Below are 50744 nucleotides of genomic sequence, written 5' to 3'. Positions count from 1 at the left end.
CAGGGCGTCGGCGGGCTCGAGACCACGCGCAGCAACCAGCTCGTCGTGACGCCGATGCTGCAGACGACGCGCGACCCGAACATCTTCGCGGTCGGCGATTGCGCCTACCTCGTCGAGCAGGGCTCGGACACGCCGATCCCGCCGCGCGCCCAGGCCGCGCACCAAGAGGCCTCGCACCTCTACAAGCAGATCGTTGCCCGTCTCGACGGCAAGCCGCTGACGCCGTTCAAGTATCGCGACTTCGGCTCGCTCGTGTCGCTTGGCCACTACACGACCGTCGGCAACCTGATGGGCTTCATCCAGGGAAAGAACATGTTCATCGCCGGGCTCTTCGCCCGCGTGATGTACCGCTCGCTCTACAAGATGCACGAGATGGCGGTGAACGGCATGATCAAGACTGGTCTCGACGCGCTGGCGCGGGCGCTCACCCGCCGCGGTACGGCGCGGGTGAAGCTGCACTGAGTCACCGTGTTCGGGTTCGTGGGCGGGGAGAGGGCCTGGCGCGGCTTCGCGACGAGCTTCGTCGCGACTGTCGTCCTGCTCGGCGTCGCGGCGCTAGGATTCGTCGCGTGGCTCGACCCCTATGGGCTGCGCGTCGGACCCGGCCACGCGCCCGGTCCGATCATGGATAAGAGCCAGCGCTTCTTCTATCCACAGATTGTGCGCTCCGGCCTGTACGACGCCGCCGTGTTCGGCACCTCGACTTCGCGGCTGCTCGACCCGCGCGACCTCGACGCGGCCTTCGGAGCTCGCTTCGCCAATCTGGCGATCAACCGTGGGGCGCCGCACGAGGAAGCCGAACTGGCTCGGCTGTTCCTGCGTCACGTGAAGGCGAAGGCGCTGATCTTCGGGCTCGACTCGAACTGGTGCGAGCCCGATGCGGACCAGTACAGGCACGGCATGCCGTTTCCGGCCTGGCTCTACGAGACGGTGTCCTACAAGTCGTATTTCCGGCAGATGAGCTGGCGGACGCTGACGATGGCGCAAGGGGTGATGCTGAACCGCTTCGGTCTCGCAAAGCCGAAGATGGCGGCGAACGGCTTCACCGTGTTCACCCCGCCCGAGCAGAGCTACGACGCGAAGCGGGCGTCTGCCCATATCCACAACGATGACAACCCGCTGGATCATATTATGCCGGCGGGGATCGACATCTCCGACCCGAAGGGGCCGATGCCGGCGCTCGCCTGGCTCGACGAGATGCTCTCTGACGCGCCCCCATCGGCTCTGAAGATCGTCGCCTTCATGCCGGCCCATGTCGCCCTTCAACCCCGGGACGGCACACCCCGCGCCGAGCGCGAGCGCCTGTGCAAGGAGCGGGTCGCGCGTATTGGCGCCAAGCGCGGCGCCATCGTCGTCGATTTCCGCATCCCCTCCCCCGTGACCACGGACGATGCCAATTATTGGGATGCCCTTCACTACCGTCTTCCGGTCGCACACCGGATCGTCGATGCATTGAAGGCAGTCCAAACCGGCAGCGGCGACGATCCAGGGGGCTTCTACAAAGTCCTGACGGCGCGTTAACCGAGTCCCGGCCACGTCTTCGTCGCACTCTCGTCCAGATCGCTTGGTTTACGCCGGGCGCCCGGCCAGACCGGGGTGTTTAAGAGACGTGTTCATGCTGGTCCGTACAACCGTTGCCCTGCTTCTCGGCACGAGCGCTGCGCTCGCTGCGCCCGAGGCCAATCGCGAGGCACTGCGTCAGTACTGCACAGGCGACTATCTGAGCTTCTGCAGCGAGTTCGCCGCCGATACTCCCGAGGTGAAGGCCTGCTTCAAGCAGAACAAGGCCAAGCTCACGCCGAATTGCCGCGCCGCTATCGCCAGCTATACCAAGGCGCAGAAGCGGGGCTGAGCCTCAAGCCGCGCGCGCTGCCTCGGCACGCGCCCATTCCTGCTTGGTCTCGCCGATAAAGTCGGCGAGACGGCCGGCAGCGATGGCCGCGCGCATGTCTGCCATCAGCTCCTGATAATAGGCGAGGTTGTTCCAGGTCAGGAGCATCATCCCCAGGATCTCGTCCGAACGGACGAGGTGGTGGAGATAGGCGCGGCTGTAGTCGCGCGTCGCCGGGCAGGTTGAGGCCTCGTCGAGGGGTGCCGTGTCTTCGGCGTGGCGCGCATTGCGCAGGTTGATCCGGCCGTGCCGCGTATAGGCGAGGCCGTGGCGGCCGGCACGTGTCGGCATCACGCAATCGAACATATCGATACCGCGCGAGACCGACTGCATCAGGTCGTCCGGCGTGCCGACGCCCATCAGGTAGCGCGGCTTGGCCGTCGGCAGATGCGGCTCCACCGTCTCAATCATCGCCAGCATCACGGCTTGTGGCTCGCCTACCGCGAGGCCGCCGATGGCGTAGCCCTTGAGATCGAGATCGGTCAGCGCCCGTGCGCTCTCGACCCGCAGCTCTGGAATATCGCCGCCCTGCACGATGCCGAACATCGCCTTGCCCGGCTGCTCGCCAAAGGCCATGCGGCAGCGCTCGGCCCAGCGCAGGGAGAGCCGCATCGCCTTCTCGATTTCGTCGCGCTCGGCCGGCAGGCGTACGCATTCGTCGAGCTGCATCTGGATGTCGGAACCGAGCAGGCTCTGGATCTCGATAGAGCGCTCCGGGCTCATATGGTGGGCCGTTCCGTCGATATGCGAGCGGAAGGTCACGCCCTGCTCGTCGAGTTTCCGTAGCGCGGACAGCGACATCACCTGGAAGCCGCCGGAATCGGTGAGGATCGGCCCGTCCCAACGCATGAAGCGGTGTAGCCCGCCCAGGTGCGCCATTCGCTCCGCGCCAGGCCGCAGCATCAAGTGATAGGTATTGCCGAGGACGACATCCGCGCCGAGGTCCCGGACCTGCTCCGGATACATCGCCTTGACGGTCGCGGCTGTGCCGACGGGCATGAAGGCCGGTGTCCGGATCGTGCCGCGCGGCATTGTGATCGCGCCGGTGCGCGCGGCGCCATCGGTGGCGTCGACGCGAAAGCTGAAGCTGTCGGTCATCGGGCTTCCGGAAAGAGCAGGCTGGAATCGCCGTACGAGTAAAAGCGGTAGCCGCTTGCAATGGCATGGGCATAGGCCGCGCGCATGGTGTCGAGCCCGCTGAAGGCACTCACCAGCATGAACAACGTCGAGCGCGGCAGGTGGAAGTTCGTCATCAGGGCATCGACCGCGCGGAACCGGTAGCCCGGCGTAATGAAGATGTCCGTTGCGCCCGCGAAGGCGTGCAGCCGGCCGTTCTCGTCCGCCGCGCTTTCGAGGAGGCGCAGGGCCGTGGTGCCGACGGCGACGACGCGGCCGCTCGCCGCACGCGTGCGGTTCAGCGCCTCGGCGGTGTTCGCGCTGAGCGTGCCGATCTCGGCATGCATGCGGTGGTCTGCCGTGTCGTCGGCCTTGACCGGCAGGAAGGTGCCCGCACCGACATGCAGCGTGACCGTGTGGCGGGCGATGCCGGCCGCATCGAGTTTTGCCAGAATCGCTTCCGAAAAGTGCAGGCCGGCCGTAGGGGCAGCGACGGCGCCGGGCTCGCGGGCATAGATCGTCTGGTAGTCGGTGGCATCGCGCGCGTCGGTCGGGCGCTTGCCCGCGATGTAGGGTGGCAGCGGCAGCGCGCCCTGCGCGGCGATGGCGTCATCAAGGGCAGGGCCGGACAGGTCGAAACGCAGAGTGACCTCACCGCCCTCTCCCTTGCTCTCCAGGGTCGCGTCGAGCCGGCCGAGCTCGCAGGTGCTGCTCGCGCCCTCGTCGCTGCCGAAGCTCAGCCTGTCGCCAGGGGCGATGCGCTTGGCTGGGCGGGCGAAGGCGCGCCAGCAATCCGGCGCTTCGCGCATGTGCAGCATCGCCTCGACGCGCTGGCCTGGGGCGCCGGGGCGCCGGCGCACGCCGGTCAGGCGGGCCGGGATTACGCGGGTGTCGTTGAAGACCAGCGCATCGCCCGGCCGAAGCTGGCCGGCAAGATCGCGCACAGCGCGATCGACGAAAGGCTCTCCGGGGCGCACGACGAGCAGCCGCCCGGCATCGCGAGGGCTTGCCGGGCGCAGGGCAATCGACGTCTCCGGCAGGTCGAAATCGAATAGGTCCACGCGCATGCTGCGCCAACTGCACGGATCACCGCGACGAATCAATTCGCGGGTGCGGGATGCTGCATCGCGTGGGGCTTTCGCGTTCAAGAGGCCGTTACCACCGCGGCTGCCCGTTGATCGGGCGGCGGGCGTGGCCGAGGATCACTGTATGACGGACGAAACAGACCCGAAGCGCCTCACCCTCGACGGGCAACTCGTGAAGTATTGGGAGCGGGAGGCCGCTCGCCTCGACGATCTCGCAAGCCGCGCGATGTTCAAATGGGCTGCCCGCGGCTACGCCCGTAAGGCGGCGAGGGCGCGTTCGCTCGCCATGGCAGGACGGGCGCGGGAGGCTGCGAGGGGCCGCAAGCAGGATCCCGATTAGGCCTGATCTGAGATAATACTCTTGAAAGGCTGTGCAGCATTAGGGTGATCAACACGACGCGGCCGCACCACACCTCGCCTGGACGCCTCATAGCCGCGGCTAAAACCTTTGCCGTGGTCTTCCGGCTGGCCGGCGGCTATGGGCGCGGCATCTCCTCCTGACGATTGCGCGAGCGCCCGGTCGCATCATGAACCGCACCGAGAAAGCCGCCCTACTGAGCGCGACCATCGGCATTCTGGTGACGGCGCTAAAATTCGCGGCGTTTTGGCTGACGGGCAGCATCGCGCTCTACTCGGATGCGCTGGAGAGCATCATTAACGTGGTCGCAGCGGTCTGCGCCCTTGTGGCCCTGCGGGTCGCCGCGCAGCCAGCCGACGACAATCATCCCTACGGCCACCATAAGGCCGAGTATTTTTCCGCGGTGATCGAGGGCACGCTGATCATCGTCGCGGCCCTGCTGATCCTGCGCGAGGCCTATCTGGGCATCGTCTCGCCCAAGGCCATCGACGCGCCAGTCATTGGCCTCGCCGTGAACGGGCTCGCCACCGTGATCAACGCGGCCTGGGGCTGGGTGCTCCTGCGCCGTGGCCGCGCCTGGCGCTCGCCTGCGCTCGTCGCCGATGCGCGCCACGTCATCGCCGACGTGGTGACCTCCGGTGGCGTCATCGTTGGCGTAGCGCTGGTGCTGCTCACCGACGTGTTGGTGCTCGATCCCCTAGTGGCCGGACTCGTTGCCCTGCAGATCCTGTGGTCGGGCTGGACGATGATGCGGGACTCGATCAACGGCCTCATGGACCAAGCTGCCTCCCCCGAGATGATCCAGAAGATCCGGGAGCTGATCTCCAGTCACGGCGAGGGCGCCCTAGAGGCGCATGACGTGCGTACTCGCCACGCCGGCAGCGCGACCTTCGTGGATTTCCACTTGGTCGTGCCGGGCGAGATGAGCGTCGCCGACAGCCACGCCATCTGCGACCGGATCGAGAACGGAATCGAAGCTGCCGTCGAGGGGGTCGTCGTCACCATCCATGTCGAGCCGGGAGACATGGCCAAGGCGCGCGGCGTGCCGGTGATCTGATCAGCCCGCGTCCACGGTTGGTCCGAAGATCGGCTCGAAGGTCGCGCGCAGAGCCATGTCGGCTTCCGGCATGGAGATGATCCGCCCGAGATCGGCGAGGCTTGTCACGCCGTGCTGGTGCACCCCGCAGGGCACGATGCCGGAGAAATGTGTGAGGTCGGGCTCAACGTTGAGGCTGATGCCGTGCAGGCTTACCCAGCGGCGCACGCGGATGCCGATCGCCGCGATCTTATCCTCGACTCCCTCCCCCTTCTCGGGGCGTCGCACCCAGACGCCGACGCGGTCCTCGCGGCGCTCCGCCCGGACGTTGAAAGTGTCGAGGGCAGCGATCAGCCAAGCCTCCAGGCTCGCCACGTAGGCGCGCAGGTCCTGCCGGCGGCGGCCGAGGTCGAGCATCACGTAGGCCACGCGCTGGCCAGGTCCATGATAGGTGTACTGCCCTCCCCGCCCTGTCCGGTGGACCGGAAAGCGATCCGGCTGCACCAAGTCGGCCTCCTGCGCGGATGTGCCCGCCGTGTAGAGCGGTGGATGCTCCAGCAGCCAGACGAGCTCCGGTGCCTCACAGCGCGCAATGGCGGCAGCCCGCGACTCCATGGCCTCCACGGCATCGTCGTAGCCGATCAGCTCGTCGCTCACTTGCCATGCGACCGCCGGTGAGCCGGGCACAGCCAGGAACGAGACCGGGCTCACCGACAGGCGAGGTGCCGATTGTGGTGAGGTGATCGGGGCGTCGTTTACCAAGGCTTCACCATAAAGCGCGGAAGGTCGATGACGGCATCGATCGGTGGCGCTTGCAGCGCCGTCAGCCGGGCCGTGGGCTCAAGGATCGTGGCGTGGCCGTTCTCGAAGACCTTAAAGTCGACCTCAAGGTAGTGCTCGGGCGCAGCCACATGCCGCTGCACATGCTGCTGCGCATGGGCCGCGGCGCCGTGATCGAACTCGAATCCACCGAGACCGATATGGTCGAGATTCTTGCGAACGACCACCCGATCGCCCGCGGACAGATCGTGGTCACGGGAAACCGCATCGCCATTGAGGTGACCGAACTGATCCGCAGGCCGGCCGTCATCCGCGAACCGGGCATGACCATCGGTGAGGGCGAGGTGCCGGTTCTCGAACACGCGGAAGCGCTGCTTTGATGGCGTCGGACGCACGAATCCGCAAACCGCGCTTGTGCCCGCTAAATCCATCTGTTATCCGCTCCGCCGCTCACACGGGCTCACCGGCCCCGCTCGCGGCGCTGGCCTCGGGAACATGTGGCGAGCGGCCATGGCGGAATTGGTAGACGCGCTAGCTTGAGGTGCTAGTCCCGCGAGGGGTGGAGGTTCGAGTCCTCTTGGCCGCACCAACCTGACGGTTGGTGCTTTTTCTTGATCGACGCTTCCGACGATCGAGGCGGATTTCCCGGCCTCGGAGGCGAGCGCGTAGCTCAGCTGGTAGAGCAACGGACTTTTAATCTGTAGGTCCTGGGTTCGAGTCCCAGCGCGCTCACCAAATCTTCCAGTAACTACAGCGACTTAGACTTGAACGGCACTGCGGCCAACGCGGCGGTGTGTCCAAGAACTAGTGTGCTGTGTCCAAACCCCCCTTCCGATGGGGCTGTGATCCGGCACCGAACAGGTTCTTTCGGGTCTCTGCCCAGCCTTCTTCGAGCTTGCGCATCGCACTCTTCGCCAGCCGGCGCTTGTTCACGTCGCGGCTGTAGTGCCGCACCATCTGCTCCGACATCTCGACGATCGCCGAGACCTCGGCCTCGGTGCAGCCGGTCTCGAGCAGCATGTTGACGGCGTTCTTGCGCAGGCCGTGGAAAACGAAGCCGTCGTCGCGAAACTGCTCCATTGCCGCAGCCTTGGCGGCCGAGCACTCGACCGGCCGGCCCTTGCTGTCCTTCATCGTCACCTCGCGCTGCCAGGCCGTGCGGTAGCCGCCGAGCGTCCAGGGCTCGCCATCCTCGCGCAGGTGCAGCGCCGCGTGATCGATGTGGGTGCGGGTCAGGATCTCGCGGTACTCGGAATGGATGGGGACGAAGACCTCTGCGCCCGTCTTCCTGGCGATGAGCTCGATCGCGTTGGCGCCCGGCGCCGGCCGGAGCATCGGCAGCACGTCTACCGAACGCTGGCCGGTGTAGAGCGCCGAGAAGACGGGAAGATGCAGCCCCGGGCGCACGTGCTCGAAGAACGTCTCGAACGCGCGCTCCGACCAGGGCTTGTGCGGCTCGACGTCGTGATCGACCTTCTCGGTGATCGCGGCCACATTGCTCGTGCAGAAGCCCCGCGCGGCGCCGAACGAGAGCAGCTTGGACAGCACGGCCCGGAAATACCGTGCACCGGACGGCGTGGACGATCGCAGGTCGATCGCTTGCTGAGCGTCGACCGCCGTGAGCGTCTCGACGGGCTGGCTGCCCCACGCGTCTGCGATCGCCTTGAGGTGCCGGTCGTAGTCGCGCTTCGTCAGGTCGGCGAGCTTCGTGTAGGCCGGATGCGCCTGGTAGACCTCGATCAGCGCGTCGAACGTCTTGCGCGCCTTGCCGTCGTCGGCGCGGTCGCGGATCTCGGCGGCATCGACGGCCGACCAGAACGCGGCGGCCGCTCCCTCTCCGCGCGGTGACGGCAGCGGGTAGGACCGTCCGGAAGGGCTGATCCAGGCCCATGACCAGCCCGCGTCGGTTTGCTCGGCGACCAGGGCCTCGCACTGCTGACACCGACGCCAGAAGGCATCGTCGCGCGGGGAATCGAGCAGCGGCACGACCGGCCAAGCGCGGGGAGTGCCGCGGAACCGCTCGTAGCTGAAATACATGCGCCCGGACGGGTTCGGGCGCCCGCGCACGTGGCGCGGCAGGTCAACCATTCCGGCGCCGCTCCGGGGCCTTCCCCCGCTCAAACGCGTCACGCGCCATCTCCCCGAGCGACTTCGCTGGGGCCGCAGATGACACCGACGACTCAGCCGGCGTCAATTCTGGGAACAAGCTCGGGTGCCGGCGATGCCGCCAACGGTCGACCGCCTCAAGGTCGTAGTTCCCGGTGTCTGGATCGGGCCGAGGGAAGCCGCGCATGAACAGCCGCACCTTGCAGGCCTCGAAGGCGGCGAGGCTGATGTGCAGCCGGCGCGCGACCTTCTCGGCCGGCACGTCGCCAGGCTCGACACGGAATCGGATGTCCGGGGCGGCAGGCACCCGAGTGCTAGGCATTGCCCTGCCCTCTCTTTCTCGCATTGGCCGCCGCGAGCTCCTTCGCCGCGAAAGTGACGTCGCGGTACGCATGGATGTGGGCGAGCGGCGGATAGGTGCCGGCTGGGATCGTCGTAATGCGCCTGCTGAGAAGCTTCAGCGGCTCCTTGGCTTCCGCCAGATCATGCATCAGCGAGACGATCTGGAAGTAGGAATCAGCGTTCATCACGCGGTGGTGGACAGCCGCCGGCGCGCCGTTTTCGTGCCAGAACTCGGCTTGGTGCATCAGCATGCCGATTTCGGCGTCGTAGAAGCGCTGGATCTCGGCGAAGATCATCTTCGCGACCTCGTCCTCCATCCGCTGCCAGATCGCCTTCGCCGACGGGCACAGCATCTCCCACTCGTCGACGGTGCCGCGCGGACCCTGCTTCTCGCCGGCAAACCGGGCTTCGTAGGCCGTGCGGCCGGGTTCCATGCTCACTCGTGCAGCTCCGGGAAGAACTCGCGCAGGAGCTTGTCCGTCTCCGCCTCCGGCAGAAACTCCAGGATCGCGTCCGCCGCTTCCCCCTGTCCCGCATCCAGGAGCCGCCATGCCTGCGCGAGCATCGCCTCCTTCAGCCGGTCCTTCGCGGCGTTCGGAAACGTCATTTCCCAGAGCGTGCGTTGGCGCTCGATGCGCAGTTTTTCCTCGGCGAGCCACCTCCGGTTCGCCTCGAGGTTCTCCTGCTCCCACTGCCGGAGCTGCGCCTTGGTCGGCATGGTGGCGGTCCTCCGGTGTCATGCTGCTGCTCCCATTGCTTCGGTCGGCCGCACGCCGCGCTCGGCCAGCGCTTCAAGGTCCGGGCGCTTCCAGATCGACAGGCTTCGTTCGTAGCCGAGCGTAAGCGGATGCAGCGGGTGGCCATCCTGGGCGGTCCCCAGACACCAGAGCGGGATGCCGTTAGCCTCGGCGATGCCGGCGACCTCCATCCATCGGTTGCGGAGCCAGCGCGGCAGCTTCGCGCACGGCCCCCAAGCGACGATCACCTTCTTGGCCTCGCGCATGATCGCGCGCAGATGGTCGCCACCGTCGACACCTATTGGGTCGGCTGCCGTGCGCAGCGCGCGGATGTCGGTCGCGCGATAGGCGAACAGGTTGCCGACGACGATGTGACCAGCACCTAGCCGCTCGGAGAATCCGATCACCTTGCGGATGGTGTGATCGTTTGCCTCGGCGTCGGCCGTCGACGGGTTCACCATGATCCAGGCGAAGGTCGGACCCGCAAGCAACCCGCCGATGCTACGCTCGAGGCGATAGCGGTATGCGCCGCACGGAGAGATGATCGCACTCACGCTGCGGCTCCTGCGATGTCGAGCGGCTGCCAGCGGATCAGCATGCCGTCGAACTCGTCGATGCCGGGGTGCTCCGCCGCCCAGAAGGCGACGAGTTCATCCCAGCAGCCGAAGCCATCGCGCACGGCGAATGCGTCCAGATCCTCCTGCGATCGGATCCAGCCGTCGTTGCAGAACACCACACCTTGGCGCAGATCCATGCGGATGGGCGTGGCCTCGATGCAGACGGATACGCCGAGCCGCCGGCAGTACTTCGTGCGCATGCCGGTGAAGAGATGCGTCAGCTCGCCGGGCCGAGCATGCCGCTTCCGGTTGGCCCGGATCGTCTGCGCCTTGGTGCCGGCGAGGATCGGCTCGGCGAAGCGCTTCTTAAAGCTGTAAGCCACCATCAGACCCGAGCCTCCGGCATGCCGTTGTGCTCGACGCCGTCTAGGAGGCGGCCGGCGGCCTTCTTGCCGATCCGGATCATCGCGCCTCCGAGGCGGTCATCAGGATCGTAGAAGTACCAGCGGGGTCCGGTCGGACGTCCGTAGACGTCGAACATGCTGTCGGTCGGTGCGCAGTGCTGTGCCGTCGCCAGGCCCTCGTCGAGCCAGTCGCCCCATTGCTTGAAGAAGAAGGGGACGCCGGCAGCGACGCATTGCTCGCGGATGCTGCGCGCCCAGTGCGGGTGCATCGGCCGGGCGTTCGGGCCGCTCTCGCCGCCGACGATGACGAGATGGATGCCAGTGAGGTCGATCTCGCCGAGGTCTTCGAGCAGCGGCTCGATCGACAGGAAGCGGACCGCCGCCGGCACGGCGCGCAGGTGGTCGATATTCGCGAGCCGCTTCCGGTCCTCGACAGTGGCGCCGAGCCAGACGTTACTAGGCAGGCCAGCGTCCCACCTCGGCCAGACCATCTTGGCGATGTTCTGAGGACGCTTGGTCAGCAGCATCCAGTCGAGGCTCGGTGTCGCCTCGATCAACTCGAACAGGTCAGAACGCCAGACCTCCTTCGCCTGGTTGTCGAACACGTCGGCGAGGGAGGCGCAGAACACGCGGTAGCGGATGCCGGCAGCCGCGGCGCTGCGGTTCCACTTCAATGGTTTCCGCCAGTTTTCCTCGGACGTGCGGCGGCGGGAGCCTTCCCAGAGGTGGGGCTGACCCGTGCGCTTCGCCCAATCGGCCGCGTAGCAGTTATCGCAAGCCGGGCTGATGCGCGTGCAGCCGGTCCACGGATTGAAGGTGTGGTGCGCCCACTCGATTTTCGTGTTCTCGGCCATCACGCCGCTTCCTGCAGTGCGGCTGCCGACCGCTTCGAGCCACGCTTCGCCTTCGGCTTCGCGGCGCCCGGGCCTGTGTAGTGGACGGTGCGCAACTCGGTCGGCAGCCAGCCGTGCTTCGTCGCCTCGATCTCAGCGAGCGCAGCGATGTCGCCCTTCTTCGTCGAGGTGCAGGTGTTGCGTCCGTGGATCTCGGTGAGCGCTGCGATCGCGTGCGCCTTCGACGCGCCGGCGAAGTAGGCTACGGCATCAAACTGCTCTCCGACCTGGTGCCGAACCTCGTCCGGATCGATCGCGGCGAACACGGCTGAGACCGAGGCCGCGTCGACGCCTTTCGCGACACTGGACATCGCGCCGAACGCCGTGCTCGAGGCGTCGATCGCCGCGCCGGCGACGGCCGCGAGCAGCTCGAGGCGATCGTCCTGCGGCATGTCCCGTACCGTCTGCAGGACCTCAGGGAACTTGCCGAGCTGCAGTTCGGCCACGCGTTCCTTGAGCGGGCCGGCCGCGCGTCCCGAGTGGCGGACGATGCACGGCGATCCCGAGTGGGTCAGGAACGTGGCCAGCATGACCGACAGCGCGAGATCCGGATCGGTCGCGAGGCTGCCGGCGAGCGCGTCGGACAGCTGGCAGGACAGCGTGTGGGCGAGTGTCTGGCTGAGAGGCTTCGGCCCCTCCTCTACCGCCGGCGCTGGTTCGCCGGCCGACGCCTTGGCGCCTGGCTTGAGGACACCGCGCCTGATGGTGACCTTACCGCCCCAGCCGATGTCGATGATGGCGCCGGCGCGAGCCCGGTCATCGTCGGCGTAGGCGCGGGCCTCCGCCGCCTGCTCGATCTCCCGACACTCGGCAGTGATCCTGAGGCGCTCATCACCGATGCAGCTGCTCTCGCGAAGGCGCGCCTCGTTCTCAGCCAGGTCGGCTTTCTCGCCCTTCGTGAACTGCATCTCGCCGGGCGTGATCTTCGGCCAGAGGTAATGGTCCATGCTGACGTCGTCAGCGAGCGCGACCCAGGACCAGCCTTCGGCCTTCAGCTCATCGACGAGCGATTCCGTCTTCTCTTGGACAAGCCGCGCAATGATCTCGGGGTTGGCGAGATCCTTGCGGTCGCTGAACAGGTCGGTGCGCACCGTGCCGCCGGCGGCCTTGTAGGCATCGAGACCGACGAATTCGACGAGCTTCCCGCTCGCGCTCGCGAAGGTCTTCGAGAACTCCTCCCGGACGCGGTACGGATAGACGCCGCCTTCCTTCCCAAGCCGCCTGAACACCTCGAGCTGGTGCTCGACGTCGCGCGCCAGCGTGAAGGCCTGGGCGGTCTCGGCGTGGATCTTCCCCTTGCGCCAGGCGTCGAGGATCTCAGGAGCGAGGCGACCGAGCGCCAGGCGCTGTTTCACCTCCTTGCGAGGCATGCCGAAACGCGTGGCGATCGCGGCCTCACTGATCGCGTTCTTGCCGGTGCCGAGTCGGGCGAAAACCTCGTATTGGTCGACCGGGTGAAGCGGCAGCCGGTTGAGGTTTTCCGCGAGCGACACCTCAAGCGCCTCGCCGTCGGCGAGATCGCGCGCCACCACATCGATGAGCGGGTTCGGCTCCGGCAGCTTTCCCGCAGCCGCCAGCTTCTGCAGGGCGGCGAGCCGGCGGTTGCCGGCGATCACCGTGAAGCGAAGCTCATCACCCTCGGTGCGACGGACGACGAGCGGCTGGATCAGACCGTGGGCGAGGATGGACGCCGCCAGTTCGTCGATCGCCTCATCCTGACCCATGGTCCTGGCGTTGACGCTCACGCCGGTTTCGCCGTGCCCGAAGTCGAGGAGATCGAGCGGCACCGCCTGGGTCGCGGCAAAGAGATACGAGGCTGGTTGGGGCTTCATGCTGCCGCTCCTTGTTCGGTGAGGGATGACTGGGTCGGTTTGCCCGGACGGTAGGTCTGCGCATGGCGGACGATGTCGGCGTAGGAGGCGCGGTGGAGCGCGTGCCAAAGCTTCCGGCATTGCTCGAGGTCGAGCTGCTCGATCGCCGCGTGCCCGCGCTCGATGCCGAGCAGCGCGGCGGTAAATCCTGTGATCCTGTCATCCGCGAGCGCACTGGCGTTCGGGTTCTGAGCGAGCGCCTCGGCGATGATCCGCGCAATCTGGCGCTCAGCCAGCAACGCACGGGCGGTCCGCGTCTCCTCGCCGGCTGGTGTGCCAATGGGCCGATCCGAGATCGGATCGTGCCGGCACCACGATTCCCTGCAGACTGGACACGACCACACCCGCGCGTCGGCAAGGCTAGGATCGGAGACGACAGCCTCCCAGCCCAGCATCATGGCGGCCTCGGTGCCGCAGTCGGTGCAGAAGGGCGCGGACATCGTCTATGCCGCGGCCGACGATGCGGGACGCCGGGCTTTTCGGGTGTTTCGGACCAGGACGATGGCGAGGCCGCGCCACTTCTGGACCTGGTGCTCGGCGGCTACCAGCGCAGCCTGTCGCTCGGCGGACGCGCCGAGGTTCCGCAGCGTCGTAGCCAGCGCTTCACGGCTGTAGTGACCGGCATGCTTTGCTTCGAACAGCAGCGTTTCGACCGCCTTCAGCGCGGCGGCCGAGATCGGAGCGAGGCCTGCTTCCACGCAGGTCTGAACAACCTCTCGCGCTCCTTTGGCATGCCGGCGACGTACAAGTGCCTTCAGGACCTCTACGGCAGTGGTGTCGCCGACTTGGTACCTCGACGGTTTGCCGCGAAGGATCCGGGCACCGGCGCGCTCGCAGACCTGCTGCAGCGTGAGCGAGTCCTCATCGCCAGCAGCGACCAGACCGAAATGCATCTGCATGCCGGTCATTTGCGTACGATCGCGATTGTGCCGAACGAAGGCATCCGCGCGGTCCTCACGTCGATCGGCGCGGACGATCATCACCGGGATCTCATCGACCTCGGGGTGAGTGGCAGCGGCGATTGCGGTGTGTTGCCCATCGATGACGTGCAGAGTGCCGTCGACCTCGACGACGACGGGTGGCTTGAACGCGCGCCAGGACCACTCCGCAACGATCCTTCGAATGAGACGTCGCGAGTTCTCGGACAGATCGCGCTGATAGACGCCGTCGACGTGTAGCTTGGTAGGATCGACATTCTCGAAGCGCGGCACGGCGTCGGTCTCACCGCCGGGCACCAGGTCGACGACCTGAAGCGGCACGATCCGGCGCGTCCTCGTCTCCGATACGGTCGTGGTTTCGGCCTCTCCGGTCTGCGTGTGAGGCGGCGCTCTGTTGGCGGCGCCGGTCGGCAGACCGAGCTTTCTCAAGTGGAAGAGAACAGTGGTGTGATCGAGACCGAAGAACTCAGCGAGCCACGGCAAGCTTCGATTCGGCCAAGCCTTCCGCACCGCGCCAATGGCAGCCCGCCTCGCATCCACGACAACGGCAACGCGGCTATCGCTGAAGATGTCTCCAGCAGCGACACCGTGCTTCGCAGCGACGTCGTTGACGATCACACGGGGATCGCGCGGTAGGCCGTCCTGAGCAACGTTGCGTGCCGCTCGCTGCCTGACCGCAAGGGCTTCACGCTCGGCGCGCTTTGCCTGTTCGTCCTCGAGGGCCTTTTCTGCCTCTTGCCGCTCCTGTTCCACACGCAGTTTCGTTGCAGCAGCTTGTCGCTCGCGTTCTTTGGCACGCTCCGCCTGGCGCTGGTCGGCCGCCTTCTTCAGCGCGTGCATTTCCTCGATCGTCTTAGGCTCCGAGACGTGGACATTCATGGGCGTACCTCCTCACAGCGGAAGCGGCGGATCGCGCGCGGCAGCGCCGCGAGCGGCATGTCGTCGGCGAGCTCGTCGTCGTCGTTGACGGGCAGCCCGACCGGCGCGGCTTCTCCGGCCTGCTCCTGGCAGCGCGGGTCCGGGCAGTCGTCACAGCCGCAGCCGCCGAACTCGTCGGAGCCGCAGCAAAGGAATCCGCAGGGGCAGCACATCAGGCGCTCGCCTCCATGCGGGCGTCGCGCCGAGCGAGCGTCATGATGCGGCCGAGCACGCTGTTGGGCGGCCGCCCGAGGCGACGGGAAATCTCGGCGGTGGTGAGACCTTCGGCCTCCAGTTCGACGAGCTTGGCATCCTCATCGGCCGTAAAGCGGCGCACTATGTGGTTGCCGCGACGGACGGACCCGGGAACGGTCGGCACTTCTTTCAGCCGCTGAGGGTGCGGCGGTTCGGCGCCGAGGCGGAGGCACTGCCACGACACGGCGGAGATCGAGCATCCAATCGCAGCTGCGATCTGTCCGCACGACTTTCCGGCCTCGCGCATCGTTGCGATACGCTCGCGATCGGCTTCGGTGAGGCGCCAGGGCTTGCTCATCAGGGCCGAGCCTCAGCCTGAATGCCCATGGTGCGCGCGCGATGGTTCGCGACTGCCTCGGCCATGGAGATCTGGCGCGCCTGGGTGGTGGCGGCGCCCTCGTCGAATAGGGCTGCGCTTGCGGAGTCCATCAGCCAGCCCCGGCCCCAGACCGTCTGGATCTCGATGCCGCTTCCTGAGGATTTCAGCTTGTGCCGAAGCTTGCAGATCAGGACGTCGAGGATCTTCTGATCGGGGGCGCCGTCGATCATGCCGTAGAGGGCGATGATCCCGCGCTCCCGGTGCAGCACGTTGGGGCTGGCCGCACGCAGGGCACGCAGGAGATCGAGCGACTGGCCCCGTATGCCCCAGGCCATCGGGATCGGCAGCGAAGGGCGCAGCAGCTCCTGGTACTGGCGCACGGTTTCTCGAAGGGTGTCCCGCTCTACGAGGAGTTCGACGACCTGGTCGCGGGTCAGGTGATGCGCATGCGCGTTCATGTCAGGCTGTCCCTTCTGTTCGGATGGTGCGGAGGTGTTGGCTCTCGGTAGGCTGCTGACCGGCGAGGGCGGCGGCGTATTCGTCGCTAAAGGCCTCGGCCGCCGCGCGCGGCAGGACGACCTTGACGACAAGCTCGCCGAAGTCGTCCGTGACGGCGACGACCACCTTTCCGCAGGTGCAGAGCGGGAAAGGGCATCGGGTGGCAGTGATGGCGGCCATGATCAGGCTGCCTCGCTTTTCAGGCGCGCGATCGCCTCGTCCCCAGGGAAGCCGTCGCTGCCGCTGGTGCGGTGGGCGAGCTCGTCGAGCTCGGTCCCGATCGCGTCGAGCGCCTTGTCATGCTCAGGGCTGAGGTTGTTCCGGAACTGACGCAGCGCGACCGCTCCGGCTGCGGCGGCCTTGCGAGCGTCACGACAGAGGAATTGCCAGCCGCCAGCTGACAGACGCGAGCCTTCGGGTGGCTTGAGCAGATCGGTGGAGCGAGCGGCGGGTGGGGCTGCCTTCGTTGGCGCGGGAGCCTGCCGGCGTGGCTCGGCCGCCGCCGCGGGCTCACCTCGTGCCCACGCGGCCAAAGCACGGCCAGTCTCCTCGCTGAGCTGCCGATCAAGCGGTACCGCCGAGCGGTGCTGCGACTGCAGCTTGATCGGGATCGGCACGCCGGGATTGAGCGGCGTAAGGAGCAGCGACGTCGTCAGCTCGTAGGGGAAGCGCTTCTCCACAATCGGGACCCAGCGCTCTTCGACAGGCAGGTCCTTCGCCGGGATGATGACGGTCTTCTTGTAGGAGCCGCGCCCGTTGGCCTTCTGCTCCTCGACGGTCTCCATGCGCATCTTCTCATCGGCACGCATGCAGATGATCAGATGAGCCCGGCACTGCAGGAGGCGAGCGACGAGGCGCTTGTTGCGCATCTTCGGCTCTTTCCAGGCGCCGATCGACGCCTTGTCGAACTCGACCGCCTCGTCGAACCGCCAGCCATTCTGCTCGGCCTGCAGACGTTTCTTCTCGACCGTGGCGGCAGCGAACTCGTCGTGCATGTCCTGCAGGCCGCCGACCCCGTCCCAGCTGTGGGAGAAGCTGTCGACGATGATCACCTCGAAGCCGGCCTGGTCGGCGGCTGTGATCGCGGCGAGATACGCTTCGGGCTGGAAGGGCGGGTGCAGGTCGCCATGCGCGAAGCCGAAGGTGTTCTCGCCCGGCTGCTCGCCCGGGGCCGGCGCATAGTGCTTGGCGCGGCCGCCCTCGGAGTCGACGACAGCGATCTTGCTGTCGTCGCCACCGGCGAGGCCGCGGCCGATCTTGAAGGCCGAAAGCGTCTTGCCGGAGCCCGACGCCCCAGCGATCCCGATGAGGAGGCCGACGCGATCGCGTACGGCCGGCGCGAAGGTGAAGCTCACGCGGCATCTCCATAGTCGAGGGGGCGCCAGGGGCTGTTGGCGAGGTCGAAATTTGGGACACCGCGCAGCTGCGGATCGAGTTCTTCGCGCTCGGCCCAGCGCTTCGATGCCCATTCCGGGAACTCGGCGCGCACGATGTCGGTCGGGTAGCCCGGCCAGTTCCCGGTCTTCAGACACTGGTTCCAGCGGTGGATCGCAGCCGCGACCTTCCGCGAGCCAATCCCCATGCCGACGTTGTCGACCTCGGCGACCGAAAGGCCGTGCGGGAATTCGTTCTCGACGAAGATCCAGCGAAAGCGGATGCGGCCCTGCAGCTTAGGGAAGAGCAGACCGAGCACGTGAACGTAGAGAGCCGCCTGGATCTCCATATTCATGTTGTCGATGCGGCGGCCGAGCGTCTGCGGGGCGGCCGATTGTTCGCCGGTCTTCACGTCCCAGATGATCGCGTGCGTCGGATAGATCTCGACGCGGTCCATCATGATCCGCAGCCACGCGCCGGATTGGTCCCGGCAGATCGCAACGACCTCCGATTCTGCTGCGGCGAAGGCATCGCAGCCGTCCATGCCGGCGAGGCCGCTCAAGACGCGGTCCGCGAGGGTTTCGGCCTTCTGCGCGTCCGGGCGAAGGATGGGCGAGGCGCCGTCCATGTAGGCGCGGGCACGCTCTGACTTGGCAAAGCCGGTCTTGTAGTCGTCGGCCTCGATGATCACGAGCTGCTCGCCGGCGCCGAGGATGAGCTTGTGCGCCGCCGTGCCGATCTCCTTCGGCCGGGTCGGGTCCCTCTCGTCCGCGTCTTTCGGCTTCGCAATGCGCGGGTGGGCGCACGCGGCGTGCTCCGGGCTCTGCTCGATGATCAGCTTCGCGATCGACGATGACAGAGACGGCTCGGGGCTAGGGTCGGCGTGGTAGACCTTCGCCGGCATCCGGTAGAGGCCTGGGCCCGGCACCAAGCCTTCCGTGTGTTCTGCGATCTGGATCATCGCGATCACTCCGCAGCCTGGGCGACGATGGCGGCGCCGAGGACCTGGCCGTCCTCGATGACGACGGCGGTGGAGCGACCGGACTGGACGCATTCGATCCAGACTTGGCAGTCAGCCTCGACTGCCATCTCCGCGAGGATGCGCATGGCCTCCTCGTCTAGGAGAGAGCCGTCCTGAACGCGGATGACGCGGAGCTTCGGGTTCGCCGCCATGGCGATGGCGACTGACGTCCGGAGTTGCTCGGCCGAAGAGGCCTGATCGAACGGGACGCCGTTCAACAGGATCTCGTCGTCGCCGAAGCTGATCCCGGGCACCGGCAGTTCGGCCCTGGCGATGGCCTCGCGCTTCTCGGTCTCGCGCGCCTCCATAGCCTTGGTCAGCGCGGCCGACTTCTCCTCGAACTCCTTCGCGCGGGCCTCGACGCGCGCCTTCTCCTCGCGCTTGACGACGGCCGCATTCACGGTCTCGGCTTCCGCGATCTGCTGACGCAGTATGGCCGTATCGATCGGCTCCGGGAGCGGCTCGGCCTTCTCGATCTTCTCGCGGATCGGCGCGGCCTCGTCCTTCAGCCCTATGATGTCCTGGTCGAGCCGGTCGGCCTGGGCGCGAAGCTCGGCGGCGCGTGTCTCGGCGATGCGGATGCGCTCTTCGAGCCCACGCAGCTCTCGAGCGGTGTCCTCGCGACGGGCGCGCCGGCGCTCGATATCGGTGTTGTGCTCGCCGGCCCGCTCCATCGCCTCTACGAGGGCGGCGGTGCGCACGCGTTCCTTCGGCGTGTTCGACGGAATCTCGATGGCGGAGGCCTGCGAGCGCAGCGCGCGTGCCGTGCGGTTCACGTCGGTGCGCTTGTCGAAGTCATCCTTGTTCGCCTTCTCGATGGCCGCGAAATCGACGTCGGGCACGAAGCGTTTCAGCGCCTCGAGCTGGTCGTTCGGCTGCATGCGGGTGAAGGCGAGCGGGTCGAAGCTCAGGGAGCCGATCAGGCTGTTGAGCATGTTCTGCGGCGAGGGGAACCGAGCGCCCTCCTCGCTCTCGATGACGACGTTCGTGGTGAAGCCACCGTCCTCGCGAGCTTTGAAGGTGCGCGTCACCTTGATCCCGCCAAGGTCCAGCCGAATGCGGGCCTCGTCCTCGCCTTTCCGGATCGGCTTCGACTGGATGTTCGCGGTACCCGACAGAGCCCACCAAATCGCATCGAGCACGGAACTCTTGCCCTGCCCGTTCCGACCAGTGATCTCGACCAAGTTGCCGTCGGGGCTGATCGAAACCGCCTTCAGACGTTTGATGTTCTCGGCTTCGAGCTGGATGATCTTCATGGGATCACTCCCCTTTCCGGGTGAGACTGAGTTTTTCAGCGAGCGCGCGGCTCTGCGCGGAGACGCTGGCGAAGTGCGGTGGATGGGGCTGGCCGCGAACGTCGCCGACGATGAGCCTCGCGAGTTCGGAGCGAACCGCCTTGAAGTCCTCTGGGGCGCGGGCAAGCCGGATGCGGTGTTCGCGCAGGACGTGGTTCAACACCTCGACCATGCCGGTCTCGGTGGCGATGTTGAGCAAGCCGACCCCGTGCTTGTGGAGCATGTCGGCCGCGGCCTCGGGCGTGACCTGTCCCAGCATGTTGGCGATCGCGCGCTCAGCCGACACGACGCGCCTCCTCCTCGATGTCCTCGGCGGTCGCCTTGTCATTCGCCGGCAGGCGCGCGACGGCGCGACGAAGCTCGTCGTCAAGGACTGGGATCAGGACGAGAGCGAGGGCGATGAAGCCGATGAGCACGATGGCGAAGGCGGCGAGCGGGTTCATGCCGCCCTCCGAAGTTCATGCCCGTCCTGCTCGCGCTGTGCGGGCTCGGCCTCGTCGGCACGATCATTGTCGCGAGCGACGGCGCAGAGCGTGGTGAGCAGCGTCGCGTCTGTCGCGATGACGCTCATCAGCCAGTCCGGCACGTCGGCCTCGACGATGCCCGCGATCTTGGCGCTGACGATCTCGACCGTGTCGGCGCAGCCAGAATTGCCACGGTCGGCCGGGCGGCCGGCCTCGAACGTGTAGAGGAGGATCAGGCGGACCTCGTGCTGGCCGCCATGATCCAGGTCGAAGCCGAGCGTGGTCTTGAAGACGCGGATGCGCATCATGCCACCTCGGCGCTGGTGAGATCGCGGGTGACGGCGGCGCGCTCGCCCTCGCCCGCCGCGAGGCGATGGACGTGGATCTCGGTGGCGCCCGCGCGAACCGAGCGCTCGATCCACTCGGCGACCGAGCATCCGGGGTAGGCGGCCATGGCGACGAGGCGGGCGCGGCCGTCCTCGCTCCGGTGCACCGCGAGCAGCACAGCATCATCGTGCTCGCGTAGGTCCGGGCAGCTGCAGGCGTGGACGCCGACAACGTAGCGGCAGCCCGAACGGCCGCGCCATGCCGAGAGCGCGATCGCCGGTGTGCCAGAGAGCTGGGACGTGATCCGGAGGCGTTCCTCGCGGACAGCGGGTTCGGGACGGCGACCGAGGACGCTGGCCAGGCGGATCTGAGGAGCGGTGGCCATCTATGCGGCCTCCCGCGCTTGCCCTGCCTCGAGGCGGGCAGTGGCATCGGAGAGCCGGGAGCGCAGGCCGCACTCAATCGCGGTCAGGTCGAGCGCCGTATAGTTCCGGTTCGGCTTGTGCAGCTGTGCCTTGCACCGATCGTTGTTGGCGAGGCGGAGCTTGAGCTCGTCAATCTGGAACTCGGGCGTGGCCAGGACGGCGAGCACCTTGTCCAGATCAGTGAATAACGTTGCGAGGCGATCGGCGGAGGCGGCCATGTCACTCGCCTCCGACGTCGAAGGAGACGAGGCAGGCGTTCACGCCGGTGCCGGAGGCCTTGAACGATCCGACGGGCAGGTCTTCGACCGTCGCGTTGTGCTGGTCGAGGAAGGCTCGGAACCCGGCGAACAGGGGCTCCTGCCGAAACCGGATGCTCGCCGACATGATCGCGACGAGGCGGCCGCCGGGCTTCAGGAACTGAACGGCGTGGGTGACGTGCCGGACGTCTTGGCCCCGCGTGAAGGGCGGGTTCATCACGACGCGGTCGTAGCCGTCATCGAAGTCAGGATCGAAGTCGACAGCGAGGAAGTCGCCTTCGAGAACCGAGTTGAAAGCGATCGACGCGAGGAGATGGACGTTCTTCGGGTCGAGCTCGACGCAGTCGACCAAGGCACCGAGCAGGTATGCCGGAGCCGCAAGCGCGCCCCGTCCGGCGCTCGGTTCCAGCACCGACATGCCAGCCTCGATCCGGGCCTCGGAGATGACACGCTCGGCCAGGATCGCGGGCGTGTAGAACTGCTGCAGCTCCTGGCGGATGCTGACGATCTCGCCGGTGAGAATGATCGGCTCGATGGCCTCGGCCGCGTCACCGTCGAACAGGTGAGCCTTGGCCTTGCGGTTCCACTTCCCGCCGGCGGCTTCGAGCACCTTGTTCGTGTCGGTGTAGAGCTTCCGGTCGAGCTGACCGAGATCGGTGAGCGAGAGGGCGTTGCCCTCGCAGGTGGCGCGGTCGAGGACCGCCAGGACGTCCTGAGAGACGCGCACCGCTCAGCCCCGACCGTAGCGGTGGTGGCCGACGCCGATGACGACGGATAGCAGCAGAATCGGCGCAAAGGGCGCCAGGTTGGCAAGGAAGGACATGGCAGGCTCCATCGCTGGCAGGCGATGGGCTATAATCTGCACAACGCAGATTTCAGGTCAACTGCATTTTGCAGATTATTATCGGTGGGCTCGATCCGTTGGCCTTCGGCGCCAAGCCGAATTGTCCACACGCATCCACAGTACGCAGATTTTTGTTCTTGATGTGTTCCCTGTTGCCCGGTGAGCTTGAGGCCTCACGACTCGGAGGCAGTGATGAGCGATCGAAGCGATGTGTACGGGGTTCAGACGTTCTTGAAGGACCGGAAGGGGCATTTGTGCCAGGGCAGCACCTTCGAGTGTCGCGACGCCGACGAGGCGCGCCGAATGGCCGAGCAGCGGGTGCAACGTGGCGCGGTCGTCGGCTCGGCCGCCTTCCTGCGGCGCGACTTCAGCAAGGAGTTCGATGACGGCTCGGAGCCGATCACGCTGGCGACTTATGGGCGGGTGCCGCCTGGGGTCGCGGATGCTCTGCCGTTCTAGAAACTGAGGCGCTCGACCTTACGAACTGGTCGAGCGCTTCCTTTGGGATGGCTTTCTCAGGCGCTCCTCATGCTGGACGCGTCGCTCGATTAGGTGCCACTCATCGGCGGGAATGATGCCGCAGATCCGAGCCGCCCACTCTACTTCGACGTTCCGCATGGTCGCGACCGTGCGATTGATGCTTTCAAGATCGTAGCGCCGATCGGCACTACCCTCGAGCAGCACTTTGAGCTGCCGTCCGTGCTCGACCGTACCGAGTGCGACGCGCTTGCCTATGTAGGACGAGACATCGCGGGTGTGAGACCGGCAGAGGATGACGGTGTCTGGCTCGTAGATCGGCAGCATCGATTCGCCGACGACCTGGTAGGCGATCACCGCATCGGGAAAGCGACCTACGGTCTCGATCTCGTATTCGATCCCCGGTTCGGACTGCCAGCTCGAGGTATCAATTGATCCTCCGGCGCCGATCCTACCGCCGAACGGGACGAGCATCGGCGGCAACGTGCCGTGTTCTCCGAAGACAAGGCTACCAGCGCTGATGTGGAAGAACTTCGCGTAGCGGCGCGCCTCCTCATCGGTGAACCCACGGGATCCGGCTTCGTGTCCCGAGTAGGTCCCATAGGGCACATCCATGGCCTCCGCCGCTGCCTTCGCGGTCGGATAGCGTTTCTCGCGCGCCTCGCGCAGCCGATCGTGCTTGGTCTTTTCGTCGCCCATTCCTGCACTTTGCAGAAAGTTAGTCTGCAAATCTGAGAACGACCCCCTTGCCTTAAAATCTGCGTTGTGCAGATTATGCGCGCTATGGAGACGTTCGCTCAGATCATCGCCGCGATCGGCTATGTGCGCCTGTCGACCCTCACGGGCCGGCCGGTCGGAACCGTCAGCTCGTGGCAGAGCCGGGACGTCCTTCCCCCTGAGTATTGGTCCGTCACCGTGCGGGAGGCTGAAGAGCGAGGGCTCGCTGGCATCACGCATCAGGTGCTCGCTGACATCGCCGCGCGGAATGCCCGTCGGCGGCGTACTTCGGAGGCCGCGTGATGTCGGAACACGCCCTGAAAACCCGCGGCATCGAAGACGAGGACACGGGCACGCTGCTCGTCGCCATCCGCCCGCACGCCGGCTACGCCGACCTGATTGTCCGCAACGGCACTCAGCCGCTCGGGCGCGAGGCGTCGCTCTACTTCCTGAAGCTGTTCGTCGAGGCGCTCCTGCGGGTGTGGCCGGATGCCGGTGACCAGGTCACGGCGACGGTCGAGCGAGCGCGCGTTCACGCTCGGGCTCCCGAGAAGGATGCCGCGTGATGACGGTTTGGATCGCCATCGCGCTGTCTGCACTCGCAATCACGACGGCGGCTGTGTCCATCTGGCTCACCCTTAAAGTCGAGGTCCGCCGCGAGAACGAGCGGTTCGGCGCTGAACTCGAGAAAGCTCAGGGCTATCCAGCCGATTACGATACATCTGCAGTCGAGCTCGATGTCCGGACCCGCGCCGATCGGCTCGACGCAGATTATTCGCTCGCCAATTCGATCCTCCGCAGAGTGGAGGGCTAGACCTTGGGAGCCTGCACGATCGCATCGATCGCAGCATGCGCAGAGCGAAAGAATTCTTTCGCGCCTGCATCGGCGTCGCTGCCGGGACCGGCACCTGACAGTCGAGCATGCGCCAGTTCGAAGATCTTCGTTCGAGCTCCAGGATGGATCTCGTCCAAAACGTCGAGGATTGCTCGCCTGACCATGTCTTCGGCAGTCAGCCGGGCAGGCGATCCTATCGGCGCAAAGTCGTTGTCCATTTCCGGCTCCATGGTGGGTCGCACCGTCCATGGTAGCGGGCCGGGCGGGGCTGTCGAGGAACGAGCTCGACGCCTCGCCCGTGTCTGCACAGGCGCCTTGTTGCTCTCGCTTGCCGGCTGCAACGATCCCGACGGCGCCCGCGATGCACTCGACGGCGCCGGCTACCGCGATATTCAGATCGTCGATCGGCCAAACTGGTTCATCTCGAACTGCGGTGAGAAGGACACCTACGCGACGCACTTCAAGGCGCTCGGTCCGACAGGGGCGACCGTCGACGGCGTCGTGTGCTCGACCGGCGGCTGGAGCAAGGGCTCCACCATCCGGATCACGGGCGTTCATCGTCCTGAGCATTGGCCGACGGCTCCGCAATCAGGGGCTCGGCCATGAAAACCGCCGCCCTCCTCCTTCCACTGGCTCTCGCCGCCTGCTCGACGCGTCGCGTCCCGACCGAGGCCGTGCTGCGTGACCGCGGCATCGTCCGTCCGACCGTGTCGACCGAAATCGGCTGGCTGCTCGGGTACTGCCGATGGACCGAGCCTTACGTCGCTCGCTTCGTCGGGATGTTCGAGGGTCGGCTCGTGACCGGCACGGTCTGCGCCACGGGCGAGAACGCCGAGGACGCACGCCTGGTCGACGTGCATCGGCCCTGGCCGGAGCTCCGGCCATGACCGCGCGCTCATCGTCTTACCCATCGGTCGGAATGAACCGGCCGGTCGCTCGGGTCGTCTGCGAGCCCCCCGCAGAGGTCATTACCGACCGATCCGAGCGTCCCCTTTCGCGCGACATCCGCGCGTCCCTGCTCCAGCCGATGATTGGCGTCGCGGCTGGAGGTCCGCCCCTCTCTGGGGTTTCCTCCCTTGACTTGCCGGCTGCCCTTCCCGGGGCGGCCGGCTCTTTCCGGGATCTCTTTTCGCGCAATCGGCGTGTGCCTGCCAGCTGTTCCGATCGCGTCCTGGTGCCTGCCTTCCCGATCGCCTCGACCGGGGTGTTCTGAGATGAGCAGCGCCTCCTTCACCGCCGCCGGCCTCCTCGACCGATCATCCCCGATGCACACAGCATCGGGGAGTTCGATGAGAAAGAGCGGGCAAATCCGCGGAAAGATCGGTCAGGTCGATGGCCGAACGTTAGCAGAACGCGTGTGCGCCTTCCTGCGGGAACAGCACCCAGTCAAGACGGCGTCCTGCGTCGAGGCCGAGGCCGGCGTGTCGGCCCATACGGTGCGCAAGTGGTTCGACCTGGGCAGCGCGCCGAGCGGACCGGCTTACGACGCTCTCGTGCGCCGCTACGGCGCGCCCTTCCTCTGCAGCGTGCACCCGGAGACCCGCGACGCCTGGTTCGCGCACGTCGCCCGGCTGCAGGAGCAGGAGCAGCTCGAGGCACGGGCACGACAGATCACTCAGCGGCTCACAGACATGCGGGAGGGCCGCCTGTGATCCGCTTCTACGTCGCCAATTTCAGCGGCAAGGCGCTTCGGGGCGTCGCGTACGGCCTGACCTGGATCGGCGGCCTCGCCGTCCCCGTGCTCTTCGCCTCGCGCTGGTGCCTCGACCGCGCCCGCGAGTGGGATCCGCGCCTCTGGCAGCGCGGCGAGCACACCGACCTTCACCCGCCTCCTGGAGCCTGATCATGGGTCTCGACGCCCTCAATCCACTCGCCGCGATCGGCCGTTGGACTGCTCACTATTCGAGCTGTCTGCTGCATGACGCACTCTCCGGTGTCCGCACAGCTTTCCATGGTGTCGAAGGCCGCGTGTTGGATGCCCTGAAGGGCGCCGAGAGCCGCCTCGTCGATGCAGCGGCAGCTCGCGAGGAGCGCATCCTCGGCGAGTTGAATGCTCTGCGTGGAGAACTCAAGGAGCTGCGCGATCGCTTCGGCTTCGTCGGCGATCCGGTCGCGACGGCTCCAGCGCCGGCGTCTGCCAGCGAGCGCCTGGTCCCGCGGACCTCCTCTTCCGGTGACACGCGTCTGCCGCCCGGCCGCAACCACCCGGGCGGGCCGTGATGCCCTTTCCCTTCGGTCCCTTCTTCCCGTGCGGACGCCGTCGCCCGTCCCTGCGGTCCCTCCTCGGCGGCAACATGGAGAAGCTCGTGAGCATCGAACAGTCGGTCGCGCGGATCGAAGCGCAGACGAGCAAGATCGTCGACGTCCTCGTGACGGTTCTGGCGACACAGAAGACGCAGGGCGACGCGCTGAAGGCGATCGGCTCGGGCGGCACCGTCGATGAGGCCACGCTGGACGCGCTCGATGCCTCGATCACCGAGACGGACGCCAGGCTCGCGGCGCTCGCTGGCGATCCCGCGCCTGCCCAACCCGCGGCCTAGCCACCAACGCAAAGCGCCCGGGCTCTGATCAGAGAGCACCGGGCGGCCATGAGTTCTCTTGCGAAAGAACACGCTATGGAAACCACAAGTCGAGATCTATCGCAAGGCGCCACTACTCTCTTCGACCAAGAGAATGCTCATGGTTCAAACACACCGTCGTCAGTACAGAGTGTAGGTTCCGGCAGCGACAGCGCCATCACGTTCGTCGTTCCTGGCGATCCCGTGCCGTTCGCCCGGGCCGGCGCGCGCGGCGCGATGCGCTTCACGCCCAAGCGCCAGCGCGATTTCATGGCGCTGGCGAAGCTCGCCGCCCACCAAGCCATGGGCAACCGCCCTCCCCTGGAGGGCCCAGTTGAGCTCTGCGTCGAGGCCGTGTTCCTCTATCCAAAGGGCTGGTCGACCAAGAAGCGCGCCGCTCACACCTGGAAGCTTTCTCGCCCCGACCTCTCGAACATCGAGAAGCTCGTTGAGGACTCGCTGAACGAGATCGTCTTCCTCGACGACTCGCAGGTCGTTCGCCGCGGGCCCGGCTGCTGCAAGCGGTACGGCGATCGCGCCGAGACGCACATCACCGTTCGCTCGCTCGGAGGGCCGGCCGAGTGACGTGGCCCTTCGGCGCCCTGCGCCCGCTCTCCTACGATCTGATCGTCGCGGACCCACCGTGGAAGTACGAGTCGTACTCGGTCAACGGCGAGAAGAAGGGTGCCGGCGCGCAGTACACTTGCCTGCCGCCCGCCGAGATCGCACGGCAGTTCCCGGTGCACATGCTCGCGGCCGGCAACTGCCTGCTGCTGTGCTTCGGGACCTGGCCGCTGCTCGAGCTGCAGCTCGCCTGCATTCGCACCTGGGGCTTCACGTACAAGTCGCTCATCGTCTGGGATAAGCGGCATCCTAGCGGCAAGCCGGCGATCGGCACGGGCTACCGCGTGCGGGCCATGTGTGAGCCTGTCCTGTTGGCGACCTTCGGCGAGCCGCAGCACAAGGCCTTTCCGGGCCTCTTCCAGGGCGTGCGACGCGAGCATTCGCGCAAGCCCGAGGAGTTCTACGCGCTCGTCGACGATCGTTGCCCACACCTGTTCCGCCGCGCGGATCTGTTCGCGCGCGTCTCCCGACCTGGCTGGGAGGCCTTCGGGAATGAACTGACGAAGTTCGATCCGACCCCGCCCACCCTCATGGCGGCGGGGTAGCGCCGTGTCCTCCGTCTACGACCTTCCCCCTAACGTGCAACGGGTCATCGCCCGATGCCGTGCCGGCCAGACGCTGGTCATGTCGCACGATCGCGGCCGCCGGAAATCCTATGCCCTCGCGCCGTCGGGCCGCGCTGTCGAGACAGCCTCGGCCGAGGCCGCGATCGCGTCCCCGTACATGGTGCCCCGGGCTGATGGTCTGTTCGGCTCCGACACCCCGCAGTCCTGGTCTGCGAGGTAGCGCCGTGGGCCAGCCATCCTCCGACTGGATCGCCTCGCAGCAAGTGGCCGAGCAGGCGCTGATGAACCGCTTCGCCGGTCTCGACGCCGTTCTCGTGCGCGCCGAAGGCTACATGCGCCGCGCGGAATCGGCCGCGGCCGCGCTCGCCGTCATGCCGGCCGGCAACCCGGAGGCGCGCGAGCTCGAGGCGCGCGACCTGCGTCAGCTCATCGAGATCGCGGCTGTCCACCTCGCCAACCTCGACCGCGTCCATCTCCTCGAAGAGCCTCGGCACCGCAGTTCGGGCCCGCAGCGGCGGGGGATCTCGCGATGACGTGGTCTCCGCAACAGGACCAAGCGCTGCAGGCGATCGCGGACTGGCATCAGAATTCCGACGACCAGGTTTTCTACCTGGCCGGATATGCCGGCACCGGTAAGACGACCCTCGCCAAGGAGATCGCCTCGGGCATCAGTGGTACGGTGCTGTTCGCGGCCTTCACCGGCAAAGCAGCCCTCGTCCTGCAGGGCAAGGGCTGCACCGGCGCCCGCACGATCCACTCCCTGATCTACAACTCGTTCGAGGAAGAGATCCTCGACGACAAGACGGGCGAGGTCGTGCGCACCGTCATGAAGTTCGGGCTTAACCCCCTGTCCGAGGTCGACGGCGCCGATCTCGTCGTCATCGACGAGTGTTCGATGGTCGACGAGCGCCTCGGCAAGGACCTGCTCTCGTTCGGCACGCCGCTGCTCGTCCTGGGTGACCCGGCTCAGCTGCCGCCGGTTCGCGGCGCCGGCTTCTTCACCTCGGTCGAGCCCGACTTCATGCTCACCGAGATCCATCGACAGGCCGCAGACAACCCGATCATCCGCATGTCGATGGAAGTCCGGCAGGGACGGCACCTGCAGGTCGGCAGCTACGGTGAAAGTCGCGTCATCACCGGCCGGCCCGGGCAGCGAGCGGTGATGGAGGCCGAGCAGGTCCTGGTCGGCCGCAACGATACGCGGCGCACCTTCAACGCGAAGATGCGTGCCCTGCAGGGCCGCCGGCCCGGCGTGCCGGAGACCGGTGACCGGCTTGTCTGCCTGAAGAACAACAAGGAGCTCGGGCTGCTCAACGGCGGCCTCTGGACGGTCGACAAGCTCGGCGATGCCGACGGTTCGACCTTCAAGATGAGCGTCTCCTCGAACGACGTCCCCGGCCACAAGGCCGATATCCGCGTTCCGGAGGGGTTCTTCTCCGGCCGTGAGGAGGACGTGCCCTACGAGGCGAAGCGGGATCGCGACGAATTCACGTTTGGCTACGCGCTCACCGTCCACAAGGCGCAGGGCTCGCAGTGGAAGGACGTGCTGCTCGTCGACGAGAGCAGCGTGTTCCGCGAGGACCGGGCCCGCCATTTGTACACCGGCCTGACCCGGGCGGCCGAGCGCGTGACGGTGGTGGTGCCATGAGCGCGATCGTCGACACGTTCACGGCGCGGATCGAGCAGGCGCAAGTTGCTGCCGCCCGGCCGGCCAGGATGCCGCGTGTGCGCTCAGCGCGCGCGGACGCCGCGGAGTACTTCCGCGGCTGCGGCCGCCTGCGGCAGGTCGAGCTCGACTGGTTCGCCCAGGGCGGCGTCTCGCCGTTCATGCTGGCGGGCTACGAGGTCGACCCCGCGGCCGAAGGCTGGGCAGTCTACGCCCGGGTCTGGCACGGCGGCCGCGATCCCGCGCGCCTGCCGATCACGCTGGCCTTCGAGGTCCGTCGAGCCCGCGTCGTCTTCGGCGCACGCGGCCGCTTCGACTTCGACGGCGAGCGCCGCGTGGATCCCGACGAGACCGTGCCGGCGCTGATCCTCCCGGCGCTCGCGCCCGACGGCGCCGTCGAGGACCTCGTCGCCTGGCACCCGAAGTCTAGCCGCCTCGCGACCCTGTTCGGCCTCAGCGGTCTCCTGACCGGCTTCCGCCCCCAAGGGTCGGCAGCCCTCCCGGTCCACGCCGATCCCCTGCCCTGGCTCGCCGGCGGCCGCGTCGGGGTCGTCGTCGTCCACGAAACCCTAGCCCGTCCCATTCTGCTGGCTGAGCCGGCCCTGCAGGCGGCCGACGTCGCGCAGGGCGAAGCGCTCGATGCCATGCTGCGCAAGGTGCGTATGCCCAAGATCCTGGTGCCCGAGGCCGCTGCAGCGAGGGCTGCGGCATGACGGCGGCGGTCACCCTCCTCTCCCAGGCCAAGAAGTCGAAGAAGAAGGCGCGCCGACCCGAGGACGTCGACATCGACGCCGGCGGCTACAGCCTCGACCTGATGAACGACGAGTTCGCGTTCCTCCTCGTCGGCTCGAAGGCTGTCGTCATCCGCGAGAAGGCGGACGCGCCCGTCGACCAGCGTATCCGCTTCCTGACGCTCGAGGCCTTCCGGCAGTGGTCGCTGAACCTCTTCACCGAGGCCTGGGACCCCGAGGCCAAGGACGTGAAGAAGATGTCCTGGGCCAAGCGCTGGCTCGGCGATCGCCAGCGCCGGCAGTACGACGGCGTCGAATTCCATCCGGATCGTAACCCCGATCCGAGCCAGGCCGGCGGCACGCCGGGCTACTACAATCTCTGGCGCGGCTGGAGCTGCGTTCCGAAGCGTGGCGGCTCGTACGCCACCTTCCGCGACCACCTGCTGAACAACATCTGCAACGGCAACGAGGAGATCTACCGCTGGGTGTTCGCGTTCTTCGCGCACATCCTGCAGCGGCCGCGCGAGCGCATGGGCGTGTCGATCGTGCTCCGCGGCGGCGAGGGCTCGGGCAAGACGAAGATCGGCGAGGTGATCGGTTCGTTGATCCCGAGCCACTACTTCCTGATCGACTCGCCCCGGTACCTGACCGGCCAGTTCAATGCCCACATGGCGTCCTGCCTCCTCCTGCAGGCCGACGAGGCGGTCTGGGCCGGCGACAAGCACGCCGAGGGCCGTCTGAAGGGCCTGATCAGCGCCGGCGAGCAGATGATCGAGTCGAAGGGCGTCGATCCGATCCGGCTGAAAAACTACGTCCGCGTGCTGATGACCTCGAACGAGGACTTCGTGGTGCCCGTCGGCAAGGACGGCCGGCGATACTGCGTCCTCGACGTCAATCCACGCGTCGCCCAGAACAGCGCCTACTTCGCCGAGCTCGATGCAGAGCTGCGCAACGGCGGCCGCGAGGCCCTGCTCCACGACCTGCTGGCCTTCGACCTTTCGACGGTCGACCTTCGCAAGGTGCCACGCACCGACGCGCTGCTCGAGCAGAAGATCCTCTCGCTCGACGGCGTCGATGGCTGGTGGCTCGACCGGCTGATGTCTGGCTCCCCGACCAGCAAGCTCGATCACTGGCCACATGAGGTTGGCGTCGACGAGATGCGCGACGACTACTTCGCGGCCTCCGAGCGACGAGGCCTCCGACGAAAGAGCGCCGAGACCGTGCTGGGCGCTCGCCTGCGCAAGCTCATCCCTAGGCTAAACCGCGTCCGTCGGTACGAAGACTACGACATGGGTCGACGGCGGGTGTGGTTCTACGCGCTGCCGACGCTCAGCGAGTGCCGTGCGGCTTTCGAGAAGGCCCTCGGCCAAGCCGTGTCGTGGCAGGACGACGAGGACAAACCGGAGCTAAGTGACTGTGATGATTGAAAGTGTCCTACCTGTCCTACCTGCAATCCGAGGTAGGACACTTCTAACCCATTGAAAAATCAGCAGGTGTCCGGCCTGTCCTACCTGTCCTACCTTCTCCCTCGTACGCGCGCATGCGCGTGAGGCAGTTTCTACTTTTTCGTCGTGACTTCTCCAAAAGGTAGGACAGGTAGGACAGGTAGGACACTACCAACAATATCAACGGCTTATCGTGTCCTACCTCTGAAAGTGAGGTGGGACAGGTAGGACAGGGTGGCAAAGCGGGGGGGCGGACGTGGGTCAGTTCAGAAACAGGACGGTGCTGCAGGTGACGAGAATGCGCCGTCCGGGTAGCGGTCAGTCGGATCCGATCACGATGTCGTCGCCCCATTGCACCTTCGTCTCGGTACCAGGCTTGGCATGTCCGGCTGCGGAGGCGACTTCGGTCGCTACGAAGCTGACGGCCACCATGCCAGCCAGCAGCATCAGCGTGACGCCGAGTGCCATCGTCACCTTCGCGGCTTGCGCGCGCATGGCGTGGATGCCGAGGCAGCCGAGGGTGAAGGTTGCAGCTTCGATGATCGAGACTTGATCGGGGGCCAAGGTCGTCCTGCTCACCAGTCGGTTTTCTCTTCGGCGGGGAAATACCCGAACCCGATCAATCCTGTCCCCGCGTATTTGGATGAGCTGCCCTGACGGCGATGAACGCCCAACGACACATCGCCCGGGCTTACCCTCCGCGCTACACGGTTCGCGCCGTCACGGCCTGGGCGATCGCGTTGCTCAACGCCTACAAGCCCGCGCTGCCGGCCTCGCCGATCATGGCGGCCCAGCGCGAGCCCGCGGCGGATGTCGCGTTCCGGAGGTTGCTGCGGGCCTGCGTCACAGACTCCGTTCACCGCCGGCAGCTCGGGGCTTGGTGCACGGCCAAGGCCAACCCGGCCGACCGGGATCTCTCCTTCGCCCAGGCCTGCAAGCGGAACGGCTGGTCGGAGAAGACGGCCGAGCGCAACGTCGATAGGTCGTTGACGGCCTTGGTGCTCGCGCTCAACAACGATGGTGTGGAAGGTGGACGACCAACCCGCTACCCTGGCCAACTATTCAGACCAGGGTAACGACTAGCGAATAACGGCTACTGCTTTCGCGCCGCTGCAGGCGTTGAAATTTTTACGATTTGGTAACTTTCAGACCCAAAGATCAGGGTCAGTCGCCGCGGCGCTTCCCGTCGAGGTGCGTGCCGAGCCTCTTTAGAACCTTGCGAACATGGTCGCGCACGGGATTTGGGGGCTCGGGAACTGCCTCCGTAGGAGGTAATACGTGGCCTTCGCCCGCCTGAAACACGACATACACCCCGCTGGTAGGCGTTAGTTGTAAGTCGTTATTTTCCGCGAAAGCAAGCGGATATTGATTACGTACGCGTCCTGAGTGGGTCGAATTCTTAGCAAACCGCCGAAGAGTTAAGCTTCGCCACTAAATTATTTGGTCGCATAAGGCGCAGCAATTAAATCTGGGAGAACGCTATGGCTGCGCGGTTTCACTTCGACCTAGTACGTGGCGCCGAGACGATTTGTGACGAGGATGGCGTCGAGGTGGGCAGTCTCTCGATCGCAATCGAACAAGCCGAACTCACCATCGAGGAGCTGCGCGATACAGGTGAGCTGGCCGACGGTGAGGGTTGGACGCTCGTCATTCGAGACCAGATAGGAACCGAGCTGCACCGACTGCCAGTCTAGGGCCGCGGGGGGGCACGGGCGACGCGCACTCGGTCGCGCCGAGCGCAGCTGCAGATTTTGCTTGACGGTGACGGCGATAGCCCCGGATCGGCGATTATCGCACTCCGTCCAAAGGCATCAGCCCGTGTCGGTCGTCGGAACGTCCAGCACCACCACCAGCAAGTCTAAGAAGCGCAAGCTCGACATCGAGCAAGCTCTGTCATGGGCATTTCGCGAAGAGCTGCCGAAAGCTCAAGCTGATCGCCGCATCAGCGCGGCCCCGACCATGTCGGTCCATCCGATGTGGCGCGCCGGCGTCTTCGGCGCCCGCATCGACAACTGGAACAACGTAGACCCGGGTTTCCCGGCCGCGATGGGCGAGCCCCATCCGGACGCGGTCCTCATCGGCAATGCCGTGAAGGGCTGCGACGTCGACAAGCTCGACCTGTGGGGCTTCGACGTTCCCTACAAGATCGGCGAGAACTACGACCAGGCCGGCCTGATGGAGAAGGCGCGGCGCGAGACGATCGCGGTAATGACGAATTGCGCGACGTCGCGCACCCGGCCCGACACGAGCGACCAAGTCACCGTCGTCGCGGTCCGCTCGGTGACCGGCCAGATCACGGTCTGGGTCCGTGAGGCGCGTGAGTACGAGGACGCACAGGGCAAGCCGATCATCGTCGAGCACGATCTGCCGACGAAGCCAGTGCGCAAGGGGACCTATCCGACGGGGGCCTTCTGCAAGATCCAGTATGCCCCCAGCGCGGCGACCGTCGCCCTTGATCGCCTACGCTACGCCGGCTGGTGGGCCGGGCTGCAGCAGGTCGCCGAGCACCTCCGGGTCATGGGCCTTTCGTCGATCGAGCTGGAAGGCCTGTCAGCGCCACGGAGCCCCTGGACGGAGGCATACGAGGCCCCGGAGGCGACAGTACCGCCACTGCCGAACCTCGCGCCACGAACCGAGGTCCTGAAGGATCGCCGCGTTGCCGGCCGGCGCCAACGCCCGCGGCGCAACTCCGAGGTCCGACACATCTACCATCGCGGGACGGACGCTCCGGCGGAGACAGCCTGATAAGGCGTCCTTCTTAACCTACCGGGGAGGATCGAGTGTTCTCCCTTGTAGGCTGACAATTGCTCGTTAAGGCTCGTGGCACTTGCAGAATTCGAGTGCCACGAACAATGAATCGATCCGTTCCCGTCTCTGTACAAACTTCCGCAGGCTCAAACGGTGCCTCTGGCATACTCGCGAAGTATAGCGGCGAGCTTTGGCTGATCACTGTAGCCCATGTCGCGGTCACTGAACGACCGATTCACAGCAATTGGACAGAGTGGCCTAAAGATCTAGCGGTGATGACCGACAAGGGAAAAATTTTAATTCCTATGATCCGTGAGACGCCTGAGCCGAAACCAGGGTTCGCTCACGTCAAAGATGAAAGTGGCCACGTCATCGACATTATTGCATTCGCTGTTGATGAGGCAATTCTCGAATACGTTGACGTTGAAGTATTCGAACTGGAGGACTGGCAAGCGGAGGTTGGAGACCGAGTCGCGGTATGCGGCTATCCAACGGCCGTCGATAATTGGCCGGATCCGGAGAAGCAGATCGATGCATCGATCATAGGATATAATCCCGGCGGCGCTATTCACTTCGCGCCGCTTGCATCGCACGGTTTTTCTGGCGGACCGATGATCTCGAAGCATGGCGAGCTTCTAGGAATGGTCGTGGGCTCCAATGGCCACGGAACGGCTCTCATGTCCCAAGCAATACGAATGGTGATTGATAGCGCCCTGTCGAGAAGGAAGCCGCTGCCGAATGGCGCTTGACTGCCAACCTTCGCTTGTGGCATTCCCGACCCTGCGAATTTGTAGACGGCCTCGGCGGACATCCGCCGGGGCCGTTCTCGTTTCCGGCCAGGAGGTCGCCATGTAGCTCCTCAGGCCCTCCCCCTGGTGCGGCGCCTCGCGGGGAAAAAGGCATCTCAGTACCGCTGGTGGCCAGGACGCCCGCAAAACCCGGGGAGCGCCTTTCGCGTTCGGCCCTGCTGTAGCCCCAGCCCGCACCTACCAGAACCTCGACAGCCGTCCGGACGTTAAACCGATGACACGGCTGCGCTTTGTTGCTACCTCGGACCTCACCATGATCCAGCCCGGCGCACACGCGTGAGCGCGCATGCTATCGTGGCCGAGATCCGGTCCGACCTACGGACCTATCGGCGCCAGCGTCGCCATGGCGACCAAGCCGTCGAGCACGAGACCAAAGACACCTTCTGCGCTGACCTGGACCGCAAGCTCGCGAGCTTGATGCGCGCGATCGGCGTGCCGGAGGCCCTCACCTTCGCGCCAGGCAGCCGCTCGATCGGCGGCCGGCGCGTCGTCGTCATCGAGAAGGCCCGACCCGGTCGGCGGGCGGCACCCGATCTGAAGCGCCAGAGCTTCCGATAACCGTCCTTATCGGAAGCAATGTGCTGTGTATGAAAGAGCTATCCGCGGCTGGTCCTTAGATACCTCACAGCGCCCGCGAAGGAATGCACGACCGTGACGTAAATCGACACGGCGTTAAGGCCCCAGGCCAAAGCTGGTAAAAAGTTGTTTGCGTCACGCGCGAACAGCACAAGAGAAAGTATACATACCGTGGATCCGAACAGAACGCCGACCGCATCAAGGTAAAAGAACACGCGAGCGGTGGTCCAGGGCCGTAAGCCGCCAGCAGCAAAAACGCAGCCTGTTGCCCGCAACAATTGGCTTAGCTTGCCAGGGTATTCGGATACATCGGCAGCCCATTCCTGCGCGTACTGTTCTCTGCTGGCACTTGGTGCTCGCCAGACGGCCAGCTTGATCAGCTGAGAGGTCAGTTTAGGAAGCCAAGCTGAAACCTCCTCCCTGAGGAGACCGGTGAAGGTAGCGGCGACTAAGCCGGCAAAAGCCAGCATGATTGCGGTCAGGTATTCCACGCGAGCACTCCTCCGCTCAGAGGCAGTTGGAAGTCGGCCAGTGCCCCGCGGGCGCGCGTCGCCCCGAGCCCCGTCAGCTGATAAAAGCGCCGCTTCGGTCGACCGATCTCACGCGGATCGGCTTGCTCCCATGTTCCGGTGACCCAGCCCGCGCTCTCGAGGCGAGCAAGCAAAGGATACAGGGTTCCAGCGCCGATCTTCGTAGCCTTGGATATCGCCGCTCCAGAATTCTCGTTTGACCGATCGGTCAGCAAGAAGCGTAGGAGTTTGAGGGTCGGTGCCGTCAGGCGCGGTTCTGAATATTCCATGGGTAAATCGCATTCCGATATAGCCCCTATGTGACCCCTATATCGAGTTTGGACTTAGGCGTCTAGAGCTAGGTCGAATGAGCCATCTGCCGGTGCCGGTCGCACCGGCTGAAAACGTGGCTCGCGACCTCGTCGTGCACACGCCTGCCTTCGAGGATGCCCTCGACGCGGCTAAGTCTTTCGCTCGCGCCTCGAAGGCACAGCGCACAGTCCAAGCCTACCGCAGCGCCTTCCGATCTTTCACCACCTGGTGCGAGAGCGTCGCGGAAGCGCACCTGCCGGCGACGCCAGAGACCGTGGCCGCCTATCTCAGCGCGCTGGCCACCAGCGGTCGCAAGGCAGCGACCATCGATTCACACGCGGCTGCGATCGCCTTCGCGCATCGCGCCGCTCGCCACGAGCCGCCGACGAGTAGCGAACTCGTCCGCGCCACGATCCAGGGCATTCGCCGCTCGATCGGCACGAAACCAACCCGTAAGGCGCCGGCGACCGCTGAGGCGCTCAAGAAGATCTTGAAGAAAATCCCCGACACGCTCGTCGGGCAGCGCGATCGCGCGCTCCTGCTGATCGGGTTCGCCGCGGCGCTCCGGCGCTCCGAGCTGGTCGCACTCGCGGTCGCCGACCTTGAGCGCACGCCCGAGGGGATCATCGTCCACATCGGGAAGTCGAAGACCGATCAGGAAGGCGCCGGGCAGAGCGTCCCAATCCCGATGGGCGGCAAGCTCAAGGCGGTCCAGGCGCTGGACGCCTGGCTGCAGGCCGCCGGGATCACCGCGGGCCCAATCTTCCGGCCAGTCGCCAAGCGCGGCCGCGTCGGCGCCGAAGCGCTCACCGATCGCTCGGTCGCCCAGATCGTGAAGGACCGCGCGGAAGCGGCCGGTCTCGATCCCGCATTCTTCGCTGGTCACTCGCTGAGAGCCGGCTTCGTCACTTCGGCGCTCGCCGCGGGCGCCGACGTCCTGAAGGTTATGGACGTCACCCGGCACACTTCGGTCGAGACGCTGAAGCGCTACGACCGGCGTGCCCAGGCCTTCAAGGATCACGCCGGCAAGGGCTTCCTCTAATGACACCCGGACAGCGCTCCGCGCTTCTCAGCATGCTCGACGCGATCCGCGCCTGCAGCTGCTGCCTGCCCGATATTCGCGAGCGCGCCGATGCGCTCGAGATGAAGCTCAGCCCGCTTCACGCCCTCTATCGCAAACTCGGTCTCGCCTAATGCTCGCTCCGGACGCGCCGCTCGCCTTCGGCTGCAACGGCGCCCCCAGCGCGCGTCCACATGCCGAGGCCTTGGACGACGTGCCTCGCACCCCGGCCGAGATCCGCGCATGCAAGCGCATCGCCTCCGTGGTCGCGAAGTTGCCGGCATCCGGTAGCGTCATCATCGTGCACTCGCCGTCGGTCGTCGACGCCTGGCGCCGCTGTGTTCGCGAGTTGCGAGGCGACCTCGTCGCCGCCGAGACGCGTGTGATCGTCGCCCCGAGGCTCATCGATGAGCGGGCGGCTACGACTGGCCTGTCCGCCCTCCCCGTTTTCCGCGACTCGTTCGTCGAGCTGCAGCGCGAGCATCGCCGCGCGCTCGCTCAAGCTTGGCGCCTGTAATGCTCAAGACAGAGCAGCTGGATCAGCTACCCGAAATTCTGCGGGATATTGTCGTGAAGGATCGGACTCTTTCGGTCCTCCGCCGTGGCTTGGCCAAGCCGGTGGTCTCCTTTGAGATCGCCAAAATGTATCGACGCCATCGCGATGCGCGCCGCGAGCTCACCGAGGCCGCCGCCCACCTCTGGGGCTACCGCCTCGGCGGCGACGGATCCGCGACCTGTTGAACGTCAGCCAGCCATGACGATGCGCGAGATCAACGCGGCCGAGGATGCCCTCGATCAGCGCGTTATCGATGCCCGCCACGCCTTAGGCGAGGCGCTCATTGCGCGCGATCAGAACCATAGCGTCGAGACCGCGGCCGCCGTCGCGATCGCGCGCCAGCACTTCGACGATGCCATGCGTGCCCGGGCCCGCACCGACGTCGTCTTCGCCTGAATTTCTCGTCACTCGGAGCGTCTCATGTTCGGCGAGCTGCTTGCCGTCGCGCTGATCTGCGCGGCTGGCACATCGACCGAAGACTGCTCTCGAGAGACCGCCGTGGATCTCATCGCCGGGCCGGCTCATTCCTTGCCCGAGTGCATGCTGCAGGCGCAAGCCGCCGCCTCGAAGGCAGGCCTCCCTGGTGGCGATGGCCGTTATCTCAAAATCGTCTGCGAACCCCGCGGCCGGTCGTGAGAAGCCACAACCTGTTCGACCTGCTCGAGGTCTACCGACTGACCTTCGAGATCCTGTTCGAAGCCACCCTGCAGCTGCCCTTAGCGGTGGCCGACGAAACCATGCGCCTCGCCAAGATCGGCGGAAGCGCCTAGACTGATCTCGCTCTGAAAAGAGGCGGGAGCCAGGGTGCGGACACACCCTGAACCGCGTGGTTAGGACACGCATGACCGCAGAAAGCCGCTCCGGAAACGGATCGGCGACCACCCCGCCACCCCTCGAGGGGCCGGGGCACCCTGCATCAGGTTATGCCCGAAAACCATTCTCCGGCCGTGAAAAACCGGCCGACGTCGACACCAGCTCCCGGTGTCGAACAGCTCCCCGCGTCGGCAATGGCCCGGCGCGGGGATGTCTGGCTCCTCGGCGACCATCGCCTCGTTTGCGGGGACGCGACCGACCCATCAGACGTTGCTCTCGCGTTGAATGGCGAGTGTCCGCACCTGCTGGTGACTGACCCGCCCTATGGCGTCAGTTACGATCCGGGATGGCGAGCGAAGGTGCTGCCGAATGGCAGCAACCGTGCTCTCGGTGCTGTTGCGAACGACGACTGCGCTGACTGGCGCAACGCTTGGGCTCTGTTCCCGGGTGACGTTGCGTACGTGTGGCATTCGGCGCTGCACGCCAGCGAAGTCGAGACCAGCCTTCGTGCTGTAGGATTTCTGCCTCGTGCTCAGATTATCTGGGACAAGGGCAGGCTGATCATCAGCCGCGGGCATTACCATTGGCGCCACGAGCCTTGCTGGTACGCGGTCCGTAAAGGCCGCACCGCCAGCTGGGCAGGCGGCCGGAAACAGACGACGGTCTGGCTCATTCCGCATCGTCGTTCCGAGACCGGGCACGGCACGCAGAAGCCACTCGAGGCGATGTGCCGCCCGATCCTGAACCACACCGTGCCGGGCGATCGCGTCTACGACCCCTTCCTTGGGTCAGGGACGACCCTGATCGCTGCCGAAGAACTCGGTCGAATCTGCCACGCCATCGAGCTCGATCCGACCTACGTCGACACGGCCTTACGGCGCTGGGAATCGCACACCGGTCGGGTCGCAGAACTCGCCTATCGAAGTTTCGAAGAAGCCGCGTGATCTGATCGCCAGTCCGTAGCGCAACGCGCTTCCGATAATCTGCCTTGACGGAAGCTATCCGAGGCTGAGCACGATCTCGGTAAGTTTCTGCTCAACCTGATCGATTGCCGCCTCCTTCGGGATGTTGCGACTGACGATTAAGTCCCCTTCGTCGTAACGCACATGCCACCCCGGGCCGAGGTCTTGGAGGATCTCTGTCTGGGCCCCGACGCCGTACGCCGCCGCCATCTCGTCCGGTCCGATGACAAACTGATCGTACCCGGCCGCTAAACCCTCTTTCAGTCGAGCCAGAAGCGCCGCCGTAGCTCTTCGCGATCCTGAGTCCACAGCATGTCCCCTCTGCCGATGCTGGTTGCACCGGCAAACTTTGTGCCGGTTTCGCAGGATCGCGCTATTGCCTATTCGGCGGAGGCAAGGTCGCAGCGAACCCGCCAAGCGTATACGTCTCCGAACACTTGATCTGTTTCGTGGTGCCGGAGCGTCGGCGCCAATCCGATCTCGGCTGAAGCTGTTAACCGAACCGGTCGAGCCCATCGACGTCCCGACCATGCGCGTGATCAGCGCGAACCGCCAATCTCGTGCATCGAAGTTTCACGGAAGCAGCGTAATTCGATCGCCAATTCGTAGCGCAGCGCGCTTCCGATAATTCCCCTTAGCGGAACCAAAACGAGCCGGTTTTCGGCCCATCTGGCCGCGACCGAACAAGCTCAAATGACCATGACCGATATCAACCTGCAGGTGTCGCGGCTCGACCTCGAGGACGGCGACATCATCGTCGTTCGTTCGCGGTCGAAGCTCTCTCCGGAGACGGCCGAACGGTACCAGGACCAGGTCCAGGCTCTCGCTCGCGCCCACGGCTTCCGGCAGGTCTCGGTCGTCGTCCTCGACGATTGCAGCGACCTCTCGATCGAGCCGGTGGCAAAGCTACCGGCCATGCAGCGCCAGGCGGAGCGCACTGCGCCCGTCATCACCAGGTAGGCCTCATGTTTCCTTGGTTCTTCGTAGCGATCATCGACCGTCTGGCGTGGCCGCTCGGCTACCAGACCTACGTCACGGCGCAGGGCGGCCCCGGCTACCATCGCGGGCGGATTGGTGCAGACCGAATCCACATCGTTCGTAAAGCGCCTGACGCGCAGCGCGTACCCGCGCTCAAGTGGCATCTCAGCCATGCTGCGTAGTGCTTTCGCCGCCGCTCTGGGCGCGGCTTTCGGCGCAGTTGCGATCGTCCCGATCCGCGAGCGTGTCCAGGACCAGCTCTGGCAGCCTGCCGAGGCATATTCGATCATCTTGGTCGCCCTAGCAGCGGCACTGATCGTCATTCTGATCCTAGCGTGCCGGGAGCCGTGCAGCGGCGGACACCAGCCGGCCTGCGCCGGCGGCTGTGGGGTGAACCCGCCACGCGACCGGGCCGGGCGCTTCAAGAAGCAACGCTGATGCTCGCGACAGTCACCATCCTCGACCCGATTTCGGGCGAATACGTCACCATCACCGTAGGACGCTGATCACGATGCTGGTGCTGGACGCCAGCGAGTTCGGCATCCGGGCCGAGGCCGTCGGCCGCACTGCGAAGCAGGTGCCGTTCGTCGCCGCCTTCGCGCTCACCAACGCGATGAAGGACGCCCGGACGGCCGAGCAGCAGACGATGCGCTCGGTATTCGACCGGCCGACCAACTTCACGCTCAACGCGCTGAAGGTGACGCCGGCGACGAAGACGAACGTCTCGGCCGAGCTCGGCTTCAAGGAAGGCTTCGGCAGCGTGCCGGCCTGGAAATATCTCGGCCCGCAGGTCGCCGGCGGCATACGCCGCCACAAGAGCTTCGAGATGCTGCTGATCCGGAAGGGGATCATGCTGAGCTCGGAGTTCGCCGTCCCGAGCAAGCGATGCCCGGTCGACGGCTATGGCAACGTCTCGCGCAGTGTCATCACCAGGATGCTGTCGGCACTTGGAGCCCAGGCTGACAACGCCCAGAACACGAAGCACTACCCGAAGCGGTCGACCCGCAAGAGGAACCTCGACTACTTCGTGATGCGCGGTCACGAGAAGGCGCCTGATGGCATTTACCTGAAGCAGGCGAAGTGGGCTGTGCCCATGTTCCTCTTCGTGAAGAGCGTCAGCTACCAGAAGCGCTTCCCGTATTACGAGCAAGGTCGCACCGTGATCCGCGAGGCGTACCGCCGCCACTTCCTGGCCGGCTGGGAGCGCTTCGTCGTCAACGATGTACGGCGGAAAAGCTAGTTGTGGGCTACGTGTCCTGAACCTGATCTATATTGAGGTTGAGATAAATCTCTTTAAAATAAGCCCATACCTCATGTGCGTAAGGATTTAGGCGAGCGTATACCTTCTCCAATTCATCAATTGTTGTTGTATGCAGTTCAATCTTCCAGGTTTTGTCGGGCTGTGGTCTATACAGCCTCAGCTCCACGTTATGGCGATCGGAGGCGTGGCGAATTACGCCGTGACCATGTGCCAAAAAATGACGCAGGTCGGCATAAGCAGCAATGCCGCCGATCAGTTCTCTCAGTTTTTCGGCGTAAGGATCGAGCGGACCTCTGATGTCTAAGATCTGCTCAATCCCGATGATCCTGTCCCGTAGCTTCACAGGGAACCGGTCTCTGACGGAGCTGTATGCGGGCATTCTTTGGGCGCGAACGTACAAATCGCCCAAAATGAATTCTACGAAGGAGTAGGATCCAATTAGACGCCCGCGAACTAAGTTCAGTCGAGCTTCGAGCGCTTTGATCCGCTCCTGTTTGTCAGTCATTGCTCTCTGCTCCATGCCTCGGCGCGAGGCCGAGCTTCCATATAGCCGAGACGGCTTGGACGCATGAACCAGGCGCCCGCAGCCAAATCCAGGGTCCTTCCCAGGGGGGTGCCCCCCCGAGGGGAATTCGGACCGCACGGGTTCACCCTCTGAAAATTTTTCGAACCGGGGTTGTTGTTTATGACCGGCGCTCCGCTCGAGGGTCGGCCGATCAACCGCGGCGACCTCGCAAGTCTTTGTGGCGTAAGCCTTCCGACTGTCGACAGCTGGGTTGAGAAGGGCTGCCCCTACGTCGAGCGTGGAAGTAAAGGCGTCGAATGGAAGTTCGACTCCGCGGCCGTCATCGACTGGCGCATCCAACGCGCCGTTGAGAACGCCGTCTCCGGCGCCGGCGAGGAGAGCACCAAGGGCAAGCGCGAAGAGGCTGACACCCGCCGCGCTGTCGCCAACGCGATCGTCGCCGAGATCAGCGCGGACGAAGCGCTCAAGGCTGTGGTCTCTCGGCATGACGTCGTCGCCGACATGGCAACCTTCTGCCAGGTCCTGAAGACCGGCTTGTCGAACATGGCCAGCAAGGTCGCGGCGCGGGCGACCACCATGACTAACGCCTCGGAAATCGAGGCGATGGCCCAATCCGAAATGAACCGAGCCTTCACGGCCGCTCGCGACGACATCGCGCAGCGGTGGTTTGCTGGACGCGATCCTACCGATGAGGGTGACGGAGCGGATCGACCTCCATCGGAGAGGTGATTACCCCGACGGCCGCGACGCCTGGCGCTCCGAGCTCGACCGGCTCTTCGACGAGGCCCTGACTTTCAAGCCGCACATGAGCGGCTCGGTATGGGCGGAGACTTACGGTCGCATCCCGAAGAGCACAGGCGCCGAGAGCGGCCCTGTGACCCTCTACGGGTACCAGCGTGGTCTCCTAGACGCGATGTGCGACCCGACGGTGCCGTTGGTGACGGTGCTGAAGGCGGCGCGTGTCGGCTACACCCGGCTCGCCACGTTGGCGATCGGCTACCACCTTCACCAGGATCCGACGCTTTGTGCGGTGGCGCAACCGGTCGAGGACGACGCTGAGGAGTTCGGCGGTACCGAGATCGGGCCGATGCTCCGCGAAACGCCGGTCCTCGCTGCGATGCTTCGTCCGCCTCGGGCGGGCGAGAAGAAGGACAAGGCCACCTTCTACCAGCTCTCGAACGGCGCCCTGGTGCGCGTCGTCGGCGCTGCCTCGGACGACGCCTTTCGCCGCTACTCGGCTCGCTTCCAGTTCGGCGACGAGATCGACGGCGACGGTTGGACGCCTGGGGCCAGGACCCAAGGCGACAAGCTCAAGCTTTTCTGGACCCGCGGCGAGACCTTCTACAATCGCAAGCAGGTCCGTGGCTCCACGCCTCTCCTTGAGGAGACGAGCCGAGTCTGGAAGCTCTGGCTACAGAGCGACCAGCGCCGCTATTTCGTGCCCTGCCCGCAGTGCTCGGACGCCGCCGGTGAGCTCACGAGCTGGCAGTATCTCGACTGGGGCGGCAAGGATCTACCGCACGGTCTGAAGTGGGACCTGGACGAGGACGGCTCGCTGAAGTCGGTCTGGTACCAGGGCACCTGCGGCTGCATCATCAAGGAGGGCCACAAGGCCTGGATGGATGCGCGCGGCGAGTGGCGCCCTACAGCGGTGCCGAAGGTGCCAGGCCATGTCGGTTTCCATCTCTGGACCGGCATGTCACTCAACGCGAACGCGGCCTGGCCCGTGATCGTCCAGGAGTGGCTGGAGGCGCAGGATGATCCTGCGAACCTGATCCAGCCTTTCGTGAACTTGCGGCTCGGCCGGCCTTACCGGCAGACCTACGGTCAGGAGATCAAACCGACAGACTTCCTCGCGCGATGCGAGGAATACGGCGCCGAGATCCCGGATTGGGTCTCGTTCCTGACGTTGGGCGGCGACGTCCAGTCCGGCACGAACGCCCGCATCGAGGGTGCGGTTTGGGGCTGGGGCCCGGGGCTCGAATGCGCCCTGATCGGCCACTTCGTCATCCCCGGCGACCCGGCAATGCCGGATGTCTGGCAGGATCTCGACCGGCTTCTGAAGCGTACCTTCAGGAAGGGAGACGGGACCGAGCTTAGGGTCCGCGCGGCCGCGATCGACTCCGGTGGTCACCATACCGCTGAAACTTACGCCTTCTGCACCGAGCGTCGCCGCAGGCGGGTCTGGGCGATCAAGGGCAAGTCCGAGGCGCGCGGCGCGCGTAGCAAGGTCTGGCCGCGTCTGCCGTCCTCGAAGCTCGGCAACTCTTGGTACATGGTCGGCGGCAACGCGGCGCGCGATTGGGCCTATGGCTCGCTCGCGGTGCTCGATGCCGGACCGCGCCACGTGCACTTTCCGGTCGAACCGGCTTCCGGCTCTCGACCGATCGACGGCGAATTTTTCGAGCAGCTGACGCGCGAGAAGCTCGTCGTGCGCCGCCAAGGCTTCACCGAGTGGGAGAAGCCCAAAGCCGCCCACGAGGCCGGCGTCTGCTTCGTTTACGCCTATGTCGCCGTCTGCGGGTTGCAGGCGTTGAGCGGCCGCTACGTGGCGCTCGGCAAGATGCCGGATGCGGACGACGAAGCCGACGCAACAGCGGCCGGTGCCGACAGCTCGCCTGATTCAGTGACTGCCGAACGGTCTCCGCCCCGCGAGGTGATCGCGAAGCGTGTCGCCCCCGCAAAGCCGCCCGAGTGGCAGCCATCGAAGAAGAGGCGATCGTCATGGCTGTAGATTACAGCGTCCAGATCGCCGCGATCCAAGCTGCCCTGGCGTCAGGCACGACCAGCGTGTCCTACGAGGGCAAGTCGGCGTCGTACCGAAGCTTCGACGAGATGCTCAAGGTCATCGCGTACCTGGAGCGCCAGCAGGCCCGAGCGAACGGCCAGCCCGTCGCGACTGTCGGCCTCGCCAGCTTTGATCGTGGCTACCATCACCGTGGTCACCGCTGATGTCGGGCCAGGTGAATGCCGAGGGCGGACCGGCGAAAGGAACCGCCGCTCCGTCGCGCAAACGGTCCTACGAGGCTGCCATGCGCAGCCGCAACGGCGACAACTGGTTCGGCTCCGTTAGATCGGCCGATGCCGAGCTCTACAATGAGGCCCGCACGCTACGCGACAAGTCGCGATGGATGGTGCGGAACAACCCCTTCGCGGCCAAAGCGACGGCAAGCCTTGTCTCGAATGTCGTCGGCGAGGGCATTATCCCTCGACCGGTGACCGGCTCGCCGTCACGGGATCGGAAGATTTGGGAGGCGTTCCAGCGCTGGTCGTTCCGCTGCGACCATGCGGGCCGGCTCGACTTCTACGGCTTCCAGGCTCTGCTCTTCCGCGAGATGGTCGAGGGCGGGGATTCGCTGGTTCGCCGGCGGCACGTCAAAAAGCGTGGGCCCGGCGACGTGCCGCTCGAGCTGCAGCTGCTCGAGGCTGACTTCCTCGACCCGATGCGCAACGGGGTGCTCAACGAGGGCGCCCTGACCATCCAGGGCGTCGAGATCGACATGAAGAGCCAGAAGCGCCGCGCTTACTGGCTCTATCCCTATCACCCCGGGAACCTGCCGTACTTCTACGGTGGTGAGCCGATGGTTTCGCAGCCGGTGCCGGCCGACGAGGTCCTGCACGTCTACGAGATGCAGAGGACCCAGACGCGCGGCGTTCCGTGGGGCACGCCGGCGATCGAGCGCACGAACCAGCTGAACGACTACGAACTGGCCGAGATCGTCCGTAAGAAGACCGAGGCCTGCGTCGTCGGCTTCGTGATCGGCGCTGAGAACGCCGACGAAGACAGCGTCGGGATCAAGGTCCAGGACGCCGACGGCGCCGAGGTGGAGCATTTCGAGCCGGGCATGATCCCGCGCTTGCACGGCGCGAAGGACGTCAAGTTCAACACGCCGACCGCCGTGGGCGGCTACGGCGAGTACAAGACCAAGAGCCTCCAGGAGATCGCCGCCGGCTGGCGCATGCCGGCCGAGCTGATCTCCGGCGACCTCTCCGAGGTCAACTTCTCCTCGATGCGCGGCGGCCTGGTCGAATTCCGACGCCTCGTCGGTACGATCCAGTGGCAGATCCTCATCCAGATGGCGCTGCAGCCGATCTGGGAGTGGTGGTGCGAGGCTGCCTGGCTCGCCGGCATCATCGACGAGCCGTACGTGCCGGTCGAGTGGTCGCCGCCCGAATTCGCCTGGGTCGACCCGCTGGCCGACGCCCAGACCGCGGCCATCGAGGTCCGCAACGGTTTTCGCACATGGCAGGACGTCGTGGCCGAGAAGGGGCGTAACCCCGACGACGTGCTCGACGGCATCCGCGCCTTCAACACGAAGGTCGACGACCTTGAAATCACGCTCGACTCGGACCCGCGGCGCACCAACGCGAAGGGCGTCCTCCAAGCCGTCCAAGAGGAAGACGCCGGCGAGGAACCCGAACTCAGCCGGCCCAATCGGCAGCACGGCCGAGCGCGAGGCGTCCGTTCGCCTGCCGCAGTTCGATCGGCTCGCGGAGGTTCGCTCCGAGAGCTTCAACGCGGACGCCAACACGATCGACATCGTGTGGACGACGGGCGCGAGCGTCCGCCGGTACGATTGGTGGGACGGGACCGAATACGACGAGGTCCTGTCGGTCGACTCTAAGGCGATCCGCCTCGAGCGCCTCAACCTCGGCGCCCCCTTCCTCGACAGCCACTGCTCGTATGGCTGCGATAACGTCATCGGTTCGGTCGTGCCCGGCACGGCCAAGATCGAGGACGGACGCGGTCTGGCAACCATCAAGCTGTCGAAGGCCGCCGGCGTCGCCGACACGGTCCAGAAGATCGGCGAAGGCGTCATTCGCAACGTCTCCGTCGGCTACTGGATCCACAAGGTCGAGAAGACCGAGGCTGACGACGGCACCGTGGCGCGCTGGGACGTCGTGGATTGGGAGCCGCTGGAGATCAGCGCTGTTCCTGTCCCGGCCGATGCCGCCTCTCAGATCCGATCCGAACAGGGCGACGGCGCCGGCGAAGGGCCAGTAACGCGCTCCTGCCTGATCGTGACCCGCAACCCGGCCAAGAGGCCGCCCACAACGGCTAACGAGGGATCCTCCATGGCCAATCGCACCCCGAAGACCGCCCCGAAGGGCAAGCGCACCGCCAAGACCACCGCCGAGATCGAGGCGGAAAAGAAGCGCCTCGCCGAGGCTCGTGCAGCAGCTCGCGCCGCCAAGCGCGCCGGCGAGGACGAGTCCGACGAGGACGAGGACGAGCGCGACGAGGAGCAGGACGAAGAGCGTGACGGCGATGACGCCGACAACGACGAGTCGACCTCCGACGACGAGCGCGACGGCGACGACGACTCCGAGGACGACGTGGAGCGTGACTCTGACGAGGACGAGGATGACGACGAGGCTGAGCGCTCCGCGCCAGCCCCGTCGAAGCGCAAGAACCTGACGGCAGCCGAGGTCCGCGAGGCAGCGCAGGAGGCCGTCCGCGCCGATCGCGCTCGCTGCTCCGAGATCCGCTCGATCGCCGCCAAGTTCGGCTTGCCGAAGTTCGGCGAGCGCCACGCCGCGCAGGACACTTCGGTACGCGCCTTCAAGGAGCTCGTGCTCGAGAAGCTCGCGGCTCGCCAGGCACAGCGCGGCACCACGACCTTCGCGGCGGCCTCGACCGCCGGCGTGGGCGAGAACTACCGCGCGGCCACGCCGAACGCCCGCGACTACGACAAGGGCGCCGCCGAGGCGCGCGCCCTGCTCGGCAAGAAGTAACCGGCGCCCACAGCGCACAGCCAAGGAGCTCCCGCAATGGGCACCAGCAACGTTTTCGCCACCTACGACCCGACCGCCCTCTTCGCGGGCGCGTTCCCCGTCCGGCATCGCTCGGTCACCATCGCCAGCGGCGCCAACACCGCCGGTACGCCGCTGAAGCGCGGCACCCTGCTCGGCCGTAACAGCACGACCGACAAGTACGTACCCTGCGTGAAGACCGCGAATGACGGTTCTCAGACCCCCGTCGCCGTGCTCGCAGCTCCCGTCGATGCCGGCTCGGCCGACGTCGTCGGGCCGGCCTACTTCGAGGGCGAGTTCGCCGCTGAGATCATGGTGATCGACGCGTCCTGGACGGTTGCCCAGGTGCAGGCTGCCCTCCGGCAGGCCAGCTCCGACATCTACGTTCGCGGCGTCGGCGTCCTCGGCTGACGCCACTCACCCTTTCCCGGTAGTCTCAGGGCCCCTCGCGGGCCCTTTTCTTTTGGAGCCCGCGATCGATGGCGATCGACTACAATTCCACTGCGCAGCTGCTCGGCGCCTTCGGCGTCCTCGACCGCGCCAAGCCCGTCCTCCTCAACCTGTTCTTCCCGATGGAGCAGACCTTCGACACCGAGGAGGTCTACTTCGATCGCGTGCAGCGTGCGCGCAAGCTCGCCCCCTTCGTCGTCCCGACGATCGAGGGCAAGCCGCAGCGTTCGCGCGGCTACACCACGATGGGCTTCCGCCCGCCGTACGTGAAGCCGATGCACATGATCGAGCCGCAGAAGATGCTGAAGCGTCGGGTCGGCGAGCAGCTCCTCGGCAACATGACCCCGCAGCAGCGCTTCGACCTGTCGCTGTTCGACAACATGCTGATCGAGGACGATCAGATCACTCGGACCGAAGAGTGGATGGCCGCGCAGCTTCTGCTGACCGGTTCCATGACCTGCCAGGGCGAAGACCACCCGCCGGTGCTCGTCGACCTGAACCGCAACGCCTCGCACACCGTCGCGCTCACCGGCGCCCTGCGCTGGAACCAGACGGGCGTCGACCCCTATGCCAACCTGCGCGGTTGGGCCAAGACGGTGCAGCGCAACTCCGGCTTCCATCCGGGCGTGGTCGTGTTCGACCCCTTCGCCGCCGATTACTTCCTCAACAGCCCGGGCGTGACGCGGGTGATGAACACCTACCGTCAGACCTCCGGCAACGTCGATCTCGCCGGCAAGGTGACCGGTGGCGGCCTCGGCGAGGAGGTGAAGTATCTCGGCTCGATCGGCGAGTTCGACTGCTTCCAGTACCAGCAGCTCTACACCGACGACGCCGGCAACGTGCAGCAGTTCATGCCCGACAACTCGGTGATCATGGGCAATCCGGTCGGCTGCCAGGGCATCCGCACCTACGGCGCGATCATGGACGCCGATGCCGGCCTGACCCCGCTCGCTCGCTTCCCGAGCGTGTGGAAGGAGAAGAACCCGTCGGCATGGTTCTCCATGGTCCAGTCCGCGCCACTGCCACTGCTCGGCTGGGCCGACGCGACCTTCTCCGCCACCGTCGCCTGACGCGCGGTCTCTCGCAGCGGCGGCTCGATCGAGCCGCCGATCCTCCATCATCTGAACCCAACGAGGGGCCGACATGGCTACCAAGAAAATCGTCGCGTCGGTGACGCTGCACGTCCCGGCCAAGGGCCACAAGCCGTTCGAGTTCGACGCGTTCAGCAACCGCATCGCCGGCGACTACAAGGTCGAAGAGAAGGCGCCCGGTTCGATCATCGACATCGACGAAGACGAGGCTGACGCGCTCATCGCCGCCGGGAAGGCCGAGCTCTACGAGGAGCCGAAGGCCGCGGCCGAGCTCAAGACGCCGCCGGCGAAGTAAGTAGCCGCCGTGATCGACTTCAGCGCCCTGGTGCTCGGACCAACGGTCGGCGCATTTGGGCGTCCGGTCACGGTGACACCTCTCGCCTCGCAGCCCGCTCGCGAGCCGTTCGATGCTACCGGTGTCTGGACGAAGCGCGCTGTCGACATCGCGCTCGAGGGCGGTGAGAGTCTCAACACCTCGGTGATCATGTTCGGCATCCGTCTGTCGGACTGGAAATATCCGCCTGAGAAGCGCGCCGTCCTGCGCATCCCCGCCGCCGGATCGTATCCGGATGAGGGCTCGCTCTGGATCGATGACATTGACCTCGACGG

Annotated in this window: 79 protein-coding genes and 2 tRNA genes (2 of these 81 cut by a window edge); 48 read left to right on the top strand and 33 right to left on the bottom strand. The window is 65.9% G+C overall.

All coding sequences use genetic code 11. The features are described from left to right. The 3 genes from MGN01_RS08600 to MGN01_RS08590 all read left to right on the top strand — a co-directional run. A protein-coding gene (locus tag MGN01_RS08600) for an NAD(P)/FAD-dependent oxidoreductase (RefSeq protein WP_147046188.1) crosses the window boundary here: on the top strand, positions 1-462 show its final stretch. The gene continues 867 nt to the left of window position 1, outside the view; the window shows 462 of its 1329 coding nt (coding positions 868-1329); its start codon lies off the left edge, out of view; its stop codon occupies positions 460-462. Between the two features lie 6 nt (positions 463-468). Further along, the gene (locus MGN01_RS08595; protein ID WP_147046187.1) at positions 469-1521 is read left to right on the top strand and encodes a hypothetical protein; all 1053 of its coding nucleotides are present in this window, start codon (positions 469-471) and stop codon (positions 1519-1521) included. A 94-nt stretch (positions 1522-1615) separates the two neighbouring features. Further along, complete coding sequence (locus MGN01_RS08590; protein WP_147046186.1) at positions 1616-1852, top strand: hypothetical protein; 237 nt, start codon at positions 1616-1618, stop codon at positions 1850-1852. A gap of 3 nt (positions 1853-1855) precedes the next feature. On the opposite strand, the gene tgt is transcribed toward MGN01_RS08590, so the two are convergent. Beyond that, the gene (tgt, locus tag MGN01_RS08585) at positions 1856-2989 is read right to left on the bottom strand and encodes a tRNA guanosine(34) transglycosylase Tgt (protein ID WP_147046185.1); all 1134 of its coding nucleotides are present in this window, start codon (positions 2987-2989) and stop codon (positions 1856-1858) included. After that, a complete protein-coding gene (queA, locus tag MGN01_RS08580; protein ID WP_147046184.1) occupies positions 2986-4074 on the bottom strand; it encodes a tRNA preQ1(34) S-adenosylmethionine ribosyltransferase-isomerase QueA in 1089 nt (362 codons plus the stop codon). Before queA ends, tgt begins: the two co-directional genes overlap by 4 nt. A gap of 142 nt (positions 4075-4216) precedes the next feature. Here queA and MGN01_RS08575 point away from each other — a divergent pair, with 142 nt between their 5' ends. Beyond that, complete coding sequence (locus tag MGN01_RS08575; RefSeq protein ID WP_147046183.1) at positions 4217-4432, top strand: hypothetical protein; 216 nt, start codon at positions 4217-4219, stop codon at positions 4430-4432. A gap of 187 nt (positions 4433-4619) precedes the next feature. Continuing rightward, positions 4620-5507 carry a cation diffusion facilitator family transporter gene (locus tag MGN01_RS08570; RefSeq protein WP_147046182.1) on the top strand — a complete coding sequence of 296 codons (888 nt, stop codon included), beginning with the start codon at positions 4620-4622 and terminating at the stop codon, positions 5505-5507. Here the strand turns inward: MGN01_RS08570 and lipB are convergent, their stop codons facing one another. Then, positions 5508-6203, bottom strand: a complete 696-nt coding sequence (gene lipB / locus MGN01_RS08565) for a lipoyl(octanoyl) transferase LipB (RefSeq protein ID WP_238257785.1) — start codon at positions 6201-6203, stop codon at positions 5508-5510. 137 nt (positions 6204-6340) lie between these two features. On the opposite strand from lipB, the gene MGN01_RS08560 reads away from it, so the two are divergent. The 3 genes from MGN01_RS08560 to MGN01_RS08550 all read left to right on the top strand — a co-directional run bounded on the left by MGN01_RS08560 (position 6341) and on the right by MGN01_RS08550 (position 7001). Further along, positions 6341-6646: a FliM/FliN family flagellar motor switch protein gene (locus MGN01_RS08560; RefSeq protein ID WP_147046180.1), complete on the top strand. Its 306-nt coding sequence runs from the start codon at positions 6341-6343 to the stop codon at positions 6644-6646. Between the two features lie 124 nt (positions 6647-6770). Beyond that, a tRNA-Leu gene (locus MGN01_RS08555) sits at positions 6771-6855 on the top strand. A gap of 70 nt (positions 6856-6925) precedes the next feature. Continuing rightward, a tRNA-Lys gene (locus MGN01_RS08550) sits at positions 6926-7001 on the top strand. Positions 7002-7070: 69 nt separating this feature from the next. Here MGN01_RS08550 and MGN01_RS08545 read toward each other — a convergent pair. Genes MGN01_RS08545 through MGN01_RS08440 form a run of 23 tightly spaced genes read right to left on the bottom strand, consistent with a single transcriptional unit; the run spans position 7071 to position 21994 of the window. Then, positions 7071-8354, bottom strand: a complete 1284-nt coding sequence (locus MGN01_RS08545) for a site-specific integrase (protein WP_147046179.1) — start codon at positions 8352-8354, stop codon at positions 7071-7073. Then, positions 8347-8694, bottom strand: coding sequence for a hypothetical protein (locus tag MGN01_RS08540; RefSeq protein ID WP_147046178.1), 348 nt, complete (start codon positions 8692-8694; stop codon positions 8347-8349). Before MGN01_RS08540 ends, MGN01_RS08545 begins: the two co-directional genes overlap by 8 nt. Then, positions 8687-9154 (bottom strand): hypothetical protein, encoded by a 468-nt coding sequence (locus tag MGN01_RS08535; protein ID WP_147046177.1) that lies wholly within the window; start codon positions 9152-9154, stop codon positions 8687-8689. The genes MGN01_RS08540 and MGN01_RS08535 overlap by 8 nt, the downstream gene beginning before the upstream one ends. Next, on the bottom strand, positions 9151-9432 hold the full coding sequence (locus MGN01_RS08530) for a hypothetical protein (protein WP_147046176.1): 282 nt from the start codon (positions 9430-9432) through the stop codon (positions 9151-9153). Before MGN01_RS08530 ends, MGN01_RS08535 begins: the two co-directional genes overlap by 4 nt. An 18-nt stretch (positions 9433-9450) precedes the next feature. After that, positions 9451-10005, bottom strand: coding sequence for a DUF1643 domain-containing protein (locus tag MGN01_RS08525; RefSeq protein ID WP_147046175.1), 555 nt, complete (start codon positions 10003-10005; stop codon positions 9451-9453). Then, positions 10002-10394 carry an ASCH domain-containing protein gene (locus MGN01_RS08520; protein ID WP_147046174.1) on the bottom strand — a complete coding sequence of 131 codons (393 nt, stop codon included), beginning with the start codon at positions 10392-10394 and terminating at the stop codon, positions 10002-10004. Before MGN01_RS08520 ends, MGN01_RS08525 begins: the two co-directional genes overlap by 4 nt. Continuing rightward, positions 10394-11266: a phage Gp37/Gp68 family protein gene (locus MGN01_RS08515; RefSeq protein ID WP_147046173.1), complete on the bottom strand. Its 873-nt coding sequence runs from the start codon at positions 11264-11266 to the stop codon at positions 10394-10396. The genes MGN01_RS08520 and MGN01_RS08515 overlap by 1 nt, the downstream gene beginning before the upstream one ends. After that, complete coding sequence (locus tag MGN01_RS08510; protein ID WP_170245905.1) at positions 11266-13137, bottom strand: ParB/RepB/Spo0J family partition protein; 1872 nt, start codon at positions 13135-13137, stop codon at positions 11266-11268. Before MGN01_RS08510 ends, MGN01_RS08515 begins: the two co-directional genes overlap by 1 nt. Further along, entirely contained in the window at positions 13134-13616 is a 483-nt protein-coding gene (locus MGN01_RS08505) for a hypothetical protein (RefSeq protein ID WP_147046171.1), read from the bottom strand. Before MGN01_RS08505 ends, MGN01_RS08510 begins: the two co-directional genes overlap by 4 nt. 3 nt (positions 13617-13619) lie before the next feature. Beyond that, complete coding sequence (locus tag MGN01_RS08500) at positions 13620-14993, bottom strand: helix-turn-helix domain-containing protein (protein WP_147046170.1); 1374 nt, start codon at positions 14991-14993, stop codon at positions 13620-13622. Then, complete coding sequence (locus tag MGN01_RS08495) at positions 14990-15205, bottom strand: hypothetical protein (protein ID WP_147046169.1); 216 nt, start codon at positions 15203-15205, stop codon at positions 14990-14992. The genes MGN01_RS08500 and MGN01_RS08495 overlap by 4 nt, the downstream gene beginning before the upstream one ends. Next, the gene (locus tag MGN01_RS08490; protein WP_147046168.1) at positions 15205-15585 is read right to left on the bottom strand and encodes a helix-turn-helix domain-containing protein; all 381 of its coding nucleotides are present in this window, start codon (positions 15583-15585) and stop codon (positions 15205-15207) included. The genes MGN01_RS08495 and MGN01_RS08490 overlap by 1 nt, the downstream gene beginning before the upstream one ends. Next, the gene (locus tag MGN01_RS08485) at positions 15585-16064 is read right to left on the bottom strand and encodes a winged helix-turn-helix domain-containing protein (protein WP_147046167.1); all 480 of its coding nucleotides are present in this window, start codon (positions 16062-16064) and stop codon (positions 15585-15587) included. Before MGN01_RS08485 ends, MGN01_RS08490 begins: the two co-directional genes overlap by 1 nt. A gap of 1 nt (position 16065) precedes the next feature. Then, positions 16066-16284 carry a hypothetical protein gene (locus tag MGN01_RS08480; protein WP_147046166.1) on the bottom strand — a complete coding sequence of 73 codons (219 nt, stop codon included), beginning with the start codon at positions 16282-16284 and terminating at the stop codon, positions 16066-16068. A gap of 2 nt (positions 16285-16286) precedes the next feature. Continuing rightward, positions 16287-17459: a DEAD/DEAH box helicase family protein gene (locus MGN01_RS08475; protein ID WP_170245902.1), complete on the bottom strand. Its 1173-nt coding sequence runs from the start codon at positions 17457-17459 to the stop codon at positions 16287-16289. Further along, complete coding sequence (locus tag MGN01_RS08470; RefSeq protein WP_238257525.1) at positions 17456-18439, bottom strand: PD-(D/E)XK nuclease-like domain-containing protein; 984 nt, start codon at positions 18437-18439, stop codon at positions 17456-17458. Before MGN01_RS08470 ends, MGN01_RS08475 begins: the two co-directional genes overlap by 4 nt. A 5-nt stretch (positions 18440-18444) precedes the next feature. After that, on the bottom strand, positions 18445-19755 hold the full coding sequence (locus tag MGN01_RS08465; RefSeq protein WP_147046164.1) for an ATP-binding protein: 1311 nt from the start codon (positions 19753-19755) through the stop codon (positions 18445-18447). A 4-nt stretch (positions 19756-19759) separates the two neighbouring features. Next, complete coding sequence (locus tag MGN01_RS08460; protein ID WP_147046163.1) at positions 19760-20080, bottom strand: hypothetical protein; 321 nt, start codon at positions 20078-20080, stop codon at positions 19760-19762. Continuing rightward, positions 20070-20237: a hypothetical protein gene (locus tag MGN01_RS23490; protein WP_170245901.1), complete on the bottom strand. Its 168-nt coding sequence runs from the start codon at positions 20235-20237 to the stop codon at positions 20070-20072. The genes MGN01_RS08460 and MGN01_RS23490 overlap by 11 nt, the downstream gene beginning before the upstream one ends. Then, a complete protein-coding gene (locus tag MGN01_RS08455; protein WP_147046162.1) occupies positions 20234-20566 on the bottom strand; it encodes a hypothetical protein in 333 nt (110 codons plus the stop codon). The genes MGN01_RS23490 and MGN01_RS08455 overlap by 4 nt, the downstream gene beginning before the upstream one ends. After that, complete coding sequence (locus MGN01_RS08450; RefSeq protein ID WP_238257527.1) at positions 20563-20970, bottom strand: hypothetical protein; 408 nt, start codon at positions 20968-20970, stop codon at positions 20563-20565. The genes MGN01_RS08455 and MGN01_RS08450 overlap by 4 nt, the downstream gene beginning before the upstream one ends. Further along, positions 20971-21228, bottom strand: a complete 258-nt coding sequence (locus tag MGN01_RS08445; RefSeq protein ID WP_147046161.1) for a hypothetical protein — start codon at positions 21226-21228, stop codon at positions 20971-20973. A 1-nt stretch (position 21229) separates the two neighbouring features. Then, entirely contained in the window at positions 21230-21994 is a 765-nt protein-coding gene (locus MGN01_RS08440; RefSeq protein WP_147046160.1) for a methyltransferase, read from the bottom strand. A gap of 309 nt (positions 21995-22303) precedes the next feature. On the opposite strand from MGN01_RS08440, the gene MGN01_RS08435 reads away from it, so the two are divergent. Beyond that, a complete protein-coding gene (locus MGN01_RS08435) occupies positions 22304-22570 on the top strand; it encodes a hypothetical protein (protein WP_147046159.1) in 267 nt (88 codons plus the stop codon). Positions 22571-22588: 18 nt separating this feature from the next. On the opposite strand, the gene MGN01_RS08430 is transcribed toward MGN01_RS08435, so the two are convergent. After that, positions 22589-23545, bottom strand: coding sequence for a LexA family transcriptional regulator (locus tag MGN01_RS08430; protein WP_147046158.1), 957 nt, complete (start codon positions 23543-23545; stop codon positions 22589-22591). 62 nt (positions 23546-23607) lie between these two features. Between MGN01_RS08430 and MGN01_RS08425 the strand changes: the two genes are divergently transcribed. Together MGN01_RS08425 and MGN01_RS08420 are read left to right on the top strand one after the other, a co-directional pair. Further along, positions 23608-23871 (top strand): hypothetical protein, encoded by a 264-nt coding sequence (locus MGN01_RS08425; protein WP_147046157.1) that lies wholly within the window; start codon positions 23608-23610, stop codon positions 23869-23871. Continuing rightward, complete coding sequence (locus MGN01_RS08420) at positions 23871-24119, top strand: hypothetical protein (protein ID WP_147046156.1); 249 nt, start codon at positions 23871-23873, stop codon at positions 24117-24119. Before MGN01_RS08425 ends, MGN01_RS08420 begins: the two co-directional genes overlap by 1 nt. Here MGN01_RS08420 and MGN01_RS08415 read toward each other — a convergent pair. Beyond that, positions 24116-24358, bottom strand: coding sequence for a hypothetical protein (locus MGN01_RS08415; RefSeq protein ID WP_147046155.1), 243 nt, complete (start codon positions 24356-24358; stop codon positions 24116-24118). The genes MGN01_RS08420 and MGN01_RS08415 overlap by 4 nt on opposite strands. Before the next feature lie 10 nt (positions 24359-24368). Between MGN01_RS08415 and MGN01_RS08410 the strand changes: the two genes are divergently transcribed. The 12 genes from MGN01_RS08410 to MGN01_RS08355 all read left to right on the top strand — a co-directional run bounded on the left by MGN01_RS08410 (position 24369) and on the right by MGN01_RS08355 (position 31712). Next, entirely contained in the window at positions 24369-24746 is a 378-nt protein-coding gene (locus tag MGN01_RS08410) for a hypothetical protein (protein WP_210246072.1), read from the top strand. Further along, complete coding sequence (locus tag MGN01_RS08405; RefSeq protein ID WP_147046154.1) at positions 24743-25027, top strand: hypothetical protein; 285 nt, start codon at positions 24743-24745, stop codon at positions 25025-25027. The genes MGN01_RS08410 and MGN01_RS08405 overlap by 4 nt, the downstream gene beginning before the upstream one ends. Before the next feature lie 468 nt (positions 25028-25495). Then, complete coding sequence (locus tag MGN01_RS08400) at positions 25496-25792, top strand: hypothetical protein (RefSeq protein ID WP_147046153.1); 297 nt, start codon at positions 25496-25498, stop codon at positions 25790-25792. Beyond that, entirely contained in the window at positions 25789-25983 is a 195-nt protein-coding gene (locus MGN01_RS08395) for a hypothetical protein (protein WP_147046152.1), read from the top strand. The genes MGN01_RS08400 and MGN01_RS08395 overlap by 4 nt, the downstream gene beginning before the upstream one ends. Before the next feature lie 2 nt (positions 25984-25985). Then, positions 25986-26360 (top strand): hypothetical protein, encoded by a 375-nt coding sequence (locus MGN01_RS08390; protein WP_147046151.1) that lies wholly within the window; start codon positions 25986-25988, stop codon positions 26358-26360. A gap of 86 nt (positions 26361-26446) precedes the next feature. Next, entirely contained in the window at positions 26447-26680 is a 234-nt protein-coding gene (locus MGN01_RS08385) for a phage regulatory CII family protein (RefSeq protein ID WP_147046150.1), read from the top strand. Positions 26681-26902: 222 nt separating this feature from the next. Next, positions 26903-27283: a RusA family crossover junction endodeoxyribonuclease gene (locus MGN01_RS08380; protein ID WP_170245899.1), complete on the top strand. Its 381-nt coding sequence runs from the start codon at positions 26903-26905 to the stop codon at positions 27281-27283. Next, positions 27280-27867, top strand: coding sequence for an MT-A70 family methyltransferase (locus tag MGN01_RS08375; RefSeq protein WP_147046148.1), 588 nt, complete (start codon positions 27280-27282; stop codon positions 27865-27867). The genes MGN01_RS08380 and MGN01_RS08375 overlap by 4 nt, the downstream gene beginning before the upstream one ends. Before the next feature lie 245 nt (positions 27868-28112). Then, positions 28113-28421, top strand: coding sequence for a hypothetical protein (locus tag MGN01_RS08370; RefSeq protein WP_147046147.1), 309 nt, complete (start codon positions 28113-28115; stop codon positions 28419-28421). Beyond that, positions 28418-29536 (top strand): ATP-dependent DNA helicase, encoded by a 1119-nt coding sequence (locus MGN01_RS08365; RefSeq protein ID WP_147046146.1) that lies wholly within the window; start codon positions 28418-28420, stop codon positions 29534-29536. The genes MGN01_RS08370 and MGN01_RS08365 overlap by 4 nt, the downstream gene beginning before the upstream one ends. Next, positions 29533-30267, top strand: coding sequence for a hypothetical protein (locus MGN01_RS08360; protein ID WP_147046145.1), 735 nt, complete (start codon positions 29533-29535; stop codon positions 30265-30267). The genes MGN01_RS08365 and MGN01_RS08360 overlap by 4 nt, the downstream gene beginning before the upstream one ends. Then, positions 30264-31712 (top strand): primase-helicase family protein, encoded by a 1449-nt coding sequence (locus MGN01_RS08355; protein ID WP_147046144.1) that lies wholly within the window; start codon positions 30264-30266, stop codon positions 31710-31712. The genes MGN01_RS08360 and MGN01_RS08355 overlap by 4 nt, the downstream gene beginning before the upstream one ends. Positions 31713-32048: 336 nt before the next feature. Here MGN01_RS08355 and MGN01_RS08350 read toward each other — a convergent pair whose 3' ends face one another. Beyond that, positions 32049-32309, bottom strand: coding sequence for a hypothetical protein (locus MGN01_RS08350; protein WP_147046143.1), 261 nt, complete (start codon positions 32307-32309; stop codon positions 32049-32051). 83 nt (positions 32310-32392) lie between these two features. Between MGN01_RS08350 and MGN01_RS08345 the strand changes: the two genes are divergently transcribed. The 5 genes from MGN01_RS08345 to MGN01_RS08325 all read left to right on the top strand — a co-directional run bounded on the left by MGN01_RS08345 (position 32393) and on the right by MGN01_RS08325 (position 35845). After that, positions 32393-32806 (top strand): hypothetical protein, encoded by a 414-nt coding sequence (locus MGN01_RS08345; RefSeq protein WP_147046142.1) that lies wholly within the window; start codon positions 32393-32395, stop codon positions 32804-32806. A gap of 405 nt (positions 32807-33211) precedes the next feature. Further along, positions 33212-33424, top strand: coding sequence for a DUF6894 family protein (locus MGN01_RS08340; RefSeq protein ID WP_147046141.1), 213 nt, complete (start codon positions 33212-33214; stop codon positions 33422-33424). Positions 33425-33548: 124 nt separating this feature from the next. Then, positions 33549-34475 (top strand): hypothetical protein, encoded by a 927-nt coding sequence (locus MGN01_RS08335; protein WP_147046140.1) that lies wholly within the window; start codon positions 33549-33551, stop codon positions 34473-34475. A 278-nt stretch (positions 34476-34753) separates the two neighbouring features. After that, positions 34754-35227: a S1 family serine peptidase gene (locus MGN01_RS08330; RefSeq protein ID WP_147046139.1), complete on the top strand. Its 474-nt coding sequence runs from the start codon at positions 34754-34756 to the stop codon at positions 35225-35227. 336 nt (positions 35228-35563) lie between these two features. Next, the gene (locus MGN01_RS08325) at positions 35564-35845 is read left to right on the top strand and encodes a hypothetical protein (RefSeq protein ID WP_147046138.1); all 282 of its coding nucleotides are present in this window, start codon (positions 35564-35566) and stop codon (positions 35843-35845) included. Positions 35846-35883: 38 nt separating this feature from the next. Here the strand turns inward: MGN01_RS08325 and MGN01_RS08320 are convergent, their stop codons facing one another. Next, on the bottom strand, positions 35884-36354 hold the full coding sequence (locus MGN01_RS08320) for a hypothetical protein (RefSeq protein WP_147046137.1): 471 nt from the start codon (positions 36352-36354) through the stop codon (positions 35884-35886). After that, positions 36342-36662, bottom strand: coding sequence for a PadR family transcriptional regulator (locus MGN01_RS24560; protein ID WP_147046136.1), 321 nt, complete (start codon positions 36660-36662; stop codon positions 36342-36344). Before MGN01_RS24560 ends, MGN01_RS08320 begins: the two co-directional genes overlap by 13 nt. 77 nt (positions 36663-36739) lie before the next feature. Here MGN01_RS24560 and MGN01_RS08310 point away from each other — a divergent pair, with 77 nt between their 5' ends. From MGN01_RS08310 to MGN01_RS08285, 7 genes are all read left to right on the top strand, one after another. Further along, positions 36740-37726 (top strand): site-specific integrase, encoded by a 987-nt coding sequence (locus MGN01_RS08310; protein WP_147046135.1) that lies wholly within the window; start codon positions 36740-36742, stop codon positions 37724-37726. 151 nt (positions 37727-37877) lie between these two features. Further along, entirely contained in the window at positions 37878-38261 is a 384-nt protein-coding gene (locus tag MGN01_RS08305) for a hypothetical protein (RefSeq protein WP_147046134.1), read from the top strand. Next, the gene (locus MGN01_RS08300; RefSeq protein ID WP_147046133.1) at positions 38261-38485 is read left to right on the top strand and encodes a hypothetical protein; all 225 of its coding nucleotides are present in this window, start codon (positions 38261-38263) and stop codon (positions 38483-38485) included. The genes MGN01_RS08305 and MGN01_RS08300 overlap by 1 nt, the downstream gene beginning before the upstream one ends. A 13-nt stretch (positions 38486-38498) precedes the next feature. Beyond that, on the top strand, positions 38499-38696 hold the full coding sequence (locus MGN01_RS08295) for a hypothetical protein (protein ID WP_210246071.1): 198 nt from the start codon (positions 38499-38501) through the stop codon (positions 38694-38696). Between the two features lie 24 nt (positions 38697-38720). Next, a complete protein-coding gene (locus tag MGN01_RS08290; protein WP_147046131.1) occupies positions 38721-38936 on the top strand; it encodes a hypothetical protein in 216 nt (71 codons plus the stop codon). Continuing rightward, the gene (locus MGN01_RS23475) at positions 38933-39070 is read left to right on the top strand and encodes a hypothetical protein (protein WP_170245891.1); all 138 of its coding nucleotides are present in this window, start codon (positions 38933-38935) and stop codon (positions 39068-39070) included. Before MGN01_RS08290 ends, MGN01_RS23475 begins: the two co-directional genes overlap by 4 nt. Before the next feature lie 237 nt (positions 39071-39307). Further along, entirely contained in the window at positions 39308-40057 is a 750-nt protein-coding gene (locus MGN01_RS08285; RefSeq protein ID WP_238257531.1) for a DNA-methyltransferase, read from the top strand. Positions 40058-40111: 54 nt separating this feature from the next. Here the strand turns inward: MGN01_RS08285 and MGN01_RS23470 are convergent, their stop codons facing one another. Next, positions 40112-40285, bottom strand: a complete 174-nt coding sequence (locus tag MGN01_RS23470) for a hypothetical protein (RefSeq protein ID WP_170245890.1) — start codon at positions 40283-40285, stop codon at positions 40112-40114. A gap of 483 nt (positions 40286-40768) precedes the next feature. Here MGN01_RS23470 and MGN01_RS08280 point away from each other — a divergent pair, with 483 nt between their 5' ends. From MGN01_RS08280 to MGN01_RS08265, 4 genes are all read left to right on the top strand, one after another. Then, a complete protein-coding gene (locus MGN01_RS08280) occupies positions 40769-41035 on the top strand; it encodes a hypothetical protein (RefSeq protein WP_147046129.1) in 267 nt (88 codons plus the stop codon). 5 nt (positions 41036-41040) lie between these two features. Then, positions 41041-41235 carry a hypothetical protein gene (locus tag MGN01_RS08275; RefSeq protein ID WP_147046128.1) on the top strand — a complete coding sequence of 65 codons (195 nt, stop codon included), beginning with the start codon at positions 41041-41043 and terminating at the stop codon, positions 41233-41235. Further along, on the top strand, positions 41225-41491 hold the full coding sequence (locus MGN01_RS08270; protein WP_147046127.1) for a hypothetical protein: 267 nt from the start codon (positions 41225-41227) through the stop codon (positions 41489-41491). The genes MGN01_RS08275 and MGN01_RS08270 overlap by 11 nt, the downstream gene beginning before the upstream one ends. Positions 41492-41564: 73 nt before the next feature. Further along, the gene (locus MGN01_RS08265) at positions 41565-42293 is read left to right on the top strand and encodes a hypothetical protein (protein ID WP_147046126.1); all 729 of its coding nucleotides are present in this window, start codon (positions 41565-41567) and stop codon (positions 42291-42293) included. A 7-nt stretch (positions 42294-42300) separates the two neighbouring features. On the opposite strand, the gene MGN01_RS08260 is transcribed toward MGN01_RS08265, so the two are convergent. Further along, complete coding sequence (locus MGN01_RS08260; protein WP_147046125.1) at positions 42301-42819, bottom strand: hypothetical protein; 519 nt, start codon at positions 42817-42819, stop codon at positions 42301-42303. Positions 42820-42999: 180 nt separating this feature from the next. On the opposite strand from MGN01_RS08260, the gene MGN01_RS08255 reads away from it, so the two are divergent. The 9 genes from MGN01_RS08255 to MGN01_RS08215 form a co-directional block, all read left to right on the top strand. Beyond that, the gene (locus tag MGN01_RS08255) at positions 43000-43569 is read left to right on the top strand and encodes a terminase small subunit (protein WP_147046124.1); all 570 of its coding nucleotides are present in this window, start codon (positions 43000-43002) and stop codon (positions 43567-43569) included. Next, positions 43529-45574, top strand: a complete 2046-nt coding sequence (locus tag MGN01_RS08250) for a terminase gpA endonuclease subunit (protein ID WP_147046123.1) — start codon at positions 43529-43531, stop codon at positions 45572-45574. Before MGN01_RS08255 ends, MGN01_RS08250 begins: the two co-directional genes overlap by 41 nt. Further along, positions 45565-45792, top strand: coding sequence for a phage head-tail joining protein (locus MGN01_RS08245; protein WP_147046122.1), 228 nt, complete (start codon positions 45565-45567; stop codon positions 45790-45792). Before MGN01_RS08250 ends, MGN01_RS08245 begins: the two co-directional genes overlap by 10 nt. Before the next feature lie 80 nt (positions 45793-45872). Further along, positions 45873-47465: a phage portal protein gene (locus tag MGN01_RS08240; RefSeq protein WP_170245888.1), complete on the top strand. Its 1593-nt coding sequence runs from the start codon at positions 45873-45875 to the stop codon at positions 47463-47465. After that, complete coding sequence (locus tag MGN01_RS08235; RefSeq protein WP_170245886.1) at positions 47383-48576, top strand: HK97 family phage prohead protease; 1194 nt, start codon at positions 47383-47385, stop codon at positions 48574-48576. Before MGN01_RS08240 ends, MGN01_RS08235 begins: the two co-directional genes overlap by 83 nt. Positions 48577-48612: 36 nt before the next feature. Beyond that, positions 48613-49005 (top strand): head decoration protein, encoded by a 393-nt coding sequence (locus MGN01_RS08230; RefSeq protein WP_147046119.1) that lies wholly within the window; start codon positions 48613-48615, stop codon positions 49003-49005. 68 nt (positions 49006-49073) lie between these two features. After that, positions 49074-50114 (top strand): major capsid protein, encoded by a 1041-nt coding sequence (locus tag MGN01_RS08225; protein ID WP_147046118.1) that lies wholly within the window; start codon positions 49074-49076, stop codon positions 50112-50114. Between the two features lie 73 nt (positions 50115-50187). Continuing rightward, entirely contained in the window at positions 50188-50430 is a 243-nt protein-coding gene (locus tag MGN01_RS08220) for a hypothetical protein (protein ID WP_147046117.1), read from the top strand. Between the two features lie 9 nt (positions 50431-50439). Further along, on the top strand, positions 50440-50744 hold the 5' portion of the coding sequence (locus MGN01_RS08215) for a head-tail joining protein (RefSeq protein ID WP_147046116.1). 49 nt of this gene lie beyond the right edge of the window; the window shows 305 of its 354 coding nt (coding positions 1-305); it begins with the start codon at positions 50440-50442; its stop codon lies off the right edge, out of view.

Source organism: Methylobacterium gnaphalii, assembly GCF_007992215.1.
Taxonomy (GTDB): Bacteria; Pseudomonadota; Alphaproteobacteria; order Rhizobiales; family Beijerinckiaceae; genus Methylobacterium; species Methylobacterium gnaphalii.
This window is presented reverse-complemented; position numbering and strand designations above follow the sequence as displayed.

Coding starts and splice junctions, on each gene's coding strand:
- MGN01_RS08590 (WP_147046186.1), top strand. CDS start 1,616: ATGCTGGTCCGTACAACCGTTGCCCTGCTTCTCGGCACGAGCGCTGCG.
- tgt (WP_147046185.1), bottom strand. CDS start 2,989: ATGACCGACAGCTTCAGCTTTCGCGTCGACGCCACCGATGGCGCCGCG.
- queA (WP_147046184.1), bottom strand. CDS start 4,074: ATGCGCGTGGACCTATTCGATTTCGACCTGCCGGAGACGTCGATTGCC.
- MGN01_RS08575 (WP_147046183.1), top strand. CDS start 4,217: ATGACGGACGAAACAGACCCGAAGCGCCTCACCCTCGACGGGCAACTC.
- MGN01_RS08570 (WP_147046182.1), top strand. CDS start 4,620: ATGAACCGCACCGAGAAAGCCGCCCTACTGAGCGCGACCATCGGCATT.
- MGN01_RS08545 (WP_147046179.1), bottom strand. CDS start 8,354: ATGGTTGACCTGCCGCGCCACGTGCGCGGGCGCCCGAACCCGTCCGGG.
- MGN01_RS08540 (WP_147046178.1), bottom strand. CDS start 8,694: ATGCCTAGCACTCGGGTGCCTGCCGCCCCGGACATCCGATTCCGTGTC.
- MGN01_RS08530 (WP_147046176.1), bottom strand. CDS start 9,432: ATGCCGACCAAGGCGCAGCTCCGGCAGTGGGAGCAGGAGAACCTCGAG.
- MGN01_RS08520 (WP_147046174.1), bottom strand. CDS start 10,394: ATGGTGGCTTACAGCTTTAAGAAGCGCTTCGCCGAGCCGATCCTCGCC.
- MGN01_RS08515 (WP_147046173.1), bottom strand. CDS start 11,266: ATGGCCGAGAACACGAAAATCGAGTGGGCGCACCACACCTTCAATCCG.
- MGN01_RS08510 (WP_170245905.1), bottom strand. CDS start 13,137: ATGAAGCCCCAACCAGCCTCGTATCTCTTTGCCGCGACCCAGGCGGTG.
- MGN01_RS08505 (WP_147046171.1), bottom strand. CDS start 13,616: ATGTCCGCGCCCTTCTGCACCGACTGCGGCACCGAGGCCGCCATGATG.
- MGN01_RS08500 (WP_147046170.1), bottom strand. CDS start 14,993: ATGAATGTCCACGTCTCGGAGCCTAAGACGATCGAGGAAATGCACGCG.
- MGN01_RS08495 (WP_147046169.1), bottom strand. CDS start 15,205: ATGTGCTGCCCCTGCGGATTCCTTTGCTGCGGCTCCGACGAGTTCGGC.
- MGN01_RS08490 (WP_147046168.1), bottom strand. CDS start 15,585: ATGAGCAAGCCCTGGCGCCTCACCGAAGCCGATCGCGAGCGTATCGCA.
- MGN01_RS08485 (WP_147046167.1), bottom strand. CDS start 16,064: ATGAACGCGCATGCGCATCACCTGACCCGCGACCAGGTCGTCGAACTC.
- MGN01_RS08480 (WP_147046166.1), bottom strand. CDS start 16,284: ATGGCCGCCATCACTGCCACCCGATGCCCTTTCCCGCTCTGCACCTGC.
- MGN01_RS08470 (WP_238257525.1), bottom strand. CDS start 18,439: ATGATCCAGATCGCAGAACACACGGAAGGCTTGGTGCCGGGCCCAGGC.
- MGN01_RS08465 (WP_147046164.1), bottom strand. CDS start 19,755: ATGAAGATCATCCAGCTCGAAGCCGAGAACATCAAACGTCTGAAGGCG.
- MGN01_RS23490 (WP_170245901.1), bottom strand. CDS start 20,237: ATGAACCCGCTCGCCGCCTTCGCCATCGTGCTCATCGGCTTCATCGCC.
- MGN01_RS08455 (WP_147046162.1), bottom strand. CDS start 20,566: ATGATGCGCATCCGCGTCTTCAAGACCACGCTCGGCTTCGACCTGGAT.
- MGN01_RS08450 (WP_238257527.1), bottom strand. CDS start 20,970: ATGGCCACCGCTCCTCAGATCCGCCTGGCCAGCGTCCTCGGTCGCCGT.
- MGN01_RS08445 (WP_147046161.1), bottom strand. CDS start 21,228: ATGGCCGCCTCCGCCGATCGCCTCGCAACGTTATTCACTGATCTGGAC.
- MGN01_RS08435 (WP_147046159.1), top strand. CDS start 22,304: ATGAGCGATCGAAGCGATGTGTACGGGGTTCAGACGTTCTTGAAGGAC.
- MGN01_RS08430 (WP_147046158.1), bottom strand. CDS start 23,545: ATGCGTGATGCCAGCGAGCCCTCGCTCTTCAGCCTCCCGCACGGTGAC.
- MGN01_RS08425 (WP_147046157.1), top strand. CDS start 23,608: ATGTCGGAACACGCCCTGAAAACCCGCGGCATCGAAGACGAGGACACG.
- MGN01_RS08420 (WP_147046156.1), top strand. CDS start 23,871: ATGACGGTTTGGATCGCCATCGCGCTGTCTGCACTCGCAATCACGACG.
- MGN01_RS08415 (WP_147046155.1), bottom strand. CDS start 24,358: ATGGACAACGACTTTGCGCCGATAGGATCGCCTGCCCGGCTGACTGCC.
- MGN01_RS08410 (WP_210246072.1), top strand. CDS start 24,369: ATGGTGGGTCGCACCGTCCATGGTAGCGGGCCGGGCGGGGCTGTCGAG.
- MGN01_RS08405 (WP_147046154.1), top strand. CDS start 24,743: ATGAAAACCGCCGCCCTCCTCCTTCCACTGGCTCTCGCCGCCTGCTCG.
- MGN01_RS08390 (WP_147046151.1), top strand. CDS start 25,986: ATGGGTCTCGACGCCCTCAATCCACTCGCCGCGATCGGCCGTTGGACT.
- MGN01_RS08365 (WP_147046146.1), top strand. CDS start 28,418: ATGACGTGGTCTCCGCAACAGGACCAAGCGCTGCAGGCGATCGCGGAC.
- MGN01_RS08360 (WP_147046145.1), top strand. CDS start 29,533: ATGAGCGCGATCGTCGACACGTTCACGGCGCGGATCGAGCAGGCGCAA.
- MGN01_RS08355 (WP_147046144.1), top strand. CDS start 30,264: ATGACGGCGGCGGTCACCCTCCTCTCCCAGGCCAAGAAGTCGAAGAAG.
- MGN01_RS08345 (WP_147046142.1), top strand. CDS start 32,393: ATGAACGCCCAACGACACATCGCCCGGGCTTACCCTCCGCGCTACACG.
- MGN01_RS08340 (WP_147046141.1), top strand. CDS start 33,212: ATGGCTGCGCGGTTTCACTTCGACCTAGTACGTGGCGCCGAGACGATT.
- MGN01_RS08330 (WP_147046139.1), top strand. CDS start 34,754: ATGACCGACAAGGGAAAAATTTTAATTCCTATGATCCGTGAGACGCCT.
- MGN01_RS24560 (WP_147046136.1), bottom strand. CDS start 36,662: ATGGAATATTCAGAACCGCGCCTGACGGCACCGACCCTCAAACTCCTA.
- MGN01_RS08310 (WP_147046135.1), top strand. CDS start 36,740: ATGAGCCATCTGCCGGTGCCGGTCGCACCGGCTGAAAACGTGGCTCGC.
- MGN01_RS08305 (WP_147046134.1), top strand. CDS start 37,878: ATGCTCGCTCCGGACGCGCCGCTCGCCTTCGGCTGCAACGGCGCCCCC.
- MGN01_RS08300 (WP_147046133.1), top strand. CDS start 38,261: ATGCTCAAGACAGAGCAGCTGGATCAGCTACCCGAAATTCTGCGGGAT.
- MGN01_RS08295 (WP_210246071.1), top strand. CDS start 38,499: ATGACGATGCGCGAGATCAACGCGGCCGAGGATGCCCTCGATCAGCGC.
- MGN01_RS08290 (WP_147046131.1), top strand. CDS start 38,721: ATGTTCGGCGAGCTGCTTGCCGTCGCGCTGATCTGCGCGGCTGGCACA.
- MGN01_RS08285 (WP_238257531.1), top strand. CDS start 39,308: ATGGCCCGGCGCGGGGATGTCTGGCTCCTCGGCGACCATCGCCTCGTT.
- MGN01_RS23470 (WP_170245890.1), bottom strand. CDS start 40,285: ATGGCGGCGGCGTACGGCGTCGGGGCCCAGACAGAGATCCTCCAAGAC.
- MGN01_RS08280 (WP_147046129.1), top strand. CDS start 40,769: ATGACCATGACCGATATCAACCTGCAGGTGTCGCGGCTCGACCTCGAG.
- MGN01_RS08275 (WP_147046128.1), top strand. CDS start 41,041: ATGTTTCCTTGGTTCTTCGTAGCGATCATCGACCGTCTGGCGTGGCCG.
- MGN01_RS08270 (WP_147046127.1), top strand. CDS start 41,225: ATGCTGCGTAGTGCTTTCGCCGCCGCTCTGGGCGCGGCTTTCGGCGCA.
- MGN01_RS08265 (WP_147046126.1), top strand. CDS start 41,565: ATGCTGGTGCTGGACGCCAGCGAGTTCGGCATCCGGGCCGAGGCCGTC.
- MGN01_RS08260 (WP_147046125.1), bottom strand. CDS start 42,819: ATGACTGACAAACAGGAGCGGATCAAAGCGCTCGAAGCTCGACTGAAC.
- MGN01_RS08255 (WP_147046124.1), top strand. CDS start 43,000: ATGACCGGCGCTCCGCTCGAGGGTCGGCCGATCAACCGCGGCGACCTC.
- MGN01_RS08250 (WP_147046123.1), top strand. CDS start 43,529: ATGAGGGTGACGGAGCGGATCGACCTCCATCGGAGAGGTGATTACCCC.
- MGN01_RS08245 (WP_147046122.1), top strand. CDS start 45,565: ATGGCTGTAGATTACAGCGTCCAGATCGCCGCGATCCAAGCTGCCCTG.
- MGN01_RS08240 (WP_170245888.1), top strand. CDS start 45,873: ATGCGCAGCCGCAACGGCGACAACTGGTTCGGCTCCGTTAGATCGGCC.
- MGN01_RS08230 (WP_147046119.1), top strand. CDS start 48,613: ATGGGCACCAGCAACGTTTTCGCCACCTACGACCCGACCGCCCTCTTC.
- MGN01_RS08225 (WP_147046118.1), top strand. CDS start 49,074: ATGGCGATCGACTACAATTCCACTGCGCAGCTGCTCGGCGCCTTCGGC.
- MGN01_RS08220 (WP_147046117.1), top strand. CDS start 50,188: ATGGCTACCAAGAAAATCGTCGCGTCGGTGACGCTGCACGTCCCGGCC.